Origin of the sequence: uncultured Sphingomonas sp. (assembly GCF_937871615.1) — a bacterium.
Classification (GTDB): domain Bacteria; phylum Pseudomonadota; class Alphaproteobacteria; order Sphingomonadales; family Sphingomonadaceae; genus Sphingomonas.
This window is the reverse complement of record NZ_CALMPA010000017.1, coordinates 1-53,531: the sequence shown is the minus strand read 5'-3', so window position 1 is coordinate 53,531 and position 53,531 is coordinate 1. Positions and strand designations below refer to the sequence as shown.

Below are 53,531 nucleotides of genomic sequence, written 5' to 3'. Positions count from 1 at the left end.
GGCACGGGGCTTGTCTCGCCCGGTCTGGCCGATATCCCGGCGGGCAACGTCGCTCGTTCGGCGCTGTTCAGTTCGAACATCCAGGTCGATGTCGGCGACGATGCGGCGCTCAACTTCATCACTGGCTATTCGTACATGCGCCAGAAATACATGACCGACAGCTTCGCCGGGCTGAGCAGCGCGAGCGTAGTGTTTGACGGCGTGAACTTCATCTCCGGCGCGCGCGGCACCTCCACGCCGCTCGTGAACGATAGCTGGAGCAAGCAGTTCAGCCAGGAAATCAAGGTAACTGGCAAGGCGTTCAACGATATTCTGAGCTATGTCGGTGGTTTCTATTACGTCAACGAGCGTAACTGGACGAATTTTGCCAATATCTCGGTTCCGCTTGCTGGCGCGGCAACGGTGAGCGGCGATCGTGTTATGCGCAACAATACCGAGGCCTATGCGGGTTATTTCCAGGGCGACGTGCATCTGGCGCCGCAACTGACCTTCACGGCCGGTATCCGTTATACGGACGAAGACAAGACGATCGCATATACGCCGAACGCCAGCCCGCTTGCGCGCTCCTCGGCGATCAATCAGCCATTCAATACGCAGGATGTGCTCAACGCCGGCATTCCGGTGGAACTGCGATCGAAAGTGTGGACGCCGCGTTTCGCGCTCAACTACAAGATCACGCCCGATGTGATGGTGTTCGGATCGGTGACCAAGGGCTTCAAGTCCGGCGGCTGGAACTCGCGTGCCTATTACGCAGTGGGCGCGGCGGCCTTCACCAAGGAAACGATCTGGTCCTATGAAGGTGGTATCCGGTCTGAGTTCTTCGATCGCAAGGTCAAGATCAACCTTACCGGCTTCTATTTCATGGATTATGAGGCGCAGCTTCCGGGTGGCGGCTATAATCTGCTCACCAACACGATCACCTATCTGACGCGTAACGTGGCGGATATGGAGAATTACGGACTTGAAGGCGAAATCAGCTTCAACCCGGTTCGCAGCCTGAATCTGTTCTGGAATTTCGGCCTGCAACACGCACGCTATACGAATCTCAATCAGGCGACGAAGGATCAGATCGCGCGCTGCCTTGGTGGTACTTATGCGAATAACTGCAACACCGGCATCGTCACGCCGGCTGGCGGCGTCGCTGAGCCGACCCGTGCGCCGCGCTTCACCTCGACGCTCGGCGGTAGCTACAGCTTCGATCTCGGCGGCGGCTATTCGCTGCAACCGAGCGCGAACTGGAATTATATCAGTGGCACCTGGGTCGCGACCTCGAACGACAAGGCTGGCTTCCAGCCGGCGCATAGCCTGGTCAACGCGGGGCTGACACTCGGGTCTGACAGCGGATGGTCGTTTGGCGTGGAATGCAGCAATTGCTTCGACTCCACCTATAAGACGTCGTTCCTGATCTATCCGTATCTCAACAATCCCGGCACGTGGATGGCCCGGGCGCGCTATAACTTCTAAGCATATGATGTAGCTTGGCAGGGTGGGGGAGCTGATTGGCTCTCCCGCCCTGCTTCTTTTGCGGAGGCGAACGGCGATGGCGGACGCGAGGAAAAGCGATGTGAAGCTCCCGCGGGTGAGCAAGGGGAAGCGATCGCGCTTCTTCGATGATCCCGCGATCGACCAGATGATGACGTGCTTTCTCGAACTGATGGCGGAGTTCTCCGCGATGCGCGAGCGGCAGGATACCGTCGAGCGCCTGCTGGAGGAGAACGGCGTCGTAACGCGTTTCGATATCGAGGCATATCGGCCGAGTGCCGACGTTGAGGCGGAACGCGCGAACTGGAACAACGGCTTCATCCGCCGCGTGATGCGGCTTCACGATCCGGATTGAGCGTGACCAGCTATCCGCATCTGTTTTCGCCGGTCCGCGTGGGCGGTCATGATCTGCCGAACCGTATCGTCCACGCTTCCACCTCGACCCATTATTGTGTGGATGGCCGCGTCACCGATCGGCTGATCGATTATTACGCCAATCGCGCGCGCGGCGGTGCGTCGTTGTTGGTGAGCGAGCCGATGGCGATGCTGCCGTGGCAGACCCTCCCGACGCGGCCGCAGGTGCTCTCCGGCGTCAATGCCGATGCGCTGGCGCGATGGGCCGAGACCGTCGCGCGCGAAGGCGGCCTGATGCTTGGTCAGGTGCAGGACAACGGGCGTGGTTTTCGCGCCGGATTCCGCAATCTCGCTGCGCGCGGGGCCTCTGCGCTGCCGGATGATCTGAGCTGGACAGTGCCTGAGGCGCTCTCCACCGCCGATGTCCATGCGATGATCGAGTGCTTCGTCGCAAGTTGCGCCAATCTCGCCAAGGCGGGGTTTGCCGGTGTCGAGATTTCGGCAGGGCACGGGCATTTGTTTCATCAATTCCTCTCCGCCCACTCCAACCGGCGCGAGGATGAGTTCGGCGGCGATCGGGATGGGCGGACGCGGCTGTTGCGGCTGCTGATGCAAAGTATCCGCCAGACCTGCGGCGTGGGCTTCATGATCGGGGCCAAGCTGCCCGCCTGGGATGGCATCGACGGTGGCATTGATGAAGTGGAGGCGGCGCGGATCACCGCGCTGCTTCACGCCGAAGGCGCGATGGATTATCTGACCTATTGCTGGGGTAGCCATTCGGACACGCTCTACACCCATCTGCCCGACAACCATGGGCCGCGCTTGCCCTATGTCGATACGATCCAGCGGCTCGGTCGCGCGGCGCCGGGTGTCCCGCTGGGTGCGCTGGGGCTCATTACCGATCCCAATGAAGGCGAGCGGATTGTCCGTGATGGCCTCGCCGATCTGGTGATGCTCGCCCGCCCGCTGGTGACAGATCCGGCATGGCCGTTGAAGGCGCGGGAAGGGCGCGAGGCGGAAATCCGCTATTGCGTTTCCTGCAATACCTGCTGGCATATGATTACCTCCGGGCGAGGGCTGTTATGCGACAACAATCCCCGCGTTGGCGCGGTCGATGAAGCGGATTGGCGGCCCGAGCGTGCCGCCGTGCCACGCAGGATCGCCGTGGTCGGTGCAGGCATCGCGGGGCTGGAGGCGGCGTGGGTCGCCGCCGCGCGCGGGCATGAAGTTCATGTGTTCGGCGCATCCGATGAGCCGGGCGGCAAGACACGGCTGCACGCGAATCTGCCGGGCGGCGAGGGGCTGAGCAGCATCTATGATTATCAGCATCTGGCCGCCCGGCGTCATGGGGTGCATTTCCATCTCGGGCAGCGTGCGGATGTGGATGCGATACTGGCGCTAGCCCCCGATGTGGTGATCCTTGCCACCGGATCGACGCCCGCATGGCCGGCATTCCTCCCGGAGGATTGGCGCGACGAGGGGCTTGTTCCCGATCTGCGCGAGGCGGTCAGGCAATTGGCCGCTTATCCCGCCCGCAATCCGGGCAACGCGGTGATATGGGATGAAGATCACGGCGCGTTCACCTATGACGCAGCCGAGTTCCTTGCCGATCGCTTCGATCAGGTGACGATCCTCACCCCACGCGATCGCATCGCCAGCGATGAATCGCTCGTCGTGCGGCAGGGGGTTTATCATCGACTTTATCGTAAAGGGGTGAAGATCATCACCTCTGTCCGTCCGCTGCCGATGCCGAAGATCGAGGAAGGCGAAATCGCCTATGCCAATATCTTCAGCGGCGCGCAGCAGGCGCTGCGCGACGTTTCCTTCTTCACTTACGCCACCGCGCGCGTGCCGGATGATGCGCTGGCGCCTGCGCTGCGCGCGGCGGGGGTGGAGGTTCGCGTCATCGGTGATTGCAAAGCGCCGCGCATCGCGCTGACAGCCACGGCGGAAGGCTATCGTGCGGCCATGGAACTATAGGAGTAGTGGTCATGTATCCCGATCTGGAAGGCAAAGTGGCGATCGTCACGGGGGCGGGCCGTCGTAAGGGGTTGGGCGAGGCGATCGCCCGCAAGCTGGCCGAGGACGGGGTGAAACTGGTGATCCACGATCTCGGCAGGGTGGAGGGCAATATGGCGCCCGCGCACGGCGTCGGCTCGACCGAGGAGATGGCGGCGGTCGCGGATGATCTGCGCCGGATCAATCCCGACGTTGCCACCTTCCAGGCCGACATGCGTGAGGAAGCGCAGGTAGAAGCGCTGGTCGCCTATGCGGTGGAGCGGTTCGGCAAGCTCGATATCCTCGTCAACAATGCGGGGGTCGGCTATCTCTTTGGGCCATTGGTCGACGCGACGCAGGAGATGTGGGACACGGTGATGAACGTGAACCTGCGGGGCGCTTTCTTCGCGACCAAATATGCGGTGCGGCAGATGTTGAAGCAGGAGGTGCAGCCGGGCTGGGGGCGTGGCCGCGTGGTCTCGATCGGCAGCCGGGGATCGAAATCCGGTTCGGCGCTGACCTCCTCCTATATCGCCTCGAAGCACGGGCTGGTCGGCCTCACGCGCTCCGCCGCGATCGAGCTTGGGCCGCAGGAGATCACCGTCAACGCGGTCTGCCCCAATCACGTCACGACCGGGCTGGGAAGCTGGCAGAACGATTATATGGCGAAGGCGCGCGGGCAGACGCTGGACGAGTATATGGCGGCGATGCGCGGGCGTATCCCGCTCGGGCGGGTCGGCGATCCGGGCGACACCGCCAATGCTTGCGCTTTCCTGTGTTCCGGGCAGGCCCGTTATATCACCGGCGAAGCGATGAACGTGTCGGGCGGTGAGGAAATGCATTGAGCCGAGGCCCGGCGGGCGCGGATCGCTCGCCGGGCGTGCGGGCCGGTCAACTGTGGGTGGCGTCCAGCGCGGCCAATGCCGCTGCGCCGATATATTCGTCCTGCTCCGCCGTGCCGCCCGATACGCCGATCGCGCCTGCGACAATTCCATCGCTGGTCTTGATCGGCAGGCCGCCCGCCATCGGCAGATATTCGGTCAGCGCGAGCAACGCGGGATCGGCTGGCACGCGTTCAGCCAGCGCCCGGCTTGGTGCGCGGAGGAGCGCTGCCGTGCGTGCCTTGCGCAACGCGACATCCGCGGTGAGCAACCCGGCGCCATCCATTCGCTGGAGCGCAAAGGGAAATCCGGCCGCGTCGGTTACGGCGATGGTCATTGCCAGGCCTTCTTTCGTGGCGGCGGAAATGGCGGCGTCAATCAATTGGCGGGCGTCATTGCTATCGATAAATGGCTTGAGCACCATTGAAACAGAACCTTTCTTGTTGCGAAGCGCGTTTGGAAAGCTCACCGCGTGGCGGCGCAATTGCGGACCGAGCCGCATACGAATTTCGAGGAGAGTTTTTCTTGCGACGTGAAACCGACGAAGTTGTCGCGGTGGCGCGCGGCCAGGCGGTGCCGCTCTATCATCAGATATTCCTGCAATTGCGCGAGGAAATTACCAGCGGTGAGCGGGCTTTCGGTTCGCGAATGCCGACCGAGCAGGAGGTTTCCGCCCAGTTCGGCGTATCGCGCATTACGGCGCGCCGCGCGCTGGACGAACTGGCCGACAATCATCTGGTCGAGCGTAAGCGCCGTGTCGGCACCACCGTGGTGTTCCGTTCGCCCGCAAAGCCGATTCAGGGAAATATCGAACAGGCGCTCGACTCGCTGCTCACCTTTGGCCGCGCGACCAAGGTGGAACTGCTGGAGGTCGAAACGGTGGCCGCGCGGCCGCCGATCGACGAGGCGCTTGAGGTTCCCGTGAACAGCGAGGTGCTGCGCGTCGTTCGTATGCGCGGGATGGACGGCCTGCCTGTTGGGCATTTCGTCAGCTACATTCCCGCAGCCCTCGGCGCGAAGATGACGCGGGCCAAGCTGAAATCCACCCCGATGCTGGCGCTGCTGGAGGAAGCAGGCGTGCATATCGGCGCGGCCAGGCAGACGATCTCCGCCACACTGGCCGATGCCGCGCTGTCGGCGGTGCTTCAGGTGGATATTGGTTCTCCGATCCTGCGGGTCAGCCGTACCGTGCTCGATACCAATGGGGTGCCGGTGCAGCATATTCTCGCCCAATACCGGCCCGATCGCTATCAGATCCGCCTTGATCTCAATTCTCCAGCCTCGGCGTCGCAACTGCTGTGATGGCCGATTATTTGATATAGAGATATAACAAAAAAGCTGACATAGCCACCCCTCGGAATGGTCATCGAGCGGAGGGAATGGGTATGAGCGATTGGACGACCTTTACCGATCCACAGCTGCTGCGGATCGTCGCCACCACCGCGACGGTGCCGCAACTCGATCGCGCGCTTGCCTGTTACGCTGACTATTTCGACTATCGCGCGCTGGAAAGCGGCACGCTTGACGCCGGATTGGCGGCAAGCTGGGGGCGGGGCGATAGCGCGGGCGCACGCTATGTTGTCATGCAGGCGACGGGTGAGACGGATACATATGTTCGCCTTGTCGAGGCGCCGCCCGTCCCCGGCTATCGTCCGCTTACTTCCTTCGGCTGGACCGCCTTCGAGATCATCGTCGATGATGTGTACGCGCTAGCCGAGCGGCTCGCGGATTCGCCGTTCAAGATCATCGGACCGCCCAAGCCCTTGCAGTTCATGCCTTCGATCATCGCGATGCAGGTTGTCGGGCCGGGTGGGGAGTGTCTCTACTTCACGACGGAAACCGGCGATCGTGAGACGTCGATCCTGCCGCCGCCGAGCGGCCCGATCGGGCGGACCTTCATCGTCGTCTGCGCCGGTCCCGATTTCAACGCGATGCTGCGTTGGTACGTCGATCGCTTTTCGCTGCGTGAACGGCCTGTGCGGCAGAGCAAGGTTGATATCATTCAGCACGCGCAGGGGCTCGCCGCCGATCATGCGATCGAATTGAGCGCGATCGGTATGCGGCAGCGCGGCAATCTGATCGAACTCGATGGCTATCCGGTCGGGCCGGATATGGTCGCCGGCGTGCGGCCCGGTGATCCGTCGCGGCTGCCGCCGGGCAATGCGCTGGTCACGCTCGAGGTCGAGAGCCTGGATTCCGTCGCCGGGCTTTCGATCGCGCCGCCGGCATCGCGCGCGGAAGCGATCTACAACGGTCGGCGGACATGCACGATCGTCGGGCCAGCCGGTGAATTACTCGAACTGATCGAGGCCGGTTGATTTGTATCAATGATAGGTCAAATTGGCTTGCGGTTCGCCGCGTGCCATGCTTTTCTCGGTCGATAAGTTTCCCAGGAGAGCCGTAATGAAGGTTCGCGATTTGCAGCATGCCTTGCTGCCCGAAACCAGCACGGAGCAACGCAGCCGGCAGGAAGCCGTAGTCGGTCTGCGCCGCTTGCTCAACGCGCACGTCCGCCCGCGCAATGTCGAGGCCTTCGCGGCAGAGGCCAAGCCCGCGTTCGTCGAAAAGCACGGTCGCGCACCGCAATCGCCGGATGAGGTTCAGCGCGCTTTCCTGATGTCGCCGAGCTACCGCCGCTGGAGCGCTGCCAATCGCGCGGCGCAGGAGATGATCTGGGTCTCGGTCGGTGAGCCGATCTACCGCGATCTCGATCGTATGCGTGATGCAACGCGGACGCTGATGAACGCGCCCGATCGCAAGGGCAGCCTCAATCTCGATCCGGCTTATGATCCGTCGACGGAGGTTGCCGCGGTCGATATCCATCTCCAGCCGGGCGGCTATGCGATGGATAAGGGCGACGACGATGTGATCGCGGGTGCGCTGTATGAATGTGGCGGTAATGTCTTTTCCTTCGGGCAGGGGATCGGTCGCGGCGACAGCAAGGCGGGCGTGGTCCTCAAACTGCTCGACGAGCATTTCGACGGTTTCCGACCGAAGCGCATATTGGATATCGGCTGCTCGGCCGGCGCGGCGTCCGCTGCTTATGCCGCGCATGATCCCGATGCTGAGGTGCACGCGGTCGATATCGGCGCCGCGATGCTGCGTTATGCTCATGCGCGTGCGGAATCACTAGGCGTCGGAGTCCATTTTCATCAGATGGACGCGGCTGAGATGGGCTTCGCCGACGCCAGCTTCGATCTGGTCGTCTCCCACAACGTCATGCACGAAATCGGCGAGGGAAAGCGCCGTGCGATGATGCGTGAAGCGCGCCGCCTTGTCCGCCCCGGCGGCATCGTGATTCATCAGGATGTCGCAATCCGCAACCAGCCCAGCATCGTCCATCAGGTCGAGCGGGATTGGGATACTCATTTCAACGGCGAGGTGCACTGGAACACCTATGCCACCGCCGATCTGCGTGCCGACATGCTTGCCGCGGGCTTTGCCGCCGAGGAGATCGTCGAACATGATCTCGCCGCGTTGCAGGGGTTCGCCGGCAATCGCTGGTACGCGATCAGTGCAAGGAAGCCTGCATGACGACGACTAGTACGGAGGCGCTGACCGCGCTTATTCATTCCGCGCGCGGTAATCGCCCCAAAAGTCTTGGCTGCGGGGAAGCGGAGGATGTGCTCAATATCGCGCTGGCGCTGCTGATCGAATTGTCGGTATCGAACGACCGGATCGATCGGCTGGAGCGGCTGGTCGCTGACCTGCGTGGTGAACCTGTGTCGGCGTTGCGCGATATCGCTTATGATGGAGACCCCGCGCAGGAACGTCGCGAGGCGATGGATGCGCTGCTGATGCGCGCGCTGCGCATCTTTCTCGACCCGCGCGATCAAGCGGAGGCGTTAACCTCCTGATTTTCGCCCGGCTCCTCCCTTGGGCGGAAAAAAAAGGCCCGGTCAGAATAGCTTCCGACCGGGCCGTTCAATATCTAGCTTCGCTCAGGCGGCTTGCGGGCGCCAGCAATCCACCAGTTCGCTCGCGGTGGCAAACCAGATTGCGTCGTCCGTCGCCAGTCGGCCAAGCAGCGTCTCGAACGCGTCCATGCGATAGGGCAGGCCGGTGATATAAGGCGTCAATGTGAAGGGCAGTACGCGGCCCGCGCCATATTGCGCCGCTTCCGCCGTCAGCCATGCAAGCGCGTCTTCGATCTGCTGGGCTACGCTGTCCATCGACTGTTGCTGCACGGCGATCATCTGCCGATCGGACAGTTCGTGGTTGAATGGTACGCTGACGATCGGGCCGGCTTCCGTTGACGCGATATAAGGGAGATCGTCGTTCACCCAGTCGCACATGAAATCAAAGCCCGCCTCGACCAGCAGGCGGGGCGTGTTGAAGCTCTGCGAGCGGGCGATTGATTGCCAGCCGCGTGGCGCCGCGCCCATCGCCTTCGCCAGCGTATCGCGCGCCGCGGCGATCAGCGCGCGTTCCTCTTCTTCGGAGATGCCGCCGGCGATCGTGCCGTTCATGTCGGTCGAATGGGCGATGATCTCATGCCCGCCGCTCAGTATGTCGGCGATGATCGAGGGATAACGCTCCGCGATTACTGAATTCACCGCGATCGTTGCTTTCACCCCGGCCTTGGCGAAGGCGTCGAGCAGGCGATAAAAGCCCACCCGCGTTCCATATTCGCGCGCGGTATAGTGACGGTAATCGGGATAGGGCGTCACCATATGGCCCGGCGCGCGGAACGGTTTGTCGTCCGGCGTGATCGGAAACCATTCGAGGTTGACGAGCAGCGTCACCGCGACCTGCTTGCCGCCGGGCCAGTGGACCGGCTTGCGCGAGGGCATGGGCGAGGGGGCGTAGAGGTCGTGATCCATCCCCTCGCGGCGGCGCGGATATTCCAGATAAGCGGGGTCGAGCGTCATGCTGATGCCTTTGCGTAACGGGCTGCATCGGCGACTGCGGCGTCATAGCCGTTGCCGAGGAAATGATCGGCGATATCGCCCGATCGGGTGATCCACGCGCGGCCATCGGCGGCGATGTGGCGCAGCACTTCCTCGAACGGGCCGATGCGATGCGGCTGACCGATCAGATAGCTGTGCAGCGGAATGCACATCACCGTACCGGAGTTCTCGCCCTCCGCCGCCAGTCGCTCATATTGCCGGATCAGCGTGTCGGCATATTCGCGCGGGCTCATATTATAGACGAAGAAACCATAATGGTCGTTCACCTCGATGCTGTATGGCATCGACACGAGGCGCCCCTGCTTCACATGCACCGGCCCCGGCTGATCGTCATGATAGAGATCGCAGGTATAGGTCATGCCATATTCGGCGATCAGATCGAGGGTGCGTGGCGTGTGCGTCAGCGCCGGTGCGAGCCAGCCCTTGATCGTCTGGCCGGATGCTTCACGGACCGTCCTGATCGAATCCTCGATGATGGCGCGCTCCTGCGCCTCATCCATGCCGTAGCTGTAGCGTGTATTGTAAATGCCGTGGCTGAAGAACTCCCAGCCGAGTTCATTCGCATTGGCGACGACATCGGGGTGGTGCTGGCACAGCGCGACCGAGAGCGACACCGATCCCTTGAACCCGTGTTTTTCCATCACCTCGGCCATCCGCCAATGACCGATACGGTTGGCATAATCGCGGTGACCATAGCCCAGCACATCCGGATGCGGCTTCGTCCAGCTCTTGCGGTGCGGATTGGCCGGAGGGTCGATCTCATAATATTCGAGATTGGGGGACACCCACACCGCGACCTTCTTGCCTTCCGGCCATTCCAGCTTCTCGCGATCGCGATAGGGCCGGAAATCATAGAGGCCGGGATCTTTCTCGCCCTCGCGCATCAGCGTGCCTCCAGCCAGTCGATTACCGACTGCACCGGCTCGACATCGGCATATTTGAGCTGAAGGTCGGTCAGATTGGCGAAGTGATAGCTTTCGTGCTTGTCTGCGCAGGTCTCGATCGGGACGATGGTGCGATAGCCTCGGCTGAGGCTGTCCACCGCCGTCGCGCGGATGCAGCCGGAGGTCGAGCCGCCCGTCACCACGACGGTATCGACCTTGTGCCACACCAGCAGGCTTTGCAGCGGCGTTTCAAAAAAGGCGGAAGGCATTCGCTTGGTGTAGATCGCGTCGCGCTCGTGATCGATCTCGCAGCGATCGTCGAACTGGTGGCGGCGCGAATCATATTTGATGTTCTGGAGCGAATCCGGCGTATCCGTTCGCGTTCCCCACACGCCGGCGTCGCTTGCATCCTTCATGTACGCCACATGCGTCCAGATGACCGGCATCCCCTTTTCGCGGGCAAGACGGGAGATGGTGTTGGCATATTCGATCTGGCGCGGATCGGTTTCATAGGCGGTCTTGAATTCGTCGATCCGGGTATAGGCATTCTGGAAATCGACGTTCACGATCGCCAGCCGTTCGCCGAAGCCAAACTTCGTCCGCGCGGGGTTGGCCATCACCTCTTCAAATATCTGGCGGGCGGTTTTCTCCTCCCGGATCATCTTGGTGCCGATCGTCATGCCGCAGTCTCCATGGAATTTGACCGAGATTCAGGAACGAAACCGAGCGGCAGCCCGGCATCGGGAGTGAAGCCGTAAAGCGGCTCGCCGGGCAGCGCGGCGGCGATGATCTTGCGGACTTCCAGTAGCTTGGGAAGGTCGATGCCGGTTTTCAGCCCCATCGTCTGAAGCATGAAGACCAGATCTTCGGTCACGATATTGCCGCTCGCGCCTGGCGCGAAAGGGCAGCCGCCGATGCCGCCCAGCGAGGAATCGACCGTCTCCAGCCCCATTTCCAACGCGGCGAGCACATTGGCGAGGCCAAGCCCACGTGTGTTGTGCAGATGAATGCCGGTGAGCGCTTTGTCGCCAATCGTGTGGCGCACCGCGCGCACCATATCTTTCACCGCTTTCGGATCGGCATAGCCGGTGGTGTCCGAAAGCCCGACCTCGTCGCAGCCCGCTTCCATCAGTTGTTCCGCGAGACCGAGGATTTGCGGCAGCGGGATCGCGCCTTCCAGCGTGCAACCGAATACGGTCGAAAGGCTGCCCTCGAAATGCGGACGCTTGCCCGTCGGCTGCGCGGCGACCAGCGCGGCGATGGCGCGCGCCTCGTCGATCACCTGCGCATGGGTGCGGCGCAGATTGGCGAGGCTGTGCGTTTCGGAAACCGACAGCGGCAGGGTGAGCTTGTCCGCGCCCGCGGCGATCGCCGCCTCGGCGCCGCGCAGATTGGGCACGAGAACTGCCACGGTCAGCCCCGGAATGGTCTTGGCGTAAGCGACGATTTCGGCAGTATCGGCGAGCTGCGGGAGCAGTTTGGCGGGAACGAAGCTGCCCACTTCGATCTCCCGCACGCCAGCCGCCGCCTCGGCTGCGATCCATGCCTTTTTGACGTTCGTGGGCAGGATGCTCTTGATGCTTTGCAGGCCGTCGCGCGGGCCGACCTCGCTGACCAATATCTCGGGTGTCATCAAACCTCTGCTTGCCTTATTGTCCTATTTCTATATCAAATGATGCCGGATTGTCGAGACGCACTCAACGCGAAAGCCGAGAAACAGGGATGATGGAATCGTTGCCGCTGGCCGGCCTCAAAGTAATTGAATTCACCCATATGGTCATGGGGCCGTCGATCGGGCTGATCCTTGGCGATCTTGGTGCTGACGTTGTCAAGGTGGAGCCGGAAGGCGGCGATCATACCCGTCGGCTGCTGGGGTCGGGCGCTGGCTATTTCCCGATGTTCAACCGCAATAAGCGGAGCATCTGTCTCGATTTGAAATCCGCCGCAGGCAAGGCTGATGCGCGTCGCCTGATCGATGAAGCGGATGTGGTGATCGAGAATTTCCGGCCCGGCGCGCTGGAAAAGCTCGGCCTTGGCCCGGATACGTTTCGGGAAAGCAACCCGCGTCTCATTTACTGCACGGCAAAGGGCTTTCTGAGTGGCCCTTACGGCCATCGCACCGCGCTGGACGAGGTTGCGCAGATGATGGGTGGGCTTGCCTATATGACCGGGCCTCCGGGCCGCCCGTTGCGGGCGGGGGCGTCGGTGATTGATGTCGCCGGGGGCATGTTCGGGGTGATCGGCATTCTTGCGGCACTGGAGCGGCGGCATCGGACCGGGGAGGGCGGCGAGGTGAAATGCTCGCTGTTCGAAACCACCGCTTTCCTCGTCGGCCAGCATATGGCGCAAGCCGCCGTGACGGGAACGCCCGCGCCACCAATGCCCGCGCGTATTTCGGCATGGGCGGTTTATGATGTGTTCGAGACGGCCATTCCCGATGAGCAATTGTTCGTCGGCGTGGTCAGCGACGCCCAATGGCAGGCGTTCTGCACGGAATTCGATCTCGCCGAATTTCTTGCCGACAAGGGATTGGCGGCGAACAACGATCGGGTGTTGCAGCGGGATCGCGTGCTCCCGCCGATTCGCGACTTGTTCGCCGGGATCCCCCGCGCGGCCATCGTTGCCCGGCTGGAGGCGATCGGGTTGCCATTCGCGCCCATTGCGCGTCCGGAGGACTTGTTCGACGATCCGCATCTGAAGACGGCGGGCGGGCTGGTCGATCTGACGCTGGAGAATGGCAAAGCCGTTTCCCTGCCGGCGCTGCCGCTGGAGATCGACGGTAAGAAACTTGCGTTGCACCGTGATCTTCCATTCCCCGGACAACATACAGACGAGGTGCTGAGCGAGGGCGTGGACAATTGAGCCGGACGATCTTCGACAAGATCTGGGACGCGCATCGCGTGACGCAGACGCCCGGCGGGCTCGATCTGATCCTGATCGACCGGGTGTTGCTGCACGAGCGCACTGGCGGCGTGGCGCTGCGCGGGTTGCACGAACGTGGGCTGCCGGTGTTCGCGCCGGATCAGGCGTTCGCGGTGATGGATCACATCATTGATACGCGCCCCGGTCGCACCGATCGGACGCTGATGCCAACCGGCACGGATTTCATCCACGCGACGCGTGAAGCGGCGGGGCGGGCCGGCATTCGCCTGTTCGATATCAATGATCCGCAGCAGGGGATCGTGCATGTGATGTCCCCGGAACTCGGCATCGTCCTGCCGGGCGCGACGCTGATCTGTCCTGACAGTCATACCTGTTCGCAAGGGGCGCTGGGGGCGCTCGCCTGGGGCATCGGTTCGTCCGAAGCGGAACATGCGCTGGCGACTTCTACGCTGCGGGTCCGCCGGCCACCGCGGATGCGCGTCCGGATTGACGGCGAACTGGCGCAAGGGGTTACGGCAAAGGATCTCGCGTTGGCGTTGCTCGGTCGCTTCGGTGTTGGCGGGGGCGCTGGGCATGTCGTCGAATATGCCGGCGCGGCGGTGCGTGCGCTGGATGTCGAGGCGCGGCTGACGCTTTGCAACATGGGTACGGAATTCGCGGCCTTCACCGCGATCATTGCGCCGGACGAAAAGGTGATCGATTTCCTGAAAGGTCGCCCCTTCGCCCCGAAGGGGGCGGATTGGGATGCCGCGATCGAGCAATGGTCGACGCTCGCCAGCGACAATGACGCGGAATTCGATGTCGAGCGGGTGTTCGACGCCAGTGATGTGGCCCCGATGATTACCTGGGGCACGAGCCCGCAACAGGTGGTGCCGATCGACGGTCTGGTGCCGGCGACCGGAGCAGGGCAGGGTGCACCCGAGAACCAGAAGCGAGCGCTCGAATATATGGGGCTGGAGCCGGGCGACCGGCTGACCGACCTCACCATCGACGCGGCGTTCATCGGATCGTGCACCAACAGCCGCCTCAGCGATCTGCGCCGCGCGGGAGCGCTCCTCCGGGGGCGCCATGTCGCGCCGGGGGTGAAAGCGATCTGCGTGCCCGGATCGACGCAGGTGAAGCGGCAGGCGGAAGCGGAGGGGCTGCACGAGGTTTTTCAGGCGGCGGGCTTTGAATGGCGTGAATCGGGTTGCTCGATGTGCTTCTTCGCCGGCGGCGAGAGTTTCGGCGCGCAGGAGCGGGTCATTTCCTCGACCAATCGCAATTTCGAAAGCCGGCAGGGGCCGGGCACGCGCACGCATCTGGCCTCACCGGAAACCGTCGCCGCCTCGGCGATCGCTGGCCGTATCGCCGATCCGCGCCAGGTAGCTGCGCAATGAAACCGTTCACCAAGGTAACCGCGATCGCTGCGCCGCTACTGCGCGACAATGTCGATACCGATGCGATCATCCCGTCGCGCGAAATGCGCAGCGTATCGAAAAATGGGCTGGCCGACGGCCTGTTCTCCGGCTGGCGCTACACCTCTATCGGATCACGCGATCCTCAGCCCGGTTTTGTGCTGAATAACCCTGTTTATGCCGGAGCAGAGATACTCGTCAGCGGCGCGAATTTCGGTTGTGGTTCCAGCCGTGAGCATGCGGTATGGGCGCTTGCCGAATATGGCTTCCGCGCGGTGGTCGCGCCCTCCTTCAATCCGATCTTTCTGGGTAACTGCGTCGCCAACGGCGTGGTGCCTGCGATGCTCGATCGCGCGTGGATCGAAGCGATCGTTCATTCGCTGGAGAATGACGCCGAACCAATGCTGACGGTTGATCTGGAAGCGCAGCGTGTCGTCCTTCCAAATGGCCCGAACTGGCGCTTCGAGATTGATCGGGACGCGCGCGAGATGCTCCTGGCGGGGCGCGACGCCATTGCCCAAACGCTTCAACTCGCGGAAGAAATAGAGCGCGCCCGCGCTCGCGATATGGCGGCACGGCCCTGGATTTATAGCACGATCACCCGGTCGTAGCCATCCGATGAAGGCCGCCCCGGGGCCGGTCAGTCGTTTGCAGGCTTGATGACGCGCTGCGCCGTTGCCCAACGACGGGGGCGATGCGACCCAAGGGTGACTGCGATCGGGAAGACGTTCAGTTCGGTTGGGGCGTAGTCGCGAAGCCATTGGCGGATTGGCGCGCGCAAGCCAGCGCCAGTCGCCGTGGGCGCCGCTCGACCCTCCCCAGCGGAGCACTGATTGGGGGCGCTGAGAGGAAAATAGCTCCCCGGACGTTGCCCCGGTGGGACGCCCGTTCGACGAAACGCGCGTAAAGTATTTGAAATAATGGCGCGCCCGGCAGGATTCGAACCTGCGGCCCCAAGCTTAGAAGGCTCGTGCTCTATCCAACTGAGCTACGGGCGCGCACGGGCATCGCCTAGCGCGGATTGCGGTCGGGCGAAACAGGTTGCATCATGCCGGGCATGAATGGGGGCGAGAGCGAGCCGCTGCGGGCGGTTGAGGCGCAGGCGGTTGCGGGGGGGCATTTCCGCTATTTCGATTTCGTGATGGCGGCGTTCGTCACCATCCTGCTGCTATCGAACGTCATCGGCGCGGGGAAGCGCGCGGTAGTCGATCTGCCGTGGATCGGGCCGTGGCCGTTCGGGGCGGGCATATTGTTCTTTCCGGTGAGCTATGTGCTGGGCGACGTGCTGACCGAGGTTTACGGCTATGCCCGCGCGCGGCGCTGCATCTGGGCGGGCTTTGGCGCGATGATCTTCATGGTGGTGATGTCATGGGTGGTGGTGGCGCTGCCGCCCGATGCGGGGTGGACGGGGCAGGCCGCTTACGAGAGCGTATTCGGCCAGGTGCCGCGCATCGTCGCGGCGTCGATCTGCGCCTTCTGGGCGGGCGAGTTCGCCAACAGCTTCGTCCTCGCCAAGATGAAGATCTGGACCGAGGGCAAATATCTGTGGACCCGCACGATCGGCAGCACGGTGGTGGGGCAGGGGGTGGACAGCCTGATCTTCTACCCGCTCGCCTTCATCGGCGCGCCGGACTGGCCGATCCACGCGATGCTGCTGGTGATGCTGAGCCAGTTCGTGCTCAAGGTATCGTGGGAGGTGCTGCTAACCCCGTTCACCTATGCGGTGGTTGGCTTCCTCAAGCGGCGCGAGGGGGTGGACGTGTACGATCGCCATACCGACTTCACCCCGTTCAGGGCGAAGGTTTGAGAAGGCCGAAGTTCACGAAGTTCACACGAATGTGTGAGTTGAATATTCCAGTTAAATGCAATTATAACAATATGTTATAGCGCATTATTGCCGTTCTCTCCGAGCTTGTCGAACGGCTGTCCTTCCTCTCGCAAGAAGGACAGTGCTTCGACAGGCTCAGTACGAACGGGAGGGGGGCGGAGCGTGATATCGCCCCGCCACGCCTCCCACATCAGTCCGCCAGTTCGAGCGCCACGGCGGTCGCCTCGCCGCCGCCGATGCACAGCGACGCAACGCCCTTCTTCCCGCCGCGATTCTGGAGCGCGGCGATCAGCGTGGCGATGATCCGCGCGCCCGATGCGCCGATCGGGTGGCCAAGCGCGGTGGCGCCGCCGTTGACGTTCACCTTGGCGTGATCGAGCCCGAGATCCTGCATCGCGATCATCGAGACGCAGGCGAAGGCCTCGTTCACTTCGAACAGGTCGACCTCGCCGGCTTTCCAGCCCGCTTTCGCCAGCACCTTCTCGATCGCCTTGACGGGCGCGGTGGTGAATTTCGCCGGCTCATGCGCATGGGCGGCGGTGGCGACGATCCGTGCGACCGGCTTCAGCCCCTTGGCCGCCGCGACGCTCTCACGCGTCAGCACCAGCGCGGCGGCGCCGTCGGAGATCGACGAGGCATTGGCGGCGGTGATCGTGCCATCCTTGGCGAAGGCGGGCTTGAGGTTCGGGATTTTCGACGCGTCGCCCTTCAGCGGCTGTTCGTCCTTGTCGATCGTCTCGACGCCCTTGCGTCCCTTCACCTCGACCGGGACGATCTCGCGATCGAACGCGCCCGATTGCTGCGCCGCCTGCGCGCGGGTGAGCGAGGCGATGGCGTAATCGTCCTGCGCGGCGCGGGTGAACTGATATTCGCCCGCCGTCGCCTCCGCGAACACGCCCATCGCCTTGCCCGGCTCATAAGCGTCCTCCAGCCCGTCGAGGAACATGTGATCCATCACGCGATCATGGCCGAGCCGCGCGCCGCCGCGATGCTTCTGGAGCAGATAGGGCGCGTTGGTCATGCTCTCCATCCCGCCGGTGACGATCAGGTCGACCGTACCGGCGGCAAGCGCCTCCGCACCCATGATCGCGGCCTGCATCCCCGATCCGCACATCTTGTTGACCGTGGTGGCCTCCACCGATTGCGGCAGGCCGGCCTTCAGCGCCGCCTGACGCGCGGGCGCCTGGCCCAGCCCGGCGGGAAGCACGCAGCCCATATAGATGCGCTCGACATCGCCGCCCGCGACGCCCGCGCGCTCGACCGCCGCCTTGACGACGGTGGCGCCAAGCTCGGTCGCGGACGCGCCTGCGAGGCTGCCCTGAAACGACCCCATCGGGGTGCGGGCGTAGGACAGAATAACGACGGAATCGGTGGTCATTTCGCTGCTCCGTTGATTTGCGTGCGATCTAGGCGGGGACGGCGCGCATTACAAACGATAGGACGAGCGGGATGGAGATGCTGGCTGCGCTACCCGGATGGATATGGCCGATATTGCTGGCATTAGCCGGCGCGATCGCGGGGAGCTTTCTCGCGACGATCGTGATCCGCTGGCCGGAAGGGCGCGGGGTGACGGCGGGGCGATCGGCGTGCGATTCCTGCGGGCGCACGCTGACGGCCCCGGAACTGGTGCCATTGGTTAGCGCGATGCTGCTTCGCGGGCGATGTCGCAACCCTGTTTGCGGCAAGCCGATCGACCCGCGACACTGGCAGATCGAGCTTGGTTGTGCGCTGATCGGCGTGGCGGCGGGCTATGTCGCGCCCGGCGTGGAGGGGGCGTTCGGGGCGCTGTTCGGCTGGCTACTGCTGACGCTCGCCGCGCTCGATGTGGCGGCGCTGTGGTTGCCCGATGTGCTGACCGGCACGCTGGCGCTCCTTGGGCTGGCGGCGGGCGCGCTCGGCGTCATGCCGTCGCTGGAGGAACGCGTGATCGGTGGGGCCGCCGGCTTCGCAAGTCTGTGGCTGATCGCGCGCCTGTATCGCGTGGTGCGTGGGCATGAGGGGCTGGGCGGCGGCGATCCCAAGTTGCTCGGCGCGATCGGGCTGTGGCTGGGCTGGCGGCTGTTGCCGGCGGTGGTGACGCTCGCGGCGCTTATCGGGCTGGGGCTGGCGCTGTTCGAGCGCGTGCGGGGGCGGGCGCTGCCGGCTAACGCCAAACTGCCGTTCGGGGCGTTCCTTGCCGTCGCGGCTTATCCCGCGTGGCTGATGATGATAGGGATGGCGGGATGATCGCGCTTCTTCTCGCGTTACTGGCCGATCCGCCCGCCCCGCCGGGGTCGATCGACGGCCTGCCGATCGGTCGGCTCGCGCCACAGGCTTTGCCCGCGCAGGGCTGTGCCGCGTATCTTTTCACGACCGGCACGACGCGGACGCTCGCCGCGATGGCGACGGCCGAGCCGGGCGCGATACGCCTGGTGCTGGACGGCGCGGTTACGGATTATCCGCGTGTCACACCGGGCGCCACGGCGAATTTCGGTTTCGCGCCCACGAGCGAATACCGGCTGGGCGATGTGACGATCACGCTCGATATGGCGGTAATCAGCGGCAGCGCGCTGACCGATGGCGCGTTGATATCCTCCGCCACGCTGAGGATCGACCGGGGCGCAAAGGATGGTATCGTGCTGCCGCTGGGCGGCCTGATCGGCTGCGCGAAAAAATAACAGGAGAGCGAGGATGCAGGAGATACTTGCGGCGCAACGCGAAAGCTTCATGGCCGCGTTGCCGGAGCCGCTGGCGTTGCGCAAGGACCGGCTGAAGCGCGCGATCGCGATGATCCGCGATAACGCCACGCGCTTCTGCGACGCGCTGTCGGAGGATTTCGGGCATCGCAGCGCGGATCAGACGATGGTTACCGATATCGCCGGCTCGATCGGGCCGCTGAACCACGCGCTGAAACATGTCGATCGCTGGGCGCGGCGGGACAGGAGATCGGTGCAATTCCCGCTTGGCCTGCTGGGCGCGCGGGCGTGGGTGGAATATCAGCCAAAGGGCGTCGTCGGCGTGATTTCGCCGTGGAACTTCCCCGTAAATCTCGTCATGGCGCCGCTTGCCGGCGTGTTCGCGGCGGGCAATCGCGCGATGGTGAAGACGAGCGAATATACGCCCGCCACCGCCGCGCTGTTCGAAGAAATCGTCGGCCGATATTTCGATCCGTCCGAACTGGTGTTCATCTCCGGCGGGCCTGAGGTGGGCAAGGCGTTTGCCGAGCTGCCGTTCGATCACCTGCTGTTCACCGGCGCGACCGGGATCGGCAAGCACATCCTCCACGCGGCGGCGGACAATCTTACCCCGGTAACGCTGGAACTGGGCGGCAAATCCCCGGTGATCGTGGGCGAGAATGCCGATGCCGCGCAGGTCGGGCAGCGCGTGGCGCTGGGCAAGATGCTCAACGCCGGGCAGATCTGTCTCGCGCCCGATTATGTGCTGGTGCCGTCCGCGCGCGAAGGGGAGGTGGTGCAAAGCCTCAAGAATGCGGCGAGCGCCATGTATCCCACGCTGCTCGCCAATCCGGATTACACCAGCATCGTCAACGACCGGCATTATCAGCGGCTCAACGCGTGGATCGACGATGCCCGCGCGAAGGGCGCGACGGTGGAGGTGGTGAACCCGGCGGGCGAGGATTTCGCCAGTACCAATTCGCGCAAGATGCCGCTGCACATCGTTCGCGACGTTACCGACGACATGACGCTGATGCAGGAGGAAATCTTTGGCCCCATCCTGCCGGTGCGCCGCTATGACGGGATCGAGGATGCGATCCGCCAGGTCAATCGGCGGGATCGTCCGCTGGGGCTCTATTATTTCGGGCCGGACGCGGGCGAGCGCCGCCGCGTGCTCGATCGCACGATATCGGGCGGCGTGACGCTGGACGATGTGGTGTTCCACGTTTCGATGGAGGATCTTCCGTTCGGCGGGGTCGGGCCATCGGGGATGGGGGCTTATCACGGCCGCGACGGCTTCGTGACGTTCAGCCACGCCAAGAGCGTGTTCAAACAATCACGACTCGATGTGGCGAAGCTTGCCGGGCTGAAGCCGCCCTATGGCGCCACGACTCGCAAGACGGCGGCGAAGCAGATCGGCTGATGTGAAAAGGGCGCCCCGTCATCCGGGGCGCCCGATATGGGCATCAATGCGCTGCGGACATTTCCTCTTTCACGCGCAATTTCTGTTTCTTGAGGTCGGCGACCAGAAACGTATCGGGCATCGGTCGATGCTCCTCCTCTTCAATCCGCCGGTCCAGCACCGCATGTTTGGCCTCAAGAGCCGAAAGATGCGCGGTTTGCATGACAGGAACCTCCTTTGTCAGGGTGAAGGGACTAAGGAGTAAATCACCGATCGCGCCAAATGTCGCCCTCGATTTTATGTGGTTTCGCCCGGCGGCGGCGACAACGGGATATTGCGCGCGCGACACGATAATTTGTCGCCCACAGCACCCCCGGATTCTGCTACGGTCGGCGATGGAGGGCGAGTGGGTGGACGACAGCGATATTGCGGCACGGCTGAACACGTTGCGGACCGAACACCGCGATCTCGACGCGGCGATCGTCGCGCTGGGGAGCGGCGGGCCGGTGGATCAGCTCCAGATGGCGCGCCTCAAGAAGCGCAAGCTGCGCCTGCGCGACGAGATCGCGGTGCTGGAGGATCGGCTGATTCCGGACATCATCGCCTGACGCGGGCGCGTGCAGCCGGAACCGATACGGCCCCGGCCTGTTTTTCCGTTTTGGGACGTGACGCCGGGAAACGATGGGTGCAGCGGCCGTGGCGAAGAAGCGCAAAACCTGTCACGCATCATCCATGGGCGAGGGACATTATGATTCGGCGGTGCACCGCCGGTTGATCGACGGTCTTTATACAGAAGCGATGCTGCTGGCCGACGAGGCGCGAAGCTATTTCGATGAAGGCGGGCGGGTGGAGCGCGAGGCGCTGCCGCCGATGATGCGCGTCAGCTTCTCCTGCGAATCGCTGAAGGTGACGACGCGGCTGATGCACGTGATCGCCTGGCTCCTGACGCAGCGCGCGGTGCAGCAGGGCGAAATCGCCGCACGCGACGCGCTCGATCCTTCGCGCAGATTGGGCGAGGCGCCGACGACGGAAAGCGATCTGCTGCGCGATCTGCCCGAACAGGCGCGGCAGATGGTGGCGTCGAGCATCGAATTGCACCGCCGCGTCGCGCGGCTCGATGCGGCGCAGCTTGTCGGGATGCCGGATGAAAGCCCGGCACGGCGGATGCTCGATCGCCTGTCGCTCGCCTTCTGACGCGATTCGAATCCCGCCGCCCGGCGCGTGAACCAGACGGGCGGCGCGCGGTTCGAAAGCAGCCGCGCGCCGCCTCGCGCGATTTATGCCGCCGCCGCCAGCCCCAGACGCGCGCGCGCGGCCAGATATTCGCGCTCGATCCGTTCGATCCGCTCGGCCACCGGCTCGACTTTGCTGACCGCGCCGATGCCCTGGCCCGAGCCCCAGATATCGCGCCACGCCTTGGCCTTGGCGCCGTTGCTCTGGCCGAAGTTCATCGTCTTGTAATCGCCCTCGGGCAGGTTTTCCGGATCCAGCCCCGCCGCGACGATCGAGCCGCGCAGATAATTGCCGTGAACCCCGGTGAACAGGTTTGAATAGACGATATCCGCCGCGCGGCCCTCGACGATGCCGTTCTTATAGCCTTCGTCGGCATTGGCTTCGGCGGTGGCGATGAAGGGGGAGCCGATATAGGCGAAATCAGCGCCCATCGCCTGCGCCGCCAGCACCGCGTCGCCAGTCGCGATCGACCCGGAAAGCGCGACCGGGCCATCGAACCACTGGCGGATTTCCGAAACGATCGCGAACGGCGAGAGCCGGCCGGCATGGCCGCCAGCGCCCGCGGCGACCGGGATCAGCCCGTCGGCGCCCTTTTCGATCGCCTTGCGCGCGAAACGGTCGTCGATCACGTCGTGGAAGGTGATACCGCCCCAATTGTGGACCGCCTGATTCAGCTCCTCGCGCGCGCCGAGCGAGGTGATGGTGATCGGCACCTGCCACTTTTCGCAGGTGGCGAGATCGGCCTCCAGCCGGTCGTTTGACTTGTGAACGATCTGGTTGACCGCGAACGGAGCGGCGGGGCGATCAGGATGGGCGCGATTATGCGCGGCGAGTTCTTCCGTGATGCGGTGCAGCCATTCGTCGAGCAGCCCCTGCGGCCGCGCATTGAGCGCGGGGAAGGAGCCGACGATGCCGGCCTTGCATTGCGCGATCACCAGATCCGGGCCGGAGATGATGAACAGCGGCGAACCGATGATCGGAAGACGCAGGCGGGAGAGGATTGCGGGTATCGACATAACCGGCGTTATGTCGGCGGTCCGCGCGCCTGTCCATCGCCTCTCGCGCGGTTTTCAGCGTGGTTATGCCGGGTCGATGCGCTTTAATTCGGTCGTCGCCTCGCGCGCCTTGCCGACATAGCTTTGCGCCGAGAGCTTGAGGAAGGCGATCGTCTTTTCATCCAGCTTCCGCACGGCCCTGGCCGGAGAGCCGACGATCAGGCTGCCGGGCTCGAATGTCTTCCCCTCCGTCACCAGCGCGCCCGCGCCGACGATGCAATCTTGCGGGATCACCGCGTGATTGAGCACGATCGCCCCCATGCCGATCAGCGCGCGATCGCCCACCGTGCAGCCGTGGAGGATCGCGTGATGCCCCACGGTGCAATCCGCGCCCACGGTGCATGGCGCGCCGGGATCGGAATGGAGCATCGCGCCGTCCTGAAAGTTGCTGCGGGCGCCGATCGCGATCGTGGTGTTGTCCGCGCGAATCACCGCGCCGAACCACACGCTCGCTTCCTCCGCCAGCACGACATCGCCGATCAGGTCCGCGCTGGGGGCGGCCCAGGCCGTGGCGTGGCAATCCGGCTGCTTTCCGCGAAATTCGTAGAGCGGCATCTTCCCTCCTCATGTGCCACGTCAGGACAGTCCCGCGTTAACGCTCTTTGGCGATGGCGGAAATCGTAAATAGAATATTAACTCATCGCCATGAAACGACCGCTTGTCCTCACCAATGAAGCCGCAGGTCATCCGTTTCGCCGGATCTTGCCGCCGCCCAGCATCGCCCCCGCGCCGCGCGGCGACGATCACGATCTGAAACTGTTCGTGCTGAGCTTCACGGCCTTTTTCATCTGCTTCTGGACTTTTTTGGTATAGCGGCACGCCGGCAGCTTCCGGCACATGGAGAGGATGGTGGCATGGAACAGATGCTTGCCGCATGGCGGCCACGGATGTTGAGCGTGCTTCGGATCATGGCCGCGTTGCTCTTTATGGAGCATGGCCTGATGAAGCTGTTCGCTTTCCCGCTGCCGCAACCTGGCGTGCCGGAGCCGCTGCCGACGATCCTCTATGCGGCGGCGATTATCGAGATTGCCGGCGGCGCGCTGATCGCGCTGGGATTGTTCACCCGGCCTGCCGCCTTCATCTGCGCCGGCGAGATGGCGATCGGCTATTTCACCGCCCATGCCAGCCATGGTTTCTGGCCGGCTGCGAACGGCGGGGATGCGGCGATCCTGTTCTGCTTCGTCTTTCTTTATATCGCGGTCGCCGGGCCGGGTAGCTGGAGCATCGACGCGGCAAGCTCCTCCCGCACGAGATAGCGGCGGGCTACCGTTTCGCCATGCGCGGGCGATAGGAAACGCTTGCCGTTCCGAACGCCTGCACCGGCATGAACAAACCTTGCCCGGTGGGGATCACGCGCCCGTGGGTAACCTCGCCGATATCGGCGCGGAGCACGAAATCGCCCTGCCGGCGCTCGGCGATGGCGGCGCGAGCGGAGCGCAGCACCTTGGCATAATCCTTCGCGAAATCCTGCGTCAGCGATTCGCGAATCGCCTCCACCACCTCCGGCGTTTGGAACAGCCGGATCAGCAGATTGACCGTATCGCGATTGGTGTTGGCGGCGACGCGCAGATCGCGGATTTCGACGCGCTCGGAATTGGCCGCGTTATATGGCTCGCCGGTCAACCACACCCGCCCGCTGATGTGCCCGATCAGCCCCGATTTCAGCTTCGCGTCGACCGTGACGCCCACCGCGAGCCGGTTGCCCTCGGTCGCGTAGATCGTGACCTCGCCGAACCGCGCATCGACCGGCCCCGCCCTGGGGATGGTGATCCCGCGCGCGGCGAGTTTGGCGAGCGCGCGCGCCACCACCGGCTCAAGCTGCGCGTAATCGGCGAGCACCGGAATCTGGAACGCGAGCCGGGGCGGCTTCGTCTGTCGGACGAGATCGGGAAGCGGGGTGGGCGCCGGATCGGTGGGGCGATCGCCAACGAAGGTCTGCGTCAGCGCCTCGGCCGTCGCGGTGAGTTCGAGATTGCGACCGCGCACCTTATAGCCAGCGAAGCCGATCCGCGTCGGGACGATGCGGAGCCACACCGGCGGGTTGTCATGGTTCAGTTCGAGCGTGGTGAAAGCCTGCGGCCACACCTTCGCCGCTTCCTTGCGCAGATCGAGCGCGCGGAGCTGTTTGGGAAGATCGCGTTCGAGCCTGGCGACCACCTCGGCCAGCTTGCCATCCGCCTTGTCGACGAAGGTGATGCGCTTGCCGAACAGCGTGACGCCGGGGGGTGTCGTCCAGTCATAATCAATCGAGACCTTGGCGGTGGGGGTCCAGTCAGGCTTGATATCGAGCCGGATATCGGCGTGCGCGGTCGCCGCGCCGGTCGCCGTTTCGCGATCTATCAGGCCGCCGATATCCTCGGCGCTGATCGTTGCGCGGACGGGGAGCGTGAGGCGCAGGGTGCTCCCGCTGCCGCCGAGCGTAACGCGTCCGCGCCGCACCGTGCCGACGATGCGGCAGCGCAGATCGGGCGTGATCCTGATCCGCGTGCCGAACACCGCGATGCGCTGCGCGGGGACGCATTTGTCTTCCACGCGGTTGATCGACCACAAGGTCTGCGGCATTTCCCGGTTGAGCGTGCGCTCCAGATCGGCGAGCCGCGCGGTGATCGGCACCGAAATGGCGGAAGGCGTTTCGGGCAATCTCAGCGGGGTTTCGAGTCGCGGCGGCGGCGGCGATGCCGGCTGACGATGGCATCCCGTAAGGGCCACCGTTCCGGCGATGACGATCGCCAGCAAACCGGATTTGCCATGCCGCCCGTTCATATGGCGCGGATCGTGCCGCGTTGCGGGCTATCCGTCGATAGCGGCGGAAGATTTTTTCCTTAAAGGCGCCGTGCCGGCGCCCTTTCGTCCCATGAAGCTGTCGTTCGATCAGTCTCAGGGATTTTAGCGATTGGACAGTCTGTCAGACGCGCGCAATCATCCCGCGCCACTAAGAGCACAACCATAGGAGCGGATGAGCGATGAACGTCGAAGCGCAATGCCCGATGAACGGCGGAAAGCTGGAAGGCGATGCCGTCCTGTTCGAGATGACCAACCGGCTGTGGTGGCCGAACATGCTCGATCTCTCCGTCCTCCACCAGAACCCGCCGGCGGGCGATCCGATGGGGACGGAATATGATTATGCCACGGAGTTCAAGACGCTCGATCTGGCGGCTGTGAAACGCGATATCTTCGCCCTGATGACCACGTCGCAGGAATGGTGGCCGGCGGATTTCGGCCATTATGGCCCGCTGTTCATCCGCATGGCATGGCATAGCGCGGGCACCTATCGCATCGGCGACGGGCGCGGCGGCGCGGGGAATGGCACGCAACGCTTCGCCCCGCTCAACAGTTGGCCCGATAACGCCAATCTCGACAAGGCCCGCCTGCTCCTGTGGCCGATCAAGCAGAAATACGGGCGCAAGCTTTCGTGGGGCGATCTGCTGATCCTCGCGGGGAATTGCGCCCTGGAATCAATGGGCTTCAAGACGGCGGGCTTCGGCGGTGGCCGCGTCGATATCTGGGAGCCTGAATCCGAGGTCCGCTGGGGGCCGGAGCGTGAATGGCTCGCCACCAGCGACAAGCCGAACAGCCGCTATTCGGGCGAGCGCGATCTGGCGAATCCGCTGGCGGCGGTGCAGATGGGGCTGATCTACGTCAATCCCGAAGGGCCGGATGGTAACCCCGATCCGCTCGCGGCGGCGGTCGATATCCGTGAAACCTTCGCGCGCATGGCGATGAACGACGAGGAGACGGTCGCGCTGATTGCGGGCGGCCACACCTTCGGCAAGACGCATGGCGCGGCGGTGCCCGATCAATATGTCGGGCCGGAGCCTGCCGCCGCCGGGATCGAGCAGCAGGGATTGGGCTGGGCCAACAGCTTCGGCACCGGCAATGCCGGCGATACGATCACCAGCGGGCTTGAGGTAACCTGGACCGCGACGCCGACGAAATGGGACGATACCTTCTTCAAGGCGCTGTTCGAAAACGAATGGGAATTGAGCAAGAGCCCGGCGGGCGCGCATCAATGGGTGGCGAAGGATTCGGCGGAGACCGTGCCCGACGCGCACGATCCTTCGAAGCGCCATCGCCCGACGATGCTGACGACCGATCTCTCGCTGCGCTTCGACCCTGTCTATGCGAAGATTTCGCGGCGTTTCTACGAGAATCCCGATGCCTTCGCGACGGCGTTCGCCGAGGCATGGTTCAAGCTCACCCACCGCGACATGGGGCCGCACGAACTGCTGCTCGGTGCCGATGCGCCGGCTGAGCCGCGCATCTGGCAGGATCCGGTGCCCCCGGTCACGCATCCGCTGATCGACGCGGCGGATGCGGAGGCGCTGAAGGCGAAGATCCTCGCATCCGGCCTGTCGATCGCGCGGCTGGTCAAGACGGCATGGGCATCCGCATCGACCTTCCGTGGCACTGACAAGCGCGGCGGCGCGAACGGCGCGCGCATCCGCCTCGCACCACAGAAGGATTGGGCGGTGAACGAGCCCGCCGAACTCGCCGATACGCTGGTGAAGCTTGAAGCGATCCAGCGTGATTTCAATGCCGGCGGCAAGAAGGTGTCGCTCGCCGATCTGATCGTGCTCGGCGGCAATGCGGCGGTGGAAGCGGCGGCGAAGAAGGCTGGGCACGACGTGAAAGTGCCGTTCACGCCGGGCCGCACCGATGCTTCGCCCGAACAGACCGACGCGGAATCCTTCGCCCCGCTGGAGCCGAAAACCGATGGCTTCCGCAATTATTCGGGCGGCGGAACCGATCTCTCACTGGAGGAGGCGCTGGTCGACCGGGCGCATCTGCTGACGCTGACCGCGCCGGAAATGACCGTGCTGGTGGGTGGATTGCGCGTGCTGGGCGCGAACCACGGCGGGTCTAGCCTCGGCGTGTTCACCGATCGCAAGGAAGTGCTGACCAATGATTTCTTCGCCAATCTGCTCAAGACGAGCACGGCGATGAAATGGGTGGCGGCAGGGGACGGCACCTTCATCGCGCATGATCGCAAGTCTGGCGAGAAGAAGCTGGCGGGCACGCGGGTCGATCTGATCTTCGGTTCGAACGCGCAGCTTCGCGCGCTGGCGGAGGCTTATGCCACGGATGATGCGGCGGATCGCTTCGTCGCCGCCTTCGTCAAGGCATGGGCCAAGGTGATGAACCTCGATCGGTTCGATATCCGGTGATCGCGCTGGCCCGCTTTCCCACCGGGAGGGCGGGCCATGATCGGGGCGCTCGCCGGTTGCCGACCGGGGCGGCACCGCCTATCTCCCGAACATGGCAACGATCGTATCCGAAATCGCGCTTTCCCCCGCCGCCGCCGCGCGCGTCGCGGCGATCGCGGCGAAACAGGGCAAGCCCGCGATCCTGCGGCTGTCGGTGGAGGGGGGCGGCTGTTCCGGCTTCCAATATCGCTTCGGCCTTGCCGATGCCGTCGAACCTGGCGACGTGACGGTGGAAACCGATGGCGTGACGCTGGCGGTGGACGATGTGAGCATTGATCTCGTGCGCGGCGCTTCGGTCGATTATGTCGAATCGCTCGGGGGTGCGGCGTTCAAGGTCGAAAATCCGGTCGCGGCGTCGGGCTGCGGCTGCGGCACCAGCTTTTCGGTCTGATCGCGCGTGAAGATCGTCAGCTATAATGTGAACGGCATCAAGGCGCGGCTGCCGCGGCTGGTGGAATATCTCACCGAGCAGCAGCCCGATATCGTCTGCCTTCAGGAACTGAAATCGAGCGACGAAACCTTCCCCGAGGCCGAGATTCGTGCCGCCGGCTATGGCGCGGTGTGGCACGGGCAAAAGGGCTTCAACGGCGTGGCCGTGCTCGCGCGCGGGGCCGATCCGGTCGAGCGCCAGCGCGGGCTGGAGGGCGAGCCGGAGGACGAGCACAGCCGCTATCTCGAATGCGCGGTCGACGGGCTGGTGGTCGCGTCGATCTACCTTCCCAACGGCAATCCGCAGCCGGGGCCGAAATTCGATTACAAACTGCGCTGGATGGAGCGGCTGGCGCGGCGCGCCCGCGCCCTGCTGGCGGAGGAAGTGCCGACGGTGCTGGCGGGTGACTATAACGTCATCCCCAACGACGATGACGTTTATTCCACCCGCGCGATGGCCGATGATGCGCTGATGCAGCCGGAAAGCCGCGCGGCCTATCGCGCGCTGCTGGCGCAGGGGTGGACCGATGCTCTGCGCACGCGCCATCCTCAGGGGCGAGTGTGGACCTTCTGGGATTATCAGGCGGGCGCGTGGCAGCGCGACGCGGGCTTTCGCATAGATCATCTGCTGCTCAGCCCGGCGGTTGCGGACCGGCTGGCCGAGGCGGGGGTCGATCGCGATTACCGTGGCCGGGAAAAGGCCAGCGATCACGCGCCGACCTGGGTGCGGATTCGCTAGAGTCGGTCGCCGGCGGCCAACCTCAATCGCAGGCGAGGTGCAGCCTCTGCGCCAGCCACGCCGATACGAAGCACATCGCGACGATCGCCAGCAGCAGATCGTTGGGGGTGACGCCGATCGCGGTCAGCCCGGCGACGGCGGCCGATCCGATCGTCATGGCGCCGGCATTTACCACATTGTTCGCCGCCACCGTTCGCGCTGTCTGATCCTTGGCCACGGTGGTGGTCAGAAACGCATAGAGCGGCACGACGAACATGCCGCCGAACACCGCGATGCCGACAAGCGACAGTAGCATGAACGCCGCGCCGGGATGGCGGATGAACCCCTCTATCCCGTAGAGCGTGCCGGCGGGTGCCGGCGCCCAGCCGCGCACCGAAAACCAGAAGGCCAGCACCGCGCCCGCCATCGCGATCACGGAAGCCGGGGAATATTTCGCGGAGATATGCCCGCGCAGCATCAGATTGATGACCACCGATCCGATCGCGACGCCAATGGAAAAGATCGCGAGCACCAAGCTCGCCACGCTGGCGTTCGAGGTGAGCACATTCTTCACCAGCGGCGGGAAGATCACCACCAGCACCGATCCGATCGTCCAGAAGAAACTGATCGCGCAGATCGCGAGGAACAGGCGCGGGATGTGCATCGTCCCGTTAATCAGCCGCCATGACGCGCGAAACGGATTGAGATCGAGCGTCAGCGCCGGCCCGAGCCGAGGTGCTGGGGGCACCTGACGCGCGGTGAGATAGCCCGCGAGCGCCACCGCGAAGGTGACGAGTGCTACGATCGCCACCGAATGATAGATGAAGCCGGCGAGTATCGTGCCCATCAGGATCGAAAGATAGGTGCCCGCCTCCACCAGCCCGGTGGCGCCAAGCACGTCATCCTCCTCCAGATGTTGGGGCAGGATCGCATATTTGATCGGGCCGAAGAAGGTGGAGTGGATGCCAAGCCCGGTAACCGCCGTCAGCATCAATATGACCGGAATGGTCTGAACCCCGGCGCGTGCGAGCAGCAGGCCGGCGCTGCCCATCGCCATGATCGCGAATTCGGCGATCTTCACATAGCGGATGATCCGCGCCTTGTCGGTGGTATCGGCGATCTGCCCGGCCAGCGCGGAAAAAAGGAAGAAGGGCAGGATGAACAGCCCCGCCGCCAGCGCGTTGAAAAAGCTTTCCTGCCGCGAATCCGCGAAAATCTCATAGGTCGCGAACAGCACCATCGCCGTCTTGAACAGATTGTCGTTGAACGCCCCAAGGAATTGCGTGGAGAAAAGCGGCAAGAAACGTCGACGCTTGAGAAGCCCGAGGGCGTTTATCATGACGCTGGTTATGCCCTGCTACATACGGATTTGGCGGAGGCATAGCCCAGCGCGGGGACCGACGCCAACCGCTAAACATCGCATATGGGACGGATATGATTGGCGGGTTTCGCCGGGGCCGTTGCGGCATCGGGAAGGGGTGCTTCGGGTTCAAGCTCAATCAGGGCCGCTATGCGGCGGGCGGCGTCGCTGCGCCGGTTACGATGCTTGCGTGTCGCGCCCTCCTTGTTCTTTGCCTGACACCATAAAGCCGCTTCCGGCACGGCGTTGTCTTGATTGAGTTTGAACCCTAAGTCCTGTCGCGATGCTGACCGTGCCGAATCTGCTGACCCTGTCGCGAATCGTCGCCTTGCCGCTGCTTGTCGCGTGTCTGTGGTGGCCGGCCTGGGCGGCGGGCTATTGGCTGGCCTTCGCGCTTTATTGTCTGATGGGCATCACCGATTATTTCGACGGCTATCTGGCCCGCGCGCAGGGCACCGTATCGAAGCTCGGTGTGTTCCTCGATCCGATCGCGGACAAGATCATGGTGGCCGCGGTCGTGCTGATGCTGGTGGCGACGCGCGATATCGAGGGCATCCATCTGATTGCGGCGCTCATCATCCTGCTGCGCGAGATCGCGGTATCGGGATTGCGCGAGTTTCTGGCGCAACTCCAGGTGTCCGTGCCGGTTTCGCGGCTGGCGAAATGGAAGACGACGTTGCAACTCGTCGCGCTCGGCGCGCTGATCCTCGGCGGCGCGGTGCCGGCGGAGGCGTGGGTGAAACAGGTCGGCCTCGTTTCGCTGTGGGGTGCGGCGGTGCTCACCATCGTCACCGGCTGGGATTATCTGCGCGTCGGTCTGAAGCACATGGACTGATGCGGCTCGTTTATTTCGCCTGGGTACGCGAACGCATCGGCGTGGGCGAGGAGGAAGTGGACCCGCCCGCGGAAATCGCCACGGTCGCCGCGCTGGTCGACTGGCTGGCGCGGCGCAGCGCGGGCCATGCCGCCGCCTTCGCGGATCGCGATCGTTTGCGCGCGGCGGTGGATCAGGCGTTCGTGCCGCTCGACGCCCCGCTCGCCGGTGCGCGCGAAGTGGCGCTGTTCCCGCCGGTGACGGGCGGATGATCTTCGTCCGCATAGCGTCGGAGCCGATCGACATCGCCGCCGAACATGCGCGCATCGAGCAGGGCGGGGCAGTGGCGACCTTCACCGGGCTGGTCCGCGCCGACGATGGCGTGGAGGAACTGACGCTCGAACATTATCCCGGCGCGACCGAGATGGCGCTGACGCGGCTGGCGGAGGAAGCGGTGGCGCGCTGGTCGCTCGGCGCCGCCTCGATCGTTCACCGTGTCGGCGCGATGCGGCCAGGCGAGCGGATCGTGTTCGTCGGCACCTGTGCCCCGCATCGCGCGGCGGCGCTGGAGGCGTGCGCGTTCCTGATCGACCGGCTCAAGACCGACGCGCCGTTCTGGAAACGCGAGACGCGCGGCGCGGAGGCGCGCTGGGTGAATGCACGCGCGAGCGATCAGCGCGCGGCGGAGAAATGGTCGCGCTGAGGGGCAGGGGGCGCCCGCACTTCGAGCGGTTTTCGCTCCCACTGCATCGGATCGCCGCTCGATTTCCCTTTATTTGTCGCGAGTTCCGAGCCGGTCGGTGATTCCACCTACCTTGAAATCGCTTTAGGCCTGCTCCGCCAGCACCTCCGCCAGCAGCAGGAAGTCGCGCTCACGCGGGGAGGCCTTGCGCCACGCCAGCGCGATCGTGCGCAACGGATGCTCGCCGGCGAGCGGGCGCGCGCGGATGTGGGTGTGTTCGAGGATCCCCGCCTTCAGCGCCATTTCCGGCAGCATCGTCACGCCCAGCCCGTTGTCGACCATCTGGACGATCGTGTGGAGCGAAGTGCCGAGCATCTGCGCTTCCGCGCGCAATTCGGGGCGGTTGCACGCCGCGAGCGCATGTTCCTTCAGGCAGTGGCCGTCTTCCAGCAGCAAAAGCCGCGTCTCGTCGATCTCATCGGCCGAAACCGGGGTCGCCACGGCGGGCAGTTCTCCATCCGGAAACGCCACGAACAGCCGATCGTCGAACAATGGCTGCGTCGCCACTTCGCCGCAGGCATAAGGCAGCGCGAGCAGCACGCAATCCGCGCGCCCGTTGTTGAGCGATTCGCAGGCCGCCGCGCTCGGCTCCTCGCGCAGATACAGTTTGAGATCGGGATAATCCGCGCGCAACCGGGGCAGGATGCGCGGCAGCAGGAAGGGGGCGATCGTGGGGATCACGCTCATCCGCAACTCGCCCGATAACGGCCGACCGGCGGCGCGCGCCATGTCGCCCAGTTCCTCCGCCTCGCGCAGCACCTTGCGCGCCTTGGCCGCGATTCGTTCACCGAGCGGGGTGAAACGCACCACGCGGCGCGTGCGCTCAACGAGGGTCACGCCGATCAGGGTTTCCAACTCGCGCAGCCCCGCCGACAGCGTCGATTGCGTGACGTAGCAGCTTTCCGCCGCGCGACCGAAATGGCCGTGATCCTTCAGCGCGATCAGATATTGCAACTGCTTCAGCGTCGGGAGGTAGATCTGCGTCATTGATCGCCTCAATCAATCAAGGCGAACGGAATAGCCTATTGGATCAATTAAACGAAGGCCTATATGTGTTGCGGCGCAAGAGGCGAACAATCGCCCGCGTAACGAAAACAGGAGATGGATGCGATGGAGGCCCGGATTCTATAACCAGGAGGCCATATAATATGCTGACCATCGGCAATTCCTTCCCCGCCATCAACGTTCCCGTCCAGCAGGGCACCAATGCGCTGCCGGCAGGCGAGACGCTCGACCTCACCACCGCCTATCCGGGCAAGTGGAAGGTGCTGTTCTACTGGCCGAAGGATTTCACCTTCGTCTGCCCGACGGAGATCGTCGGCTACAGCCAGCTCAAGGGCGATTTCGAGGATCGTGACGCGGTGCTGATCGGCGCCTCGACCGATACCGCGCACGTCCACCTCGCATGGCGCAAGTCGGATGCCGATCTCGCGGCGGCTGATTTCCCGTGGCTCGCGGACAATGGCGCGAAGCTGGCGGAAGCGCTCGGCATTCTCGACAAGAACGAGCATGTCGCGTTCCGCGCCACCTTCATCATTGATCCGGACAATGTGATCCAGGCGGTGCAGGTCAACGGCCTGAACGTCGGTCGGAACCCGGCGGAGACGCTGCGCGTGCTCGATGCGCTGCAGACCGACGAACTGTGCCCGTGCAACTGGAACAAGGGCGACGACGTGCTGCAGATCGCGGCATAATCCCCAAACCTGTTTAGGGCGCGGGACCATCGCGGTTTCGCGCCCTTTTTCTTGGCCTGAGGAGATAGAAAATGGCGCTCAAGGAATTCGCGGGCGGTCTGCCCGATTTCGCCAAGGACATCCGGCTCAACGTCGGCTCGCTGCTCAACGAAACGGTGCTGAACGATCAGCGCAAATATGGCACGCTGCTCGCCTGCGCGTATGGCTCCGGATATAAGCCGCTGGTCGACGCGACCGAGGCCGAAGTGGCCGACAAGCTCTCGCCAGAGGCCGCCAATGCGGCGCGCGCCGCGGCGGCGGTGATGGCGATGAACAACGTCTATTATCGCTTCGTCCACCTCGCCTCGAACGAGGAATATGGGAAAATGCCGGCCAAGCTGCGCATGAACGTGATTGGCGCGCCAGGGATCGAGAAGGTCGATTTCGAGCTGTTCAGCCTTGCGGTCAGCGCGATGAACGGCTGCGGCATGTGCATTGATTCGCACGAGCAGGTGTTGAAGAAATCCGGCGCCACCGCCGAGATGATCCAGACGGCGGCGCGCATCGGCGCGGTGATGAAGGCGGTCGCGACCGTCCACGCCGCGACGGCCTGAACGCAATTCGCGGCAGCGGCTGGCTCGCCGTCTCGTGACGGTGGAGCCGGTCGGCGCGGTTGCTAGAACAGGAAGGTGTGGAGAATGCCGTAGGCGCTGGTGAGGGTCAGCACGATGCCGACGAGCACGAGCATCACCCGCACGGGAATGCGCTTCGCCATCACCGCACCCAGCGGGGCGGCGGCGACGCCACCGATCAGCAACCCGATCGTCGCCGTCGCGAAATCGCGCACGCCCAGTTCGAGGATGAATGTGGCGGATACCGCCGCGGTCAGGAAAAATTCCACCGCGTTGACGGTGCCCACAACGCGGCGCGGCTCCACCCCCTGCACCAGTAGGTTGGACGTGACCACCGGCCCCCAGCCACCGCCGCCCGCCGCATCGAGGAAGCCGCCGATCAGCCCCAGCGGCTCGACTACCCTGGGCTTTGCCTGACGATGCCTGAGCGTCGCGGCGCGGATCAGCAGATAGAGCCCGACCAGCACCAGATAACCGAGCACGAAGGGCTTCACGGCGCTCGCGTCGATATTGCTCAGCAGATAGGCGCCGCTCACCCCGCCGATCAGTCCCGGTATCAGCAAACGCAGGAACAGCCGCCGGTCGACATTCCCGTGGAGCATATGGCTGATGCCGGAGACGGCGGTGGTGAAGGTCTCGACAATATGGATATTGGCGGAGGCGCGCGCCGGCGCCATGCCCATCACCGCGACGAGCAACGTGTTGCAGATGATGCCGAACGCCATGCCGAGCGCGCCATCGACGATCTGTGCGGCGAAACCGACAAGGATGAAGGGCAAAAGGGTATCGGCGCCGGCAAGCGTCAGGTCCAAACAGTTTTCTCCCGTGGGCCGCTGGTGTTACTGAATCGGCCTTCATAGACAAACCCGATTCCGGAGCCTTGGTTGCGGACAGGCGAAATCGGCGCGCTGCTGGAAATCGCGCGGGCGATTGCCTAAATGCTCGTTCTTCTAGGGGAAGACACGTCATGGCCGGACTGACGGCATATCTCGATTCGATCCGCGCGCGCGATCCCGCGCCGCATTCTCGGCTCGAAATCCTGCTTTATCCGGGGGTCTGGGCGCTGGCGTGGCACCGTGTTGCGCATCGCCTCTATCGCTCGCGGCTCTATTTCCTGGCGCGGCTGGTCAATCATTTTTCCCGCTTCATGACCGCGATCGACATCCATCCCGGCGCGACGATCGGGCGCAATTTCTTTATCGACCATGGCTTTGTCGTGATCGGCGAGACGGCGGAAATCGGCGACGATGTGACGATCTACCAATGCGTCACGCTAGGCGGCACCAGCCCGGATAACGGCGTTGCCGGCAAGCGGCATCCGACGATCCTTGACGGCGCGATCATCGGATCGGGCGCGCAGGTGCTCGGCCCGATCACGATCGGTCGTCGCTCGCGTGTCGGCGCGAACGCGGTCGTGACGAAGGACGTGGCCGAAGGCGCGGTGATGGTCGGCATTCCGGCGCGCGCGACGGTGGTGGAAGGCGGGCAGGCCGATGCGCCGAAATTCGTGCCTTATGGCACGCCGTGCAGCGAGATATTCGATCCCGCGACGCAGAAGGTGGAATTGCTGCGTTGCGAGCTTGAGGTGATGCGCCGCCGCCTCGATGCGCTGATGGAGGAACAGGCCGGCACCGATCGCGCGGCGACCCGCGCCTGATGGGGGTCGTCACCCCTTTTCCCGCCGCCACGGCCACGCAGCGGTGGCCGGGCCAGATCGGCTTCGAGCGGATGGAACTGACGCGGATTCTTGATCTTTATGGCCGGATGGTCGCTGCCGGGCATTGGCGGGATTATGCGATTGATCTTGGCCGGGATGCCGCGATTTTCGCCGCTTTCCGCCGCGCGGCGGAGCGCCCTGAGTTCCGCATCGAAAAGCGCCCGGCGCTGCGTAATCGACAGGGCATGTGGGCGCTCGTCAACGAGGCCGGTGCGGTGCTGAAACGCGGGCACGAGCTTGGCCCGGTGCTGGCGCCGGTGGAGCGCCGGCTGCTGAAACTGGTCGAGAGTTGATTTCTCCTTCCCCGGCAATGCGCTGCCGGGGAAGGAGAAACGGAGGGCCGGGCGGATCAGCCGCCGGCGAGCTTCTTGCCGATCAGCATTGATTGCGCGGCGCCGGAATCGGGCACGATCTCGCTCGCGCGATCGGTGATTTCGGCCCAGTGTTTCTGGATGCCTTCTGGGGACAAATCGTCGCCGGCAAGCAGCTTGCCCTGCGTCAGCGTGACATAGCTGGCCTGGAACACGCCCGCGCCGGCGCCCACGATCTGGTTGCTCGGCGCATCCTCGCTGACGAGGAACAGCGCGGCCGGAACGACCTTGTCCGGGGAGAAGGCCTTGAACGCATCTTCCGGGAAAAGATCCTCGGTCATGCGCGTGCCCGCAACGGGAGCGATCGTGTTGACCTTGATGTTGTTCTTCGCGCCTTCGAGATACAGCGTCTTGGTAAGCCCCGCGAGCCCGAGCTTCGCCGCGCCGTAATTCGCCTGGCCGAAATTGCCGAACAGGCCGGTGGACGAAGCGGTCATCAGCACGCGGCCATAATTCTGCTCGCGGAAGGTTTCCCAGCACGCCTTGGTCGCCATGGCCGAGCCGATCAGGTGGACCTTGACGACGAATTCGAAATCCGCCGGTTCCATCTTGGCGAAAGTCTTGTCGCGCAGGACGCCGGCGTTGTTTATCAGGATGTGGACGCCGCCCCATTTTTCCTTTGCGCGGGCGACCATTTCCACCATCTGCTCGTATTCGGTGACACTCGCGCCATTTGCCATGGCGGTGCCGCCGGCGGCCTCGATTTCCGCCACAACCTTCTGCGCGGCATCGGACGCGCCGCTGCCGGTGCGATCGCCGCCGAGATCGTTGACGACGACCTTCGCGCCGCGACGGGCAAGCTCAAGCGCATATTCGCGGCCAAGGCCGCCGCCGGCGCCAGTGACGATGGCTACCCTGTCGTCGAAACGGATGGACATGGAAAAGGCGCTCCTTCGATCGGAATGAAGCGCCTTTCCATACTCATCATTCAAACGGGCGCAACCACCGGCTTGCTGTGGTCGCTCACTTGCTGCTCGCCGTTTTCACCTCGGCCTTGTGCATGTGCCTTTTCGCGTGATGATGCCTGGGCGCGGCCTTGTCGACATGACCATCGCCCGTGCCGGCCTGCTGGCATTTGTCGAACTGGCCCTTCTTGCAGATCGGATAGCTGGCCTGCGCCGCCGGCGGCGGGAAGGCCACGTCAGGCGCGGGGGCCTGTTTGAAAATGACCGGGGAGCCGGGCGCCGGGGTTCCCTGAAGCGCGGGCGTACTGGGTTCCAGCCCGCCGAGCTGGGCCGCGGCGGAAGGATGCTCCTGCGCGATCGCAGGCGTGGCAAGCAACGCGGCGGCCGCCAGCAGAATGTATTTCATGTGAGAATCTCCTGTGAGGAATCGCACTTCGCGTCGAAATTACGCAGCGCCTCAACGCACGAGCGCGCGGTTGGCTCCATCGTTTCGCTAGCGATTCGACAACGCCCTAACAGCGCCGCGCGATTCTATCCGTCGGAGTCCAGCGCATAGCCCGCCGAACGCACCGTGCGGATGATGTCCCGCCGCCCGCCTTCGTTGATGGCCTTGCGCAGGCGGCGGATGTGAACGTCCACCGTGCGGCTCTCGATATCGCTGTCATGCCCCCATACGCTGTCTAACAGGCGCTCGCGCGAAAAGACGTGGCCGGGATGTTCGAGGAAGTGCTTGAGCAGGCGAAATTCGGTCGGCCCGAGCGGAATCACCGCGCCGCCGCGACGCACCTTGTGGCCGACGGTATCCATTTCGAGATCGGCATAGCTGAGCGCCTCGCCCGCCAGCCCCGGCCGCACGCGGCGCAGCACCGCGCCGACGCGCGCGACCAGTTCGCGCGGGGAAAACGGCTTGGTGACATAATCGTCCGCGCCGGTTTCCAGCCCGCGCACGCGATCCTCCTCCTCGCCGCGCGCGGTGAGCATGATGATCGGCACGTTCTGCGTTTCGGCGGCGCGGCGCAGCCGGCGGCATACCTCGATCCCGGAAATGCCCTCCACCATCCAGTCGAGCAGAACGATATCCGGCACCCGTTCCTTCGCCATCAGCAAGGCTTCCTCGCCGTCGATGGTGTGCGCGACATCGAAATCCTCGCGCGTGAAGTGCCAGATGAGCAGTTCGGCGAGGCTGGCATCATCCTCGACCAGAAGCATTTTGGCGCGGACCATCAGTTGTTCACTTTCTCTCGATCGGCAAGCCTGGTCCCGGTGGCGGCAAAATACACCATTTCGGCGACATTGGTGGCGTGATCGCCGATCCGCTCAAGATTTTTGGCGACGAACAGCAGATGCGCCACCTGGCTGATCGTCCTGGGATTTTCCACCATATAGGTGACGAGCGTGCGGAAGATGCTGTCGTAGAAATCGTCGAGCGCATCGTCGCGCGCGCAAACCGCAAATGCGGCTTCCGCATCGCGCGCTGCAAAGGCGTCGAGCACGTCATGGACCATCGCCGCCGCTATTTTCGCCATGGCCGGGATCAGCGAAAGGGGCTCGATGCGGTTCTCGCCCTCGATCATCGGGATGCGCTTGGCAATATTCTTGGCATAGTCGCCGATCCGCTCGACCACGCTCGCGATCTTGAGCGCGGCGACCACCTCGCGCAGATCGTTCGCCATCGGCGCGCGCAACGCGATGATGCGTACGGCGGTGCGCTCCACCTCCACTTCCAGTTCGTCGAGCGCCCTGTCGCCATCGCGGACCCGCTGGGCCAGCTCCAGATCGCCGCGTTGCAGCGCGGCGATCGCGTCGGTGATGGCGTGTTCGGCCAGCCCGCCCATCTCGCCGATCAGTCCGCGTAGCTGGCCGATATCCTGATCGAACGCCTTGACGGTATGCTTCTGTTCGGTTGGCATCTCACATCCTCTCAGCCGTAGCGGCCGGTGATATAATCCCTGGTGCGTTCCTCACGCGGGTTGGTGAAGATATCCGGCGTATCGCCATATTCGATCAATTGACCGAGGTGGAAGAACGCCGTTTTCTGGCTCACCCGCGCGGCCTGCTGCATATTGTGGGTGACGATCACGATCGCGTAGCGACCGCGCAATTCGTGGATCAGTTCCTCGATCCGCGCGGTGGCGATCGGATCGAGCGCGCTGCACGGCTCGTCCATCAGGATCACCTCGGGATCGACCGCGATCGCGCGCGCGATGCACAGCCGCTGTTGCTGGCCGCCGGAAAGCGCGGTGCCCGAATCGCCCAGCCGATCCTTCACCTCGCCCCACAGCCCGGCGCGCGCGAGCGATTGCTCGACGATCCGATCGAGATCGGCCTTGCCCCTGGCCAGCCCGTGGATGCGTGGGCCGTAGGCGACATTCTCGTAGATCGACTTGGGGAAAGGGTTCGGCTTTTGAAACACCATGCCGACGCGGGCGCGAAGCTGCACCACATCCATTTCCTTCGCATAGATATCGGCGCCGTCGAGCCGGATATCCCCCGTCACGCGCGCGGCGGCGACGGTGTCGTTCATCCGGTTCAGCGTGCGCAGGAAGGTGGATTTGCCGCAACCGGACGGGCCGATGAACGCGGTGACATCATCCTGAAGGATGTCGATCGAAACGTCTGTGATCGCCTGGCTTTCGCCGTAGAACACGTTGACGCGTTCGGCGGTCATCTTGGGCGGCTTGTTGTCGCGCATTACCAGCGGGTCTCGAATTTGTTGCGGAGATAGATGGCAAGCCCGTTCATCGCCAGCAGCAGCACCAGCAGAACGATGATCGCGGCGGAGGTTTTCTCGACGAAGCCACGGTTCACCTCGTCGGACCACAGGAACACCTGCACCGGCAGCACGGTGGCGGGATCGGTGAGCTTCTCGGGCGCGGCGGCGATGAAGGCGCGCATCCCGATCATCAGCAGCGGCGCCGTCTCACCCAGCGCGCGCGCGGTGCCGATGATCGTGCCCGTTAGGATGCCGGGCAGCGCGAGCGGCAGGACATGGTGGAACACCACCTGGATCGGCGAGGCGCCGACGCCCAGCGCCGCGTCGCGGATCGAGGGCGGCACCGCCTTGATCGCGTTGCGCCCGGCGATGACGATCACCGGCATCGTCATCAGCGCGAGCGTCAGCCCGCCGACCAAGGGAGCGGAGCGCGGCAGGCCGAACGCGCCGAGGAATACCGCAAGCCCGAGCAGACCGAAGATGATCGACGGTACGGCGGCAAGATTGTTGATCGAAACCTCGATCAGATCGGTCCAGCGGTTTCGCGGGGCATATTCCTCCAGATAGAGCGCGGCGAGCACGCCGATCGGAAAGGCGAGCGTGATGGTGACGAGCATCGTCATCAGCGAACCCTTGAGCGCCCCCCAGATGCCGACGCGCGTTGGATCGGTCGAATCCGCAGCGGTCAGGAAATCGCGGTTCAGCCCGCGCGATAGCTGGCCGCCGAGCGCCGCCACCGTCGCCTCCGCCTCGGATGTGCCGATGCCCTTGTACGCGATGTCGATCGTGCTTGAGGTGGGAAGCTCCAGCGTCGCGCGGCGGGTGAGCAGCGATGGATCGGCCTTCACCGCCTCGCGCACGCGCAGCCAGGCGCCATCGGAGAGCAATTCCGCGCCGCCCAGCTTCGGCCATGCGGCATTGGCGGCGGCGTCCACCGCATTCTCCAGCCCCGCGCCGGTCAGCGCGAGATCGGCGCCGCGCCCCTTGAGGCGCGCCGGCTCGATCGCGAGATTGGCGGCCTTCAGATCGAGCGGCAGCGCGATCCGCGTTTCGGTGAACCCGCCGATCCCGCGCACCAGCATCGAGCCGAGCAGGAAGATCAGGAACGCCGCCGACAGCGCGATCGCCGCCAGCCCGAGCAAGCGGAAGCGCCGCTCCGCGCGATAGCGGCCCGCGATGCGGCGCTGCATCCGCTCGCCGGACCAGTCGGTCGGCGTTCTCGACTGGCCGTTATTCATATGCTTCCCGATATCGTTTCACGATCACCAGCGCGACGATGTTGAACAACAGGGTGACGATGAACAGCGTGAGGCCGAGCGCGAAGGCGGCGAGGGTCTTCGCGCTGTCGAACTCCGCCTCGCCGGTCAGCAGATCGACGATCTGCTTGGTGACGGTGGTGGTGCTGGCGAACGGGTTGAGCGTCAGCGTGGCGACGCCGGAGGCCGCCATCACCACGATCATCGTCTCGCCGATCGCGCGGCTGATCGCCAGCAGCACCCCGCCGACCACGCCCGGCAGTGCCGCCGGGAGCAGCACCTTGCGGATCGTTTCGGACGGCGTGGCGCCGAGCGCGAGGCTGCCGTCGCGCATCGAGGCGGGCACGGCGGCGAGCGAATCGTCGGCGAGCGAGGAGACGAACGGGATAATCATCACCCCCATCACCATCCCCGCCGCGAGCGCGCTTTCCGACGAGGCGGAGGCGATGCCGAGCGACACGCCAAGGCTCCTCACCGCCGGCGCCACGGTGAGCGCGGCGAAATAGCCGTAAACGATCGTCGGCACGCCCGCGAGGATCTCCAGCATCGGCTTCATCCAGCGGCGCGTGGCCGGGCGGGCATATTGCGTTAGATAGATCGCGCTCATCAGCCCGAACGGGATGGCGACGATCATCGCGATCACCGCGCCGATGAAGAACGTCCCCCAGAACAAGGGCACCGCGCCGAGCGAGGCGCCGGGATCGTTCCGGTCGATCACCTGCGGCGACCAGTGCGTGCCGAACAGGAAATCGCCGATCGGCACGATCGAGAAGAAGCGCGCGCTTTCGAACAACAGGCTGGCGACGATCCCCATCGTCGTCAGGATCGCGATCAGCGAGGCGGCGAGCAGCAGCCCCATGGTCAGCCGCTCCACCTGCGTCCGCGCGGAAAAGCCGGGGGCGACGCGCAGGAAGGCGATCGCGCCCGTGCCGAATGCGAGCAGCAACGCGATCGCCGCCGCGATCAGATCGTATTTCCGCTGGGCGGCGGCATAAGCGGGCGCGAGCGTGGTGGAGAGGGAGTGGAAGGCGCCATAAAGTTGCCCGCCCGCGAGATTGCGCGCCTCGGACAGGATCGCCGCGCGCTCGAAGCCGGGCGCGGGGAGCGCGCTCGCGGCGGAGGTCGCGAGCACCGCATCGGTCACCATCGCGGGCGAGACGAAGCGCCACACGATGAGGAACAGCAGCGCGGGCACCACCGTCCACAAGGCGACGAAGGTGGCGTGATGGCCGGGCAGCGAACTGAACCGCCCCGGCGCCGCCAGCCGGAAGCGCACCGCGCGGGTGCGCGCCGTGAACCAGCCGGTCGCGCCCAAAGCGGCGATCAGGAACAGCAATGTCAGCGGCGACATGGGTGGCTCTCGCGCATCATTTCAGTGCTCGCGGATCGAGCGGGGTTTCGTTGCGGATGAGCGCCGTCGAGCGCGCCTCGATCGCTGGCGGGGCGGCGATCAGCCCGCGCCGCACGAGCGGCCCGCCCGCGCCCCACAGCTTCGCATATTGCGCGATGAATTCGCGCAGGCCCGGCACCGCGCGCAAATGCGCCTTTTTCACATAGATATAGAGCGGGCGCGCACCCGGATACTGGCCGTCGGCGATCGTGGCATAGCTTGGCGCCACGCCGTTGATCGGCACGCCCAGCACCGTATTCTCGTTTTCGGCCAGATAGCTGAAGCCGAACACGCCGATCGCATCGGGATTGGCGGCGAGCTTCTGGACGATCAGATTATCGTTCTCGCCCGCGTCGATATAGGCGCCGTCCTCGCGGATGCGCTGGCAGCGCAGCGCGAAGGCGCTCGCATCGTGCTTGTGGAGCGCCTTCGCCTGCGGATCGACCTGTTCGCAGCCGGGCGCGAGGATCAATTCGGCCAGGGCATCGCGCGTGCCGCTGGTGGAAGGCGGGCCATAGACCTGGATCCGCGTGGCGGGGAGCGCGGGGTTCACGTCGCGCCATGTTCGCGCGGTGTTCGGGCGGCCATGCGGGGTCGCGGCGAGCGCCAGATAGAGATCGGCCGAGGTTAGCGACATCTTCGCGCCATGCCTCGATTCGGCGAACGCGATGCCGTCGATGCCGATCTGGATTTCGAGCACCTGCCCCGCGCCGTTCTTCGCGCAGATATCATATTCGGCGCGCTTCATCCGGCGCGAGGCATTCGCGATATCGGGATGCGCCGCGCCGATCCCGGCGCAGAACAATTTCATCCCCGCGCCGGTGCCGGTCGATTCGATCACCGGCGGCCTGGCATCCGGCGTGTTGGCGAGGAATTGTTCGGCAACGATGGTGGTGAAGGGATAAACGGTCGAGGAGCCGACCGCCTTGATCTGCTGGCGCACGCCGCCGCCGCCGCTCGCCGCCTCATCGCGACAGGCGGCGAGCGAAAGTGCCATCAGAGCCAATAGCGTGAACGGGCGAATCATTGTGTTCCCAGTCGCCGGCGGGTGGCGGCGTTCGTTTCGAAACCGCACGTGTGACAAGAAAGTTACGCCAATATGACAGTGGCATCCGCCGCGCGCAGCATCACCGTGACGCGGGTGCCTTCGCCCGGCGTGCTGGCAATATCGAGCCGCCCGCGATGCCGCTCCACGATATGCTTGACGATCGCGAGGCCAAGCCCGGTGCCGCCAAGCGAGCGGCTGCGCCCCGCATCCACGCGATAAAATCGCTCGGTGAGGCGCGGCAGATGCTCGGGCGGGATTCCGTCTCCCTGATCGGCCACGACCAGCCGGATCATGCCCGACGCCGCCGGCGCGGCCTCCACGCGAATCGGCGTGCCCGCCCGGCCATATTTCATCGCGTTGCCGATCAGATTGTGGAGCAATTGCGATAGCTGGATCGCATCCCCCATCACGGCGGGCAGGCCGGGCGTGACGTAAAGCGCGATATCCCGCCCGCGCCCGTCGCGCGAATCGCCCAGCGCCTGCGCCACTTCCGCGATCAGGCGCGCGAGATTGATCGAATCCGATGGCTGGCGGAATTTATCCGCCTCGATGCGCGAGAGGCTCATCAGATCCTCCACCAGCCGCTCCATCCTGCGTGCTTCGTCGAACACGATGCGCAGGAAGCGCGCACGGACCGCCGGGTCTTCGCCCGCTTCGTCCGCCAGCGTTTCGACATAGCCGAGGATCGAGGCGAGCGGGGTGCGCAGTTCGTGGCTGGCATTGGCGACGAAATCGACCCGCATCTTTTCGGCGGCGTGGCTTTCGGTGCGGTCGATCAGGTGGACGAGGCGCCGATCGCCGCCGATCGTGTTCGCGCGCATTTCCCAGCGCTGATCGCGCGCGCCAAGCCCGACCAGCTCGATCGGGGGCAGCGTGGCGCCGTTGCCGCGCTGTTCGGAAAGATGCGCCACCGCCGCGGGATGGCGGATCGCGGTGCGCACGTCCTCACCGGCGACATGCGCGCCGAGCAGCGCGCGCGCCGCGCTGTTCGCGCTTATCACCCGCGTGCCTTCCACCAGCAGCACCGGCTCGACGATCGCCTCGATCGCCACCTCGATCGCCGTGCCGGGAACGGTCGTTTCGCGGGCGAGGGCGGCAGCCTCCGCCGCGCGCTCCTCGCGCATCTGCGACGCGGCGAGCAGCGCGACCAGCCCGCCGGTGAGCGTGACGAGCGGCACCTGCCAATCGTGCGACAGCGAATAGGCGACCGCCGCCGTCGCGACGACAACGCCGGTCGCAAACCAGCCGCGGGGAGTGATTCCATCCAGCACGGCGCGCGCTTTAGCCGATCGCGGTGCCCGGCGCATCCGGGGGGTGAAGGAGATCGTAAACGTCCCTGTGCGATACGGTTCGGCGGCGCGGCTTGTCTGATCGCGCCGATTGTGGAACTGCATAAGCGTGATGAACGACGGGAAAGACATCGCCGACGACGAAGCGCGTGCCGAAGGCGCCACGCGGCGGCGCGCGCTGATGCTCGGTGCGGCGGGGGCGGCGGCGGTCGTCTCGATCCGCCCGGCGCTGGCGCAGACGGCTGGCTCGGTTCTCACCTGCGAAATTCCCGTGCCCGATCCAAGCCGCGCGGGCGGCTTCATCGACGCCAACGGCAATGTCGTGCCGGCGGGCACCAGAAACGCCTTCGCGCCGCCGGTCCGCCCGCTCAGCGGCGAGGATGTGCGCCGCGCGATGGCGAGCGGGGGCAATCTGCCCGGTGTCGATTACGAACGCAGCCGCGCTTATATGAAATATGTCGGGCGGTTGCAGCGCGGGACGGCGGGCTTCACCTGTTTCGCCTCGCTCCAGATGCTGCGGAAATAAACGCGCGATGGCCGCGACGCGCTATCGCGCGCCCGCGCCCGATGGCCTGCGCATCGCGCCGCTCGACGATCTGACCGCCATCTATCAGCGCGCATCGGGCATCACCCATATCGTCATCGCGCCGGTGCCCGAATTGCTGGAGGCGATGGCCGGCGAATGGCGCACGCTGGATGCGCTGGCCGATGCGTTCGGCCTCGCCGCCGATGAGCGCGCGGCGCTAACCGAGCGGCTCGACGAACTGGTCGGCGCCGGGCTGATCGAGGCGGGATGAGGCACGTCTTCTCCGTCCGCATCGGGCCGGCATCGTTCCGCGTGGGATCGCACTGGCGCGCGCCGATCGCGCAATTGCGCGCGCTCTATGCCGATTATCCCGCGCCGGTGGACGGCATTCCCGATTATAGCGTGCGCCTTTGCGCGACGCGGCCATGGCGGCGCTTCGTTCGGCCGTCGGTGGCGATCGCGGGGGATTATATGCTGCCCGATGCCGCGCCATTGCCGCTGGCGCACGGGCTTCTGGCTGCTGAAATGGCGATGAATCTGCAACTTGCGCTCGGCGAGCGGCGCTTCCTGTTGCTCCACGCGGCGACAGTGGAGCGGGACGGGCGGGTGATCGTGCTGACGGGCGAATCCGGCGCGGGGAAATCGACGCTGGCGGCATTGCTCGCGACGCGCGGCTGGCGGCTGATGGGCGACGAATTCGCGCTGCTCGATCCCGAAACGGGGCTGCTCCACGCCTTTCCCCGGCTGGTCAGCCTGAAGAACGCCGCGATCGACGTGGTGCGCGCGGCCTTGCCCGACGCGCGGTTCGGCCCGTTGATGCGTGGGACGCCCAAGGGCGATATCCGCCACCTCGTTCCCGATGCCGCCGCGATTGCGGCGATGGATGCGCCAGCGCGCCCGGCCTCTCTGATGTTCCCGCGTTTCGGGTTCGCGAGTGAAATGCGCCAGGTGGGCGCGAGCGAAGCGTTCGTGCGGCTGACGCAGGCTTCCACCAATTATGTCGCGCTGGGTGAGCGCGGCTTCGATGCGCTCACCCGCTTCGTGCGGGCGGTGCCGGCGATCGCGCTCGATTATCCCGATGCGGATAGCGCGATCGCGGCGATCGAGGCGGTGGCATGAGCCGCGCGGCGGCGCTGCTGTGCCGGCTGCTCGCCGCGCCTGAGGCGGCGGGGGCGCTCGATCCGGCGCAATGGGTAGAGGTGATCGCGGTGGCGCGGGCCGAGTTGCTGATCGGCTCGCTCGCGTTCCGGCTGCGTGGATTGCCCGTGCCACCGCGCGCCGAGGCGATTCTCGCGGCGGCGATCCAGTCGGCGGAGGAGGGGCGGCGGCAGGCGCTGTGGGAAGCGGAGATGGCGCGCCGCGCGCTGGCGCCGCTCGGTTGCCCGGTGGCCCTGCTCAAGGGCACCGCCTTTGTCGCGGCGGGGCTGGACGCGGGGCGGGGGCGGCATATCGGCGATCTCGATATCCTCGTGCCGCGCGCGGCGCTCGATGATGTCGAGGCGGCGCTGCTCGGCGCGGGCTGGGAATGGGTGAAGCCCGATCCTTATGACGACGCATATTACCGCCGCTGGATGCATGAACTGCCTCCGCTGATCCACCGCGATCGCGATCGGATGATTGATGTCCACCACACGATCCTGCCGCTCACCGCGCGCGCGCGGCCCGATGCGGAGAAGCTGATCGCGGCGGCGCCGCCGCTCGGTGGCGGCCTGTCGATCCTGTCTGCGGAGGATATGGTGATCCATGCCGCGATCCATCTGTTCGGCGATGGCGACTTGTCCGGGGGCTTGCGCAACCTGTGGGATATCGACCGGCTGGTGCGCGAGTTCGTGGGGCGGGACGGCGATTATCTCGCGAAGCTCCGTGCGCGGGCGGCGGAACATCAGGCGGCGCGCGCGGTGGCGCGGGCGCTGAGGCTGGCGCATCGGCTGTTTGACACGCCGATTGCGAATGAACAGGCCGAGCCGGGCTTCGACGCGCTGGCGTGCCGTCGCCTGCTCGCGCGCGATGGCTGGGGCCGGGGAACGCGCCCGGCGACGCGCCTGGCCTTTTACGTCCGCTCACACTGGCTGCGGATGCCGCCCGCCATGCTGGCGCGGCATTTGTGGATCAAAGCCTGGCGTCGCCCCGGAAATGCCTGAAGACAACGACGACCGCGATCACCCCGATGATGACGACGGTATCCGCCACCCAGTCCATGATATCGCAATCGCGATGCAGCACGGGGAGCGACTGGACCAGCTCGATCATCGCGCCGAGGAAGGAGAGCCGCTCGCCCACCTGGAGCAAGGATGCTCGCGGATAGGCGAGGATCGAAAGCACCGTCAGCGTGCCGAACGCGGCCATATGCTGCCATTTGTCGCCGACCGGGAGCGCGGGCGGCTGCGGCAGCAACGCCATCGTTATCGCGAAAGTCAGCGCGACCGCGAGCAGCAATCGCCAGAAGGTCAGGCGTTCTTGATGGGTCATAATCTCTCAAGCGCTGGGACAAGCTCGTCGAAATGCGCGATCACCGCTTCCGCGCCAAGCGTTTCGACAGGCTGGTTGAGGAAGCCGAACGCACAGGCGACGGCGGGTATCCCGGCGGCATGAGCGGCATCCACATCAAAGCTCGAATCGCCGACGAACGCCGCGCGGCCACCCCCGCAGCGCGCGATCATCTCCTCGATCGGCACTGGCGAGGGCTTGGCGACGCCAAGCGTGTCCCCTCCGATTATCGTGGCGAAGCGGCTGGTGAGGCCAAGCGCGTCGAGGATCGGGCGGGCGAAATCCTCCCGCTTGTTGGTCATCACCGCGAGCGTGACGTTCAGCGCCGCCAGCGCATCGAGCGCGGCGATCATGCCCGGAAAAGGCGCGGTATCGACCACCAGATTCGCCGCGTAGAAATCGAGCAGCACCGGAAACAGCCGCTCCAGCGTCGCCGCGTCGCATCCGCCGGTCACGCTGAGCGCCTGCGCGAGCATCCGCCGCGCGCCGCCGCCGATCATCGCGCGGACCGCATCGGCGGGGACCGGCGCGCGGCCATCCACCGCGAGCGCGTGATTCACCGCCGCCGCCAGATCGGCGCTGGTATCAAGCAAGGTGCCGTCGAGATCGAAGCCGACGATTGTGAACGGAAAAACATTCATCAGACAGGCGCCAGACAGCAGCACACTGGAAATGGCAAGCATCCAATGCGAAAGCGCGCTTCATGAACGACAGACCGATCCCCGCCCCAATCGCCGCAATCGTCCTTGCCGCCGGCAAGGGGACGCGGATGAAATCCGATCTGCACAAGGTGCTGCACCCGCTCGCCGGGCGGGCGATGCTGCTGCATCTGCTGGATAGCGTGGCGGCGCTCGCTCCCGCGCGCACCGTGGTCGTGGTCGGGGCCGGGCGCGAGCAGGTGGAGGCCGCGGTCACGCCGATCGGGGCGACGGTGGCGCATCAGGCGGAACAACTCGGCACCGGCCATGCGGTGCATCAGGCGGAGGCGGCGCTCGGCGGGTTCGCGGGCGATGTGCTGATACTCTACGGCGATGTGCCGCTGATCGGCAGCGAAACGATGCGGCGGATGCTCGATCGGCTCCATGCCGCGGATCGGCCCGCGACGGTGGTGCTCGGCTTCCGCCCGTCGGATGCGGGCGCCTATGGCCGGATCATCGCGGACGACGACGGGCGGATCGCGAAAATGGTCGAGTTCAAGGACGCGACATCGGAGGAACGGGCGGTAACGCTTTGCAATTCCGGCCTGATGGCGGTGCGCGCGGCGGATCTGTTCGGGCTGCTCGCGCGGGTGGACAACAATAATGCGGCGGGCGAATTCTACCTTCCCGATATCGTCATGCTGGCCGCAGCCGACGGGCGCGCTTCCGCCGTGATCGAAACGGATGAGGCGCAGGTTGCCGGCGTGAACAGTCGCGCCGAACTGGCGATCGTGGAGCGGGCCTGGCAGGAGCGCCGGCGCGCGCAGGCGATGGCCGATGGCGCGACGCTGATCGCGCCCGAAACCGTGTGGTTCGCTTATGACACGGTGATCGGTCGCGATGTGACGATCGAGCCGAACGTCGTGTTCGGCCCCGGCGTGACGGTGGCGGACGGGGCCACGGTCCATGCCTTCAGCCATATCGAAGGGGCGCGGGTGGGCGCGGGCTGCTCGGTCGGCCCCTATGCGCGACTGCGGCCCGGCGCGGTGATGGAGGCGAAATCGCGCGTTGGCAATTTCGTGGAGATGAAGAAGGCGGTGCTTGGCGAAGGCGCCAAGGCGAACCATCTCAGCTATCTCGGCGATGCGGAAATCGGCGCCGGTGCCAATATCGGCGCCGGAACGATTACCTGCAATTATGATGGATTCTTCAAATATCGCACGAAGATCGGCGCGGGGGCATTCATCGGCTCCAACTCCGCGCTGGTAGCGCCGGTGACGATCGGTGACGGCGCGATCGTGGGCGCGGGCGCGGTGGTGACGCGCGATGTGAGCGCGGATGCGCTCGCGCTCGTCCGCCCGCCGCAGGAAGAAAAGCCCGGCTGGGCGGCGCGTTTCCGTCAGCAGATGACGGCGCGCAAGAAAGCGGCCAAATAACCACCTGAATAAAACCGAACACTTTAGGAAGATCGAGGCAGTCATGTGCGGCATTGTGGGCATATTGGGCAATGAAGACGTGGCCGATCGGCTGGTCGACGGGCTGAAGCGGCTGGAATATCGCGGATATGATTCGGCCGGGGTCGCCACCGTCCACAACGGCGCGATTGATCGCCGGCGCGCCTCGGGCAAGCTGGTGAACCTGGCGCGCGAACTCGCCGCCAATCCGCTGCCGGGCGATGTCGGCATCGCGCATACCCGCTGGGCGACCCATGGCGGCCCGACGACCAATAACGCGCACCCTCACGCGACCGATCATGTCGCCGTCGTCCACAACGGAATCATCGAGAATTTCAAAGCGTTGCGCGATGAACTTATCGCACGCGGCCGCGTGTTCACCAGCGAAACCGATACCGAGGTGGTCGCGCATCTGGTGAGCGAGAAGATCGAGGCGGGGATGGCGCCGGCGGAGGCGGTCAGCGAAGTGCTGCCGCGCCTCCATGGTGCGTTCGCGCTGGCGATCCTGTTTCGCGATCATCCCGAATTGCTGATCGGCGCGCGGCTCGGCTCGCCCCTGGTGGTGGGCTATGGCGATGGGGAGACCTATCTCGGCTCCGACGCGCTGGCGCTCGCGCCGCTCACGCAGCGCATCGCCTATCTCGATGAAGGGGATTGGGTGGTCTGCACCCGCGATGGCGCGCAGGTGTTCGATCGCGACAACAATCCGGTGGAGCGCGCGATCACCATCTCGGGCGTGACCGGGGCGCTGATCGACAAGGGCAATCATCGCCATTTCATGCAGAAGGAGATTTACGAGCAGCCGATCGTCGTCGCGCAGACGCTGCGTGCCTATCTCCAGCGGCTGGAGGATCGCGTTACGTTGCCGATCCCGGATTACGATCTGTCCGCGATCAAGCGCGTCACCATCGTCGCCTGCGGCACCAGTTTTTACGCCGGGATGGTCGCGAAATACTGGTTCGAGCAGTTCGCGCGCGTGCCGGTCGATCTCGATGTCGCATCCGAATTCCGCTATCGCGCGCCGGTGATGGAGCCGGGCGGGCTGATGATCGTCATCAGCCAGTCGGGCGAGACCGCCGATACGCTCGCCGCGCTGCGCCACGCGCGCAGCGAGGGGCAGACGATCGCGGCGGTGGTCAACGTGCCGACCAGTTCGATGGCGCGCGAGGCGGATCTGCTGCTGCCCACCCATGCCGGGCCGGAAATCGGCGTCGCTTCCACCAAGGCGTTCACCTGCCAACTCGCGGTGCTTGCCGCGCTTGCCGCCAATCTCGCCCGCGCCAAGGGGAAGCTGACCCCGGCGGACGAAAAGGCGATCGTCAAGCATCTGTCCGAAGCGCCGGCCGCGCTCAATGCGGCGCTCGCCTATGACGAGGCGATCGAGGGGATGGCGGGCGCGGTCGCCGGCGCGCGCGACGTGCTCTATCTCGGGCGCGGCACCGATTATCCGCTGGCGCTGGAAGGCGCGTTGAAGCTCAAGGAAATCAGCTACATCCACGCCGAAGGTTATGCGGCGGGCGAGATGAAGCATGGCCCGATCGCGCTGATCGACGAGAATGTGCCGGTGATCGTCATCGCGCCGAGCGGGCCGTTGTTCGACAAGACCGTCAGCAACATGCAGGAGGTGCAGGCGCGTGGCGGCAAGGTGGTGCTCATCAGCGATTATGATGGCGTGGAGGCGGCGGGCGAGGGGTGCATCGCCACGATCACCATGCCCAAGGTGCACCCGCTGATCGCGCCGCTGGTCTATGCCGTGCCGGTGCAGTTGCTCGCCTATCACGTCGCGGTGGCGAAGGGTACGGATGTGGATCAGCCACGCAACCTGGCGAAATCCGTGACGGTGGAGTGAGACCGCGCCTGAAAGCGATGAGCCGAGTGGGGTTCGTCGCATTCGATTTGCCGCGCCGCGCGCGCCGCTGATAGCCTCGACCCGCGTTATCGGGGTGGGATCAGCAATGAAGAATATGCGATTTATCTGCGCGGCGATGGTCGCGGCGCTTCTGCCGGGCGTGGCCCATGCCGATGATCCGCGCGATGCGACGATGCGGAGCGCGGCGGCCCGCGCGCGTGACAGCGAGGAGACACGGCAACTCAATGTCCGGGCCGGCGCCGCGATCACCGGGCCGCGCTGGCGCACGGTGCGCGCGAGGGGCGATGATGCCGGTTACGCGGCGGCGTCTCATGACCATGACCGCGACATGGCGCGCTATGCGAGCGATCGCGCGCGTTATGAGCGTGAAATGGCGGAATGGCGCCGCGCGGTCGCCGCCTGTCGTGCCGGGGATTATGCCGCCTGCGATAATTGAGGCGCGCGCGTTTCGGACCGTCAATGAAAAGGCCCGCCGGATCGCTCCGACGGGCCTTTTCTTGTCCCTGATGGGGAGCGGGCTTACGCCTGCTCCGCCTCCGGCTGAACCTCGGCGGTGGCGCCGGGCTCCGCATTGGGATCGTAATCTTCGGTGAAGCCGCCGGTATCGCGACCTTCCTCGAACATCTGCGCCGCGACATCGACGCCCGACGCCTGCAGTTCGGCCTCCTCAGGCGAACGCGCGACGTTGACCTTCACCGTCACCGCGACTTCCGGGTGAAGCGCGACCTTCACCTCGTACACGCCGATCGCCTTGATCGGACGATCGAGCACGACCTGGCTCTTGGCGACCTTGTGCTTGTCGGCAACCAGCGCCTCGACGATGTCACGCACCGCGACCGAGCCGTAAAGCTGGCCGGTGTTCGATGCCTGACGGATGATCGTCACGGACACGTTGTTGAAGTTCTTCGCTTCCTTCTCGGCATCGCCGCGACGGTTGGCGTTTTCGGATTCGATCCGGGCGCGATTGGCCTCGAACACCTTGCGATTGGCCTCGTTGGCGCGCATCGCTTTCTTGTTCGGCAGCAGATAGTTGCGGGCGAAGCCATCCTTCACCTTCACCACATCGCCGATGGTGCCAAGCTTCTCGACGCGCTCAAGCAGAATAACGTCCATGTGCGCGCTCCTTACTTAACGACGTAGGGCAGCAGGCCCAGGTGACGCGCGCGCTTGATCGCCTGAGCGAGTTCGCGCTGCTTCTTGGCCGACACGCTGGTGATGCGCGACGGAACGATCTTGCCACGTTCAGAGACGAAGCCCTGGAGCAAGCGGATGTCCTTATAGTCGATCCGGGGCGCATCCTTCGCGGAGAAGGGGCAGCTCTTGCGGCGGCGGAA

Annotated in this window: 62 protein-coding genes and 1 tRNA gene (1 of these 63 running past the window's edge); 36 read left to right on the top strand and 27 right to left on the bottom strand. The window is 64.9% G+C overall.

The features are described 5' to 3' along the window. From Q0316_RS03500 to Q0316_RS03485, 4 genes are all read left to right on the top strand, one after another. On the top strand, positions 1–1,464 hold the 3' portion of the coding sequence (locus Q0316_RS03500) for a TonB-dependent receptor (RefSeq protein WP_298669769.1). The gene continues 846 nt to the left of window position 1, outside the view; the window shows 1,464 of its 2,310 coding nt (coding positions 847–2,310); its start codon lies off the left edge, out of view; it ends in the stop codon at positions 1,462–1,464. Positions 1,465–1,540: 76 nt separating this feature from the next. After that, complete coding sequence (locus tag Q0316_RS03495; protein WP_298669766.1) at positions 1,541–1,837, top strand: hypothetical protein; 297 nt, start codon at positions 1,541–1,543, stop codon at positions 1,835–1,837. Positions 1,838–1,839: 2 nt separating this feature from the next. Continuing rightward, positions 1,840–3,816, top strand: a complete 1,977-nt coding sequence (locus tag Q0316_RS03490; protein ID WP_298669763.1) for an FAD-dependent oxidoreductase — start codon at positions 1,840–1,842, stop codon at positions 3,814–3,816. A gap of 11 nt (positions 3,817–3,827) precedes the next feature. Next, entirely contained in the window at positions 3,828–4,679 is an 852-nt protein-coding gene (locus tag Q0316_RS03485) for an SDR family NAD(P)-dependent oxidoreductase (RefSeq protein ID WP_298669761.1), read from the top strand. 46 nt (positions 4,680–4,725) lie between these two features. Here Q0316_RS03485 and Q0316_RS03480 read toward each other — a convergent pair whose 3' ends face one another. After that, positions 4,726–5,217, bottom strand: coding sequence for a heme-binding protein (locus Q0316_RS03480; protein WP_298669759.1), 492 nt, complete (start codon positions 5,215–5,217; stop codon positions 4,726–4,728). 23 nt (positions 5,218–5,240) lie between these two features. Between Q0316_RS03480 and Q0316_RS03475 the strand changes: the two genes are divergently transcribed. From Q0316_RS03475 to Q0316_RS03460, 4 genes are all read left to right on the top strand, one after another. Then, positions 5,241–6,017: a GntR family transcriptional regulator gene (locus tag Q0316_RS03475; protein WP_298669756.1), complete on the top strand. Its 777-nt coding sequence runs from the start codon at positions 5,241–5,243 to the stop codon at positions 6,015–6,017. Between the two features lie 83 nt (positions 6,018–6,100). After that, positions 6,101–7,033: a VOC family protein gene (locus Q0316_RS03470; protein ID WP_298669753.1), complete on the top strand. Its 933-nt coding sequence runs from the start codon at positions 6,101–6,103 to the stop codon at positions 7,031–7,033. Positions 7,034–7,118: 85 nt separating this feature from the next. Continuing rightward, complete coding sequence (locus tag Q0316_RS03465) at positions 7,119–8,249, top strand: class I SAM-dependent methyltransferase (RefSeq protein ID WP_298669750.1); 1,131 nt, start codon at positions 7,119–7,121, stop codon at positions 8,247–8,249. After that, entirely contained in the window at positions 8,246–8,572 is a 327-nt protein-coding gene (locus tag Q0316_RS03460; RefSeq protein ID WP_298669748.1) for a hypothetical protein, read from the top strand. Before Q0316_RS03465 ends, Q0316_RS03460 begins: the two co-directional genes overlap by 4 nt. Positions 8,573–8,656: 84 nt before the next feature. On the opposite strand, the gene Q0316_RS03455 is transcribed toward Q0316_RS03460, so the two are convergent. From Q0316_RS03455 to Q0316_RS03440, 4 genes are read right to left on the bottom strand one after another with little or no spacing between them, the layout of a single operon-like run. After that, positions 8,657–9,586, bottom strand: coding sequence for a polysaccharide deacetylase family protein (locus Q0316_RS03455; RefSeq protein ID WP_298669745.1), 930 nt, complete (start codon positions 9,584–9,586; stop codon positions 8,657–8,659). After that, positions 9,583–10,509 (bottom strand): polysaccharide deacetylase family protein, encoded by a 927-nt coding sequence (locus tag Q0316_RS03450; RefSeq protein WP_298669742.1) that lies wholly within the window; start codon positions 10,507–10,509, stop codon positions 9,583–9,585. Before Q0316_RS03450 ends, Q0316_RS03455 begins: the two co-directional genes overlap by 4 nt. Next, on the bottom strand, positions 10,509–11,189 hold the full coding sequence (locus tag Q0316_RS03445) for an isochorismatase family protein (RefSeq protein ID WP_298669739.1): 681 nt from the start codon (positions 11,187–11,189) through the stop codon (positions 10,509–10,511). The genes Q0316_RS03450 and Q0316_RS03445 overlap by 1 nt, the downstream gene beginning before the upstream one ends. Further along, positions 11,186–12,142, bottom strand: coding sequence for a hydroxymethylglutaryl-CoA lyase (locus Q0316_RS03440; RefSeq protein WP_298669737.1), 957 nt, complete (start codon positions 12,140–12,142; stop codon positions 11,186–11,188). The genes Q0316_RS03445 and Q0316_RS03440 overlap by 4 nt, the downstream gene beginning before the upstream one ends. Before the next feature lie 89 nt (positions 12,143–12,231). Here Q0316_RS03440 and Q0316_RS03435 point away from each other — a divergent pair, with 89 nt between their 5' ends. The 3 genes from Q0316_RS03435 to leuD are packed head-to-tail and all read left to right on the top strand — an operon-like array spanning position 12,232 to position 15,400. Continuing rightward, a complete protein-coding gene (locus tag Q0316_RS03435; protein ID WP_367179615.1) occupies positions 12,232–13,371 on the top strand; it encodes a CaiB/BaiF CoA transferase family protein in 1,140 nt (379 codons plus the stop codon). Beyond that, on the top strand, positions 13,368–14,771 hold the full coding sequence (locus tag Q0316_RS03430; RefSeq protein ID WP_298669735.1) for a 3-isopropylmalate dehydratase large subunit: 1,404 nt from the start codon (positions 13,368–13,370) through the stop codon (positions 14,769–14,771). Before Q0316_RS03435 ends, Q0316_RS03430 begins: the two co-directional genes overlap by 4 nt. Continuing rightward, entirely contained in the window at positions 14,768–15,400 is a 633-nt protein-coding gene (gene leuD, locus Q0316_RS03425; protein ID WP_298669733.1) for a 3-isopropylmalate dehydratase small subunit, read from the top strand. The genes Q0316_RS03430 and leuD overlap by 4 nt, the downstream gene beginning before the upstream one ends. A 310-nt stretch (positions 15,401–15,710) precedes the next feature. Here leuD and Q0316_RS03420 read toward each other — a convergent pair. After that, positions 15,711–15,787 (bottom strand) — tRNA-Arg (locus tag Q0316_RS03420). A gap of 59 nt (positions 15,788–15,846) precedes the next feature. Between Q0316_RS03420 and Q0316_RS03415 the strand changes: the two genes are divergently transcribed. Beyond that, positions 15,847–16,596, top strand: a complete 750-nt coding sequence (locus Q0316_RS03415; protein WP_298669730.1) for a queuosine precursor transporter — start codon at positions 15,847–15,849, stop codon at positions 16,594–16,596. Between the two features lie 211 nt (positions 16,597–16,807). On the opposite strand, the gene Q0316_RS03410 is transcribed toward Q0316_RS03415, so the two are convergent. Continuing rightward, complete coding sequence (locus Q0316_RS03410) at positions 16,808–17,995, bottom strand: acetyl-CoA C-acyltransferase (protein WP_298669727.1); 1,188 nt, start codon at positions 17,993–17,995, stop codon at positions 16,808–16,810. Between the two features lie 77 nt (positions 17,996–18,072). Here Q0316_RS03410 and Q0316_RS03405 point away from each other — a divergent pair, with 77 nt between their 5' ends. Genes Q0316_RS03405 through Q0316_RS03395 form a run of 3 tightly spaced genes read left to right on the top strand, consistent with a single transcriptional unit; the run spans position 18,073 to position 20,694 of the window. Next, on the top strand, positions 18,073–18,843 hold the full coding sequence (locus tag Q0316_RS03405) for an A24 family peptidase (protein ID WP_298669794.1): 771 nt from the start codon (positions 18,073–18,075) through the stop codon (positions 18,841–18,843). Next, a complete protein-coding gene (locus Q0316_RS03400; protein WP_298669724.1) occupies positions 18,840–19,274 on the top strand; it encodes a hypothetical protein in 435 nt (144 codons plus the stop codon). Before Q0316_RS03405 ends, Q0316_RS03400 begins: the two co-directional genes overlap by 4 nt. Positions 19,275–19,287: 13 nt before the next feature. Beyond that, positions 19,288–20,694 carry a coniferyl aldehyde dehydrogenase gene (locus Q0316_RS03395; RefSeq protein WP_298669721.1) on the top strand — a complete coding sequence of 469 codons (1,407 nt, stop codon included), beginning with the start codon at positions 19,288–19,290 and terminating at the stop codon, positions 20,692–20,694. 43 nt (positions 20,695–20,737) lie between these two features. Here Q0316_RS03395 and Q0316_RS03390 read toward each other — a convergent pair whose 3' ends face one another. Next, positions 20,738–20,896 (bottom strand): YdcH family protein, encoded by a 159-nt coding sequence (locus tag Q0316_RS03390; RefSeq protein ID WP_298669718.1) that lies wholly within the window; start codon positions 20,894–20,896, stop codon positions 20,738–20,740. 187 nt (positions 20,897–21,083) lie between these two features. Here Q0316_RS03390 and Q0316_RS03385 point away from each other — a divergent pair, with 187 nt between their 5' ends. Both Q0316_RS03385 and Q0316_RS03380 read left to right on the top strand, forming a co-directional pair. After that, the gene (locus tag Q0316_RS03385) at positions 21,084–21,281 is read left to right on the top strand and encodes a DUF465 domain-containing protein (protein WP_298669715.1); all 198 of its coding nucleotides are present in this window, start codon (positions 21,084–21,086) and stop codon (positions 21,279–21,281) included. A 124-nt stretch (positions 21,282–21,405) separates the two neighbouring features. Continuing rightward, positions 21,406–21,867: a DUF1465 family protein gene (locus Q0316_RS03380; protein ID WP_298669712.1), complete on the top strand. Its 462-nt coding sequence runs from the start codon at positions 21,406–21,408 to the stop codon at positions 21,865–21,867. Positions 21,868–21,950: 83 nt separating this feature from the next. On the opposite strand, the gene Q0316_RS03375 is transcribed toward Q0316_RS03380, so the two are convergent. Then, positions 21,951–22,922: a nitronate monooxygenase family protein gene (locus Q0316_RS03375; RefSeq protein ID WP_298669709.1), complete on the bottom strand. Its 972-nt coding sequence runs from the start codon at positions 22,920–22,922 to the stop codon at positions 21,951–21,953. A gap of 63 nt (positions 22,923–22,985) precedes the next feature. Beyond that, the gene (locus tag Q0316_RS03370) at positions 22,986–23,516 is read right to left on the bottom strand and encodes a gamma carbonic anhydrase family protein (protein ID WP_298669706.1); all 531 of its coding nucleotides are present in this window, start codon (positions 23,514–23,516) and stop codon (positions 22,986–22,988) included. A 90-nt stretch (positions 23,517–23,606) separates the two neighbouring features. On the opposite strand from Q0316_RS03370, the gene Q0316_RS03365 reads away from it, so the two are divergent. Together Q0316_RS03365 and Q0316_RS03360 are read left to right on the top strand one after the other, a co-directional pair. After that, on the top strand, positions 23,607–23,774 hold the full coding sequence (locus Q0316_RS03365; protein ID WP_298669704.1) for a hypothetical protein: 168 nt from the start codon (positions 23,607–23,609) through the stop codon (positions 23,772–23,774). 41 nt (positions 23,775–23,815) lie between these two features. Then, on the top strand, positions 23,816–24,217 hold the full coding sequence (locus Q0316_RS03360; RefSeq protein WP_298669701.1) for a DoxX family protein: 402 nt from the start codon (positions 23,816–23,818) through the stop codon (positions 24,215–24,217). Positions 24,218–24,224: 7 nt separating this feature from the next. Here Q0316_RS03360 and Q0316_RS03355 read toward each other — a convergent pair whose 3' ends face one another. Beyond that, positions 24,225–25,724, bottom strand: a complete 1,500-nt coding sequence (locus tag Q0316_RS03355; protein ID WP_298669698.1) for a DUF4403 family protein — start codon at positions 25,722–25,724, stop codon at positions 24,225–24,227. A gap of 200 nt (positions 25,725–25,924) precedes the next feature. Here Q0316_RS03355 and katG point away from each other — a divergent pair, with 200 nt between their 5' ends. The 3 genes from katG (at position 25,925) to xth (ending at position 29,333) form a co-directional block, all read left to right on the top strand. Further along, entirely contained in the window at positions 25,925–28,126 is a 2,202-nt protein-coding gene (katG, locus tag Q0316_RS03350; protein WP_298669695.1) for a catalase/peroxidase HPI, read from the top strand. Between the two features lie 91 nt (positions 28,127–28,217). Then, positions 28,218–28,556, top strand: a complete 339-nt coding sequence (locus Q0316_RS03345; RefSeq protein ID WP_298669692.1) for an iron-sulfur cluster assembly accessory protein — start codon at positions 28,218–28,220, stop codon at positions 28,554–28,556. 6 nt (positions 28,557–28,562) lie between these two features. Further along, entirely contained in the window at positions 28,563–29,333 is a 771-nt protein-coding gene (gene xth, locus Q0316_RS03340) for an exodeoxyribonuclease III (protein WP_298669689.1), read from the top strand. Between the two features lie 22 nt (positions 29,334–29,355). On the opposite strand, the gene Q0316_RS03335 is transcribed toward xth, so the two are convergent. Then, positions 29,356–30,651: an MFS transporter gene (locus Q0316_RS03335; RefSeq protein ID WP_298669686.1), complete on the bottom strand. Its 1,296-nt coding sequence runs from the start codon at positions 30,649–30,651 to the stop codon at positions 29,356–29,358. Positions 30,652–30,955: 304 nt separating this feature from the next. Here Q0316_RS03335 and pgsA point away from each other — a divergent pair, with 304 nt between their 5' ends. Genes pgsA through Q0316_RS03320 form a run of 3 tightly spaced genes read left to right on the top strand, consistent with a single transcriptional unit; the run spans position 30,956 to position 32,189 of the window. Next, positions 30,956–31,507, top strand: coding sequence for a CDP-diacylglycerol--glycerol-3-phosphate 3-phosphatidyltransferase (pgsA, locus tag Q0316_RS03330; RefSeq protein WP_298669683.1), 552 nt, complete (start codon positions 30,956–30,958; stop codon positions 31,505–31,507). Then, positions 31,507–31,758, top strand: coding sequence for a molybdopterin converting factor subunit 1 (moaD, locus tag Q0316_RS03325; protein ID WP_298669680.1), 252 nt, complete (start codon positions 31,507–31,509; stop codon positions 31,756–31,758). The genes pgsA and moaD overlap by 1 nt, the downstream gene beginning before the upstream one ends. Continuing rightward, positions 31,755–32,189: a molybdenum cofactor biosynthesis protein MoaE gene (locus Q0316_RS03320; protein ID WP_298669677.1), complete on the top strand. Its 435-nt coding sequence runs from the start codon at positions 31,755–31,757 to the stop codon at positions 32,187–32,189. The genes moaD and Q0316_RS03320 overlap by 4 nt, the downstream gene beginning before the upstream one ends. Before the next feature lie 123 nt (positions 32,190–32,312). Here the strand turns inward: Q0316_RS03320 and Q0316_RS03315 are convergent, their stop codons facing one another. Continuing rightward, positions 32,313–33,215: a hydrogen peroxide-inducible genes activator gene (locus Q0316_RS03315; RefSeq protein WP_298669674.1), complete on the bottom strand. Its 903-nt coding sequence runs from the start codon at positions 33,213–33,215 to the stop codon at positions 32,313–32,315. Positions 33,216–33,376: 161 nt separating this feature from the next. Here Q0316_RS03315 and Q0316_RS03310 point away from each other — a divergent pair, with 161 nt between their 5' ends. Then, positions 33,377–33,922: a peroxiredoxin gene (locus Q0316_RS03310; RefSeq protein WP_298669671.1), complete on the top strand. Its 546-nt coding sequence runs from the start codon at positions 33,377–33,379 to the stop codon at positions 33,920–33,922. Between the two features lie 71 nt (positions 33,923–33,993). Further along, a complete protein-coding gene (locus Q0316_RS03305) occupies positions 33,994–34,515 on the top strand; it encodes a carboxymuconolactone decarboxylase family protein (RefSeq protein WP_298669668.1) in 522 nt (173 codons plus the stop codon). Between the two features lie 62 nt (positions 34,516–34,577). Here Q0316_RS03305 and Q0316_RS03300 read toward each other — a convergent pair whose 3' ends face one another. Continuing rightward, entirely contained in the window at positions 34,578–35,345 is a 768-nt protein-coding gene (locus tag Q0316_RS03300; protein WP_298669665.1) for a sulfite exporter TauE/SafE family protein, read from the bottom strand. 155 nt (positions 35,346–35,500) lie between these two features. On the opposite strand from Q0316_RS03300, the gene epsC reads away from it, so the two are divergent. Both epsC and Q0316_RS03290 read left to right on the top strand, forming a co-directional pair. Then, on the top strand, positions 35,501–36,190 hold the full coding sequence (gene epsC, locus Q0316_RS03295) for a serine O-acetyltransferase EpsC (RefSeq protein ID WP_298669662.1): 690 nt from the start codon (positions 35,501–35,503) through the stop codon (positions 36,188–36,190). Next, entirely contained in the window at positions 36,190–36,543 is a 354-nt protein-coding gene (locus tag Q0316_RS03290) for a DUF2794 domain-containing protein (protein WP_298669659.1), read from the top strand. The genes epsC and Q0316_RS03290 overlap by 1 nt, the downstream gene beginning before the upstream one ends. 56 nt (positions 36,544–36,599) lie before the next feature. Here the strand turns inward: Q0316_RS03290 and Q0316_RS03285 are convergent, their stop codons facing one another. The 9 genes from Q0316_RS03285 to Q0316_RS03245 all read right to left on the bottom strand — a co-directional run bounded on the left by Q0316_RS03285 (position 36,600) and on the right by Q0316_RS03245 (position 45,204). Continuing rightward, positions 36,600–37,499, bottom strand: a complete 900-nt coding sequence (locus Q0316_RS03285) for an SDR family NAD(P)-dependent oxidoreductase (RefSeq protein WP_298669655.1) — start codon at positions 37,497–37,499, stop codon at positions 36,600–36,602. An 85-nt stretch (positions 37,500–37,584) separates the two neighbouring features. Continuing rightward, positions 37,585–37,932 carry a hypothetical protein gene (locus tag Q0316_RS03280; protein WP_298669652.1) on the bottom strand — a complete coding sequence of 116 codons (348 nt, stop codon included), beginning with the start codon at positions 37,930–37,932 and terminating at the stop codon, positions 37,585–37,587. A 125-nt stretch (positions 37,933–38,057) separates the two neighbouring features. Then, complete coding sequence (gene phoB / locus Q0316_RS03275; RefSeq protein WP_298669649.1) at positions 38,058–38,750, bottom strand: phosphate regulon transcriptional regulator PhoB; 693 nt, start codon at positions 38,748–38,750, stop codon at positions 38,058–38,060. Beyond that, positions 38,750–39,436: a phosphate signaling complex protein PhoU gene (phoU, locus tag Q0316_RS03270; RefSeq protein ID WP_298669647.1), complete on the bottom strand. Its 687-nt coding sequence runs from the start codon at positions 39,434–39,436 to the stop codon at positions 38,750–38,752. Before phoU ends, phoB begins: the two co-directional genes overlap by 1 nt. A gap of 11 nt (positions 39,437–39,447) precedes the next feature. Next, a complete protein-coding gene (pstB, locus tag Q0316_RS03265) occupies positions 39,448–40,218 on the bottom strand; it encodes a phosphate ABC transporter ATP-binding protein PstB (protein WP_298669645.1) in 771 nt (256 codons plus the stop codon). Beyond that, positions 40,218–41,477 carry a phosphate ABC transporter permease PstA gene (gene pstA, locus Q0316_RS03260; RefSeq protein WP_298669643.1) on the bottom strand — a complete coding sequence of 420 codons (1,260 nt, stop codon included), beginning with the start codon at positions 41,475–41,477 and terminating at the stop codon, positions 40,218–40,220. Before pstA ends, pstB begins: the two co-directional genes overlap by 1 nt. Beyond that, positions 41,470–42,846 (bottom strand): phosphate ABC transporter permease subunit PstC, encoded by a 1,377-nt coding sequence (gene pstC / locus Q0316_RS03255; RefSeq protein WP_298669641.1) that lies wholly within the window; start codon positions 42,844–42,846, stop codon positions 41,470–41,472. Before pstC ends, pstA begins: the two co-directional genes overlap by 8 nt. A gap of 16 nt (positions 42,847–42,862) precedes the next feature. Beyond that, positions 42,863–43,912, bottom strand: a complete 1,050-nt coding sequence (locus Q0316_RS03250) for a substrate-binding domain-containing protein (protein WP_298669639.1) — start codon at positions 43,910–43,912, stop codon at positions 42,863–42,865. A 62-nt stretch (positions 43,913–43,974) separates the two neighbouring features. Then, positions 43,975–45,204: an ATP-binding protein gene (locus Q0316_RS03245; protein ID WP_298669637.1), complete on the bottom strand. Its 1,230-nt coding sequence runs from the start codon at positions 45,202–45,204 to the stop codon at positions 43,975–43,977. Positions 45,205–45,334: 130 nt separating this feature from the next. Between Q0316_RS03245 and Q0316_RS03240 the strand changes: the two genes are divergently transcribed. From Q0316_RS03240 to Q0316_RS03225, 4 genes are read left to right on the top strand one after another with little or no spacing between them, the layout of a single operon-like run. After that, complete coding sequence (locus Q0316_RS03240) at positions 45,335–45,748, top strand: hypothetical protein (RefSeq protein ID WP_298669633.1); 414 nt, start codon at positions 45,335–45,337, stop codon at positions 45,746–45,748. A 7-nt stretch (positions 45,749–45,755) separates the two neighbouring features. Next, a complete protein-coding gene (locus tag Q0316_RS03235; protein WP_298669631.1) occupies positions 45,756–46,019 on the top strand; it encodes an HPr-rel-A system PqqD family peptide chaperone in 264 nt (87 codons plus the stop codon). Continuing rightward, complete coding sequence (locus tag Q0316_RS03230; RefSeq protein WP_298669628.1) at positions 46,016–46,867, top strand: HprK-related kinase A; 852 nt, start codon at positions 46,016–46,018, stop codon at positions 46,865–46,867. The genes Q0316_RS03235 and Q0316_RS03230 overlap by 4 nt, the downstream gene beginning before the upstream one ends. After that, positions 46,864–47,889: a nucleotidyltransferase family protein gene (locus Q0316_RS03225; protein WP_298669626.1), complete on the top strand. Its 1,026-nt coding sequence runs from the start codon at positions 46,864–46,866 to the stop codon at positions 47,887–47,889. Before Q0316_RS03230 ends, Q0316_RS03225 begins: the two co-directional genes overlap by 4 nt. Here the strand turns inward: Q0316_RS03225 and Q0316_RS03220 are convergent. Both Q0316_RS03220 and Q0316_RS03215 read right to left on the bottom strand, forming a co-directional pair. Then, the gene (locus Q0316_RS03220) at positions 47,858–48,217 is read right to left on the bottom strand and encodes a hypothetical protein (protein ID WP_298669624.1); all 360 of its coding nucleotides are present in this window, start codon (positions 48,215–48,217) and stop codon (positions 47,858–47,860) included. The two genes, Q0316_RS03225 and Q0316_RS03220, sit on opposite strands and share 32 nt — an antisense overlap. Beyond that, positions 48,214–48,876 carry an HAD hydrolase-like protein gene (locus Q0316_RS03215; RefSeq protein WP_298669621.1) on the bottom strand — a complete coding sequence of 221 codons (663 nt, stop codon included), beginning with the start codon at positions 48,874–48,876 and terminating at the stop codon, positions 48,214–48,216. The genes Q0316_RS03220 and Q0316_RS03215 overlap by 4 nt, the downstream gene beginning before the upstream one ends. A 62-nt stretch (positions 48,877–48,938) precedes the next feature. Between Q0316_RS03215 and glmU the strand changes: the two genes are divergently transcribed. The 3 genes from glmU to Q0316_RS03200 all read left to right on the top strand — a co-directional run bounded on the left by glmU (position 48,939) and on the right by Q0316_RS03200 (position 52,633). Continuing rightward, positions 48,939–50,309: a bifunctional UDP-N-acetylglucosamine diphosphorylase/glucosamine-1-phosphate N-acetyltransferase GlmU gene (glmU, locus tag Q0316_RS03210; protein WP_298669618.1), complete on the top strand. Its 1,371-nt coding sequence runs from the start codon at positions 48,939–48,941 to the stop codon at positions 50,307–50,309. Between the two features lie 43 nt (positions 50,310–50,352). Next, the gene (gene glmS / locus Q0316_RS03205; protein ID WP_298669615.1) at positions 50,353–52,176 is read left to right on the top strand and encodes a glutamine--fructose-6-phosphate transaminase (isomerizing); all 1,824 of its coding nucleotides are present in this window, start codon (positions 50,353–50,355) and stop codon (positions 52,174–52,176) included. A gap of 106 nt (positions 52,177–52,282) precedes the next feature. After that, the gene (locus tag Q0316_RS03200; protein WP_298669612.1) at positions 52,283–52,633 is read left to right on the top strand and encodes a hypothetical protein; all 351 of its coding nucleotides are present in this window, start codon (positions 52,283–52,285) and stop codon (positions 52,631–52,633) included. An 83-nt stretch (positions 52,634–52,716) separates the two neighbouring features. On the opposite strand, the gene rplI is transcribed toward Q0316_RS03200, so the two are convergent. Both rplI and rpsR read right to left on the bottom strand, forming a co-directional pair. Beyond that, on the bottom strand, positions 52,717–53,310 hold the full coding sequence (gene rplI, locus Q0316_RS03195) for a 50S ribosomal protein L9 (protein WP_298669608.1): 594 nt from the start codon (positions 53,308–53,310) through the stop codon (positions 52,717–52,719). A gap of 11 nt (positions 53,311–53,321) precedes the next feature. Continuing rightward, positions 53,322–53,531, bottom strand: a 210-nt coding sequence (gene rpsR, locus Q0316_RS03190) for a 30S ribosomal protein S18 (protein WP_298669605.1), incomplete at its 5' end; no start/stop codon positions are given.

Coding starts and splice junctions, on each gene's coding strand:
- rplI (WP_298669608.1), bottom strand. CDS start 53,310: ATGGACGTTATTCTGCTTGAGCGCGTCGAGAAGCTTGGCACCATCGGC.
- Q0316_RS03480 (WP_298669759.1), bottom strand. CDS start 5,217: ATGCGGCTCGGTCCGCAATTGCGCCGCCACGCGGTGAGCTTTCCAAAC.
- pstB (WP_298669645.1), bottom strand. CDS start 40,218: ATGCGCGACAACAAGCCGCCCAAGATGACCGCCGAACGCGTCAACGTG.
- Q0316_RS03400 (WP_298669724.1), top strand. CDS start 18,840: ATGATCGCGCTTCTTCTCGCGTTACTGGCCGATCCGCCCGCCCCGCCG.
- Q0316_RS03465 (WP_298669750.1), top strand. CDS start 7,119: ATGAAGGTTCGCGATTTGCAGCATGCCTTGCTGCCCGAAACCAGCACG.
- Q0316_RS03360 (WP_298669701.1), top strand. CDS start 23,816: ATGGAACAGATGCTTGCCGCATGGCGGCCACGGATGTTGAGCGTGCTT.
- Q0316_RS03305 (WP_298669668.1), top strand. CDS start 33,994: ATGGCGCTCAAGGAATTCGCGGGCGGTCTGCCCGATTTCGCCAAGGAC.
- Q0316_RS03335 (WP_298669686.1), bottom strand. CDS start 30,651: ATGATAAACGCCCTCGGGCTTCTCAAGCGTCGACGTTTCTTGCCGCTT.
- Q0316_RS03435 (WP_367179615.1), top strand. CDS start 12,232: ATGATGGAATCGTTGCCGCTGGCCGGCCTCAAAGTAATTGAATTCACC.
- Q0316_RS03280 (WP_298669652.1), bottom strand. CDS start 37,932: ATGAAATACATTCTGCTGGCGGCCGCCGCGTTGCTTGCCACGCCTGCG.
- Q0316_RS03370 (WP_298669706.1), bottom strand. CDS start 23,516: ATGCCGCTCTACGAATTTCGCGGAAAGCAGCCGGATTGCCACGCCACG.
- Q0316_RS03230 (WP_298669628.1), top strand. CDS start 46,016: ATGAGGCACGTCTTCTCCGTCCGCATCGGGCCGGCATCGTTCCGCGTG.
- Q0316_RS03470 (WP_298669753.1), top strand. CDS start 6,101: ATGAGCGATTGGACGACCTTTACCGATCCACAGCTGCTGCGGATCGTC.
- Q0316_RS03390 (WP_298669718.1), bottom strand. CDS start 20,896: ATGCAAACCGCGCATCTTTCGGCTCTTGAGGCCAAACATGCGGTGCTG.
- glmU (WP_298669618.1), top strand. CDS start 48,939: ATGAACGACAGACCGATCCCCGCCCCAATCGCCGCAATCGTCCTTGCC.
- Q0316_RS03310 (WP_298669671.1), top strand. CDS start 33,377: ATGCTGACCATCGGCAATTCCTTCCCCGCCATCAACGTTCCCGTCCAG.
- Q0316_RS03315 (WP_298669674.1), bottom strand. CDS start 33,215: ATGACGCAGATCTACCTCCCGACGCTGAAGCAGTTGCAATATCTGATC.
- Q0316_RS03375 (WP_298669709.1), bottom strand. CDS start 22,922: ATGTCGATACCCGCAATCCTCTCCCGCCTGCGTCTTCCGATCATCGGT.
- Q0316_RS03240 (WP_298669633.1), top strand. CDS start 45,335: ATGAACGACGGGAAAGACATCGCCGACGACGAAGCGCGTGCCGAAGGC.
- Q0316_RS03250 (WP_298669639.1), bottom strand. CDS start 43,912: ATGATTCGCCCGTTCACGCTATTGGCTCTGATGGCACTTTCGCTCGCC.
- epsC (WP_298669662.1), top strand. CDS start 35,501: ATGGCCGGACTGACGGCATATCTCGATTCGATCCGCGCGCGCGATCCC.
- pgsA (WP_298669683.1), top strand. CDS start 30,956: ATGCTGACCGTGCCGAATCTGCTGACCCTGTCGCGAATCGTCGCCTTG.
- Q0316_RS03380 (WP_298669712.1), top strand. CDS start 21,406: ATGGGCGAGGGACATTATGATTCGGCGGTGCACCGCCGGTTGATCGAC.
- Q0316_RS03225 (WP_298669626.1), top strand. CDS start 46,864: ATGAGCCGCGCGGCGGCGCTGCTGTGCCGGCTGCTCGCCGCGCCTGAG.
- Q0316_RS03345 (WP_298669692.1), top strand. CDS start 28,218: ATGGCAACGATCGTATCCGAAATCGCGCTTTCCCCCGCCGCCGCCGCG.
- Q0316_RS03410 (WP_298669727.1), bottom strand. CDS start 17,995: ATGACCACCGATTCCGTCGTTATTCTGTCCTACGCCCGCACCCCGATG.
- moaD (WP_298669680.1), top strand. CDS start 31,507: ATGCGGCTCGTTTATTTCGCCTGGGTACGCGAACGCATCGGCGTGGGC.
- Q0316_RS03415 (WP_298669730.1), top strand. CDS start 15,847: ATGAATGGGGGCGAGAGCGAGCCGCTGCGGGCGGTTGAGGCGCAGGCG.
- Q0316_RS03495 (WP_298669766.1), top strand. CDS start 1,541: ATGGCGGACGCGAGGAAAAGCGATGTGAAGCTCCCGCGGGTGAGCAAG.
- Q0316_RS03460 (WP_298669748.1), top strand. CDS start 8,246: ATGACGACGACTAGTACGGAGGCGCTGACCGCGCTTATTCATTCCGCG.
- glmS (WP_298669615.1), top strand. CDS start 50,353: ATGTGCGGCATTGTGGGCATATTGGGCAATGAAGACGTGGCCGATCGG.
- Q0316_RS03395 (WP_298669721.1), top strand. CDS start 19,288: ATGCAGGAGATACTTGCGGCGCAACGCGAAAGCTTCATGGCCGCGTTG.
- Q0316_RS03450 (WP_298669742.1), bottom strand. CDS start 10,509: ATGCGCGAGGGCGAGAAAGATCCCGGCCTCTATGATTTCCGGCCCTAT.
- Q0316_RS03215 (WP_298669621.1), bottom strand. CDS start 48,876: ATGAATGTTTTTCCGTTCACAATCGTCGGCTTCGATCTCGACGGCACC.
- Q0316_RS03455 (WP_298669745.1), bottom strand. CDS start 9,586: ATGACGCTCGACCCCGCTTATCTGGAATATCCGCGCCGCCGCGAGGGG.
- Q0316_RS03440 (WP_298669737.1), bottom strand. CDS start 12,142: ATGACACCCGAGATATTGGTCAGCGAGGTCGGCCCGCGCGACGGCCTG.
- katG (WP_298669695.1), top strand. CDS start 25,925: ATGAACGTCGAAGCGCAATGCCCGATGAACGGCGGAAAGCTGGAAGGC.
- Q0316_RS03445 (WP_298669739.1), bottom strand. CDS start 11,189: ATGACGATCGGCACCAAGATGATCCGGGAGGAGAAAACCGCCCGCCAG.
- Q0316_RS03235 (WP_298669631.1), top strand. CDS start 45,756: ATGGCCGCGACGCGCTATCGCGCGCCCGCGCCCGATGGCCTGCGCATC.
- Q0316_RS03365 (WP_298669704.1), top strand. CDS start 23,607: ATGAAACGACCGCTTGTCCTCACCAATGAAGCCGCAGGTCATCCGTTT.
- Q0316_RS03485 (WP_298669761.1), top strand. CDS start 3,828: ATGTATCCCGATCTGGAAGGCAAAGTGGCGATCGTCACGGGGGCGGGC.
- Q0316_RS03320 (WP_298669677.1), top strand. CDS start 31,755: ATGATCTTCGTCCGCATAGCGTCGGAGCCGATCGACATCGCCGCCGAA.
- Q0316_RS03220 (WP_298669624.1), bottom strand. CDS start 48,217: ATGACCCATCAAGAACGCCTGACCTTCTGGCGATTGCTGCTCGCGGTC.
- Q0316_RS03285 (WP_298669655.1), bottom strand. CDS start 37,499: ATGTCCATCCGTTTCGACGACAGGGTAGCCATCGTCACTGGCGCCGGC.
- phoU (WP_298669647.1), bottom strand. CDS start 39,436: ATGCCAACCGAACAGAAGCATACCGTCAAGGCGTTCGATCAGGATATC.
- Q0316_RS03290 (WP_298669659.1), top strand. CDS start 36,190: ATGGGGGTCGTCACCCCTTTTCCCGCCGCCACGGCCACGCAGCGGTGG.
- Q0316_RS03355 (WP_298669698.1), bottom strand. CDS start 25,724: ATGAACGGGCGGCATGGCAAATCCGGTTTGCTGGCGATCGTCATCGCC.
- Q0316_RS03200 (WP_298669612.1), top strand. CDS start 52,283: ATGAAGAATATGCGATTTATCTGCGCGGCGATGGTCGCGGCGCTTCTG.
- Q0316_RS03405 (WP_298669794.1), top strand. CDS start 18,073: ATGCTGGCTGCGCTACCCGGATGGATATGGCCGATATTGCTGGCATTA.
- pstC (WP_298669641.1), bottom strand. CDS start 42,846: ATGTCGCCGCTGACATTGCTGTTCCTGATCGCCGCTTTGGGCGCGACC.
- leuD (WP_298669733.1), top strand. CDS start 14,768: ATGAAACCGTTCACCAAGGTAACCGCGATCGCTGCGCCGCTACTGCGC.
- pstA (WP_298669643.1), bottom strand. CDS start 41,477: ATGAATAACGGCCAGTCGAGAACGCCGACCGACTGGTCCGGCGAGCGG.
- phoB (WP_298669649.1), bottom strand. CDS start 38,750: ATGGTCCGCGCCAAAATGCTTCTGGTCGAGGATGATGCCAGCCTCGCC.